Below are 42,450 nucleotides of genomic sequence, written 5' to 3'. Positions count from 1 at the left end.
TTTCTTCCAGGTTGGCGGCCTGCTGCTCGGTCCGGCGCGACAGGTCGCTGTTGCCCGAGGCGATCTCGCCGGCGGCCAGGGTGATGCTGGAAGCGCTGGCCTGGATCTGGCCGACGATCTGGGTCAGCTGCGCGACCGTGGTGTTGGCATCATCCCGCATGCGGGCGAACACGCCATTGAACTGGCCTTCCATGCGTGCGGTCAGGTCGCCGGTGGCGATCGACTGCAGCAGCTGCGAGAGCTGGCCGAGGTTGCCGTCAGCCACCTGCATCATGGTGTTGAGGTGCTCGATCATCAGCTTGAAGTCGTGCTGGAACCGCTGTGCGTCGCCGCGCTGGCTGAAGTCACCGGCGGCGGCCGCCGCAGCCAGGTGCTGGATCTGCGAATTGATCGCCAGCAGGCTGGCCTTGGCCGCGTCCATGGATTCGTGCAGGATCGCGCGGCTGCCGGGCAGGCGGCGTGCATCCGGGCTCAGATTGCCGATGGCGTACTGGTTGAGTACTTCAATGGCATCGACGATCGCATCGAGGTGTTCGAAGATCACCGTGTTGATGCCGTTGGCCAGCTGGCCGTAGACGCCCGGGAAATCTTCCGGGATGCGATGGCTGATGTCCGGGCCAGCGTGCATCTGTGCCATCAGCTGTGTCTGCTCGCTGAAGCGTCGCAGCATCGCCGTCATCTCGGCGGTGGCAGCGAGCATCCTGCCGGCTTCATCCTTGCTGGTGGCCTGGGTGCTGACGCTGAGATCACCGCGTGCAACGGCCTGGATGGCATGCACGGCCTTGCCGAGTGGGCCGGTCACTGCGCGCGAGATGACGATGGCCAGCGCGGCAGCGACCAGCGACAGCAGCACGATGCAGCCGATGATGGCAATCATGCTGGTGCGGTGGGTGGCGTTGGCGTCGGCGATCTTGCCGTCCATCTGGCCGGCGATGTGGGTGCCCAGTGCCTTCATCGCAGCGAACAGGTCGCGACGCGCCGGGCGCGACTGCTCGTCGGAGATATGCTGGGCCTGTGCGCCATCACCGGCGGCCACGGCGTCGCGCATCGCCTTGTTTGCGGCGAAGTAGCGGTCCAGCTGTGCGCTGGCCGCGCGATACAGTTCACGCTCCTTGTCCAGCGCCGGCAGCGCCGCGTACGCCGCCAGCTCGTCATGCACGGCCTTGGCGGTATCGTCCATGCGCTTGTTGTAGTCGGCGACCTTCTCCGGCTGGTCGAGCATGCTCAGCTGGGCCAGTTCGTAGGTGCGGAACTCGCCCAGCTGCGAACGTGCCTCGCCCAGGTGCTGGACCGAGGGGATATCGTTGCCGGCCATGTCGCGCAGCTGCGCGTTGGCCTCGGACAGGCGGATCAGGGCAAAGGCACCCAGTACGACGGTCATCAGGGTGGTGAGGGTGAACCCCACGGCCAGCTTGCGGGCGATGGGCAGATCTTGGAACCACTTCATGCAGGGTGCTCCAGGTGGGCAAAGTGCCGGCGTCTGTGCGCCGGTTTGGGGGTGGTTGCAGAGCGAACGGGGGTGCCCGGTGGGGTTCGGTGACGACCGTCAAAGCGAAATAACGGCGCCGTCCGCGCGGACTTTATGGACGCAGATCACATTCGGTTGCGTAGGGATGACCGCGCAAAAGCGTTGCAGCGACGCGGTTTTGCTTGGATGAAGTGGTTGCGCCCGCAACCATCGTGCCGACGGAGTTCACGATCTGGTTTCGGGGTGCCGTCCCGCGGCCAGATGCCGTTCCTGCGGAAAGGGATCTGACCCCACTGGCAGGCGCACGCAAACAAAAACCGCCGCCCCGAAGGGCGGCGGTCCATGACCCGCATGCGGCGTGGATCAGGCGGCCTGCGGCATCCGCAGCGAGCGCACCAGTCCGCCGATGTCAACGATCAACGCGACGCGGCCGTCGCCAAGGATGGTGGCACCGGACACCCCGCCGATGCGGCGGTAGTTGTTCTCGATGTTCTTCACCACCACCTGCTGCTGGCCGACCAGTTCGTCCACTTCCAGCGCGATCTTCTGGCCATCGCCTTCCACCACCACCACCAGCGATTCGCTGCCGGGTGCGCGGTTGCCGTAGCCGTAGTACTCGCTCAGCGACAGGATCGGCAGGTACTCGCCACGCACGCGCAGTACGCGGCCTTCGCCGGCCATGCTGCGGATATCCTCGGGCTGCGGCTGCAATGCCTCAAGTACGTAGGCCAGCGGCAGGATCAGGGTTTCGCCGGCCACGGCCACAGTCATGCCATCGAGGATGGCCAGGGTCAGCGGCAGGCGGATCAGCGTGCGGGTGCCGGTACCGAGGCTGCTTTCGATCTGCACCTCGCCCCCCAGCGCCTGGATGTTGCGGCGGACCACGTCCATGCCGACGCCACGCCCGGACAGGTCGGTGACCGCATCGGCCGTGGAGAAGCCAGGCTGGAAGATCAGGTCCCAGACCTGCGAATCGGTCGGGTTGTCCGGCACCGCCAGGCCGCGCTCGGTGGCCTTGGCCAGAATCTTGGCGCGGTCCAGGCCGCGACCGTCGTCGCTGACTTCGATGACGATATGGCCGCCCTGATGCGAGGCTGCCAGCGTGATCGTGCCGGTCTCGTCCTTGCCCGCACCGCGGCGCACGTCGGGCATTTCCAGGCCGTGGTCGATCGAGTTGCGCACCAGATGCACCAGCGGATCGGCGATCTTCTCGATCAGGCCCTTGTCCAGTTCGGTGCCTTCGCCGACGGTGCGCAGTCGCACCTGCTTGCCGAGGCGGCTGGACAGGTCACGAACCAGGCGCGGGAAGCGGCGGAACACCGCATCGACGGGCAGCATGCGCACGCCGATCACCGCTTCCTGCAGGTCGCGGGTGTTGCGTTCAAGCTGGTCCAGCCCGGCGAACAGGCTCTCGGCGTGGACCGGGTCCAGTGCGTGCGAGACCTGCTTGAGCATGGCCTGGGTGATGACCAGTTCGCCGACCAGATTGATCAGCGCATCGACCTTGTCGACGCTGACGCGGATCGAGGTTTCCGCTTCCTGGCTGGCACCACCGCTGGCGGCAGGCGCGGCAGGTGCCGCTGCGACCGGAGCGGGGGCCGCTGCGGCCGGCGCCTGGGTGGCCAGGCTCGGCGGCGCGGCGGGACGGATGTCCAGCTCACAATCGTCCAGCACCCAGGCGAAGGTGTCTTCGATCTTGCTGCGCGGCACCTTGCCGACCAGGCCCAGGTCCCACGCAAGATGGGCTTCGAGCGGATCAAGCTGGGCGAAGCCCGGCAGGCGCTCCATGCGCGCGGCGACCTGCAGCGAACCGAGATGCTCCAGTTCACGGATGATGCGCAGCGGGTCGTTGCCGCTCATGAACAGCGACGGCGCCGGAGTGAAGCCGATCTGCCAGGCTTCCGGCGTATCGTCCACCTTGGCTGCGGCGGCCGCCGGGGCGCTCGCTGCGGCCTGGCCGGAAAGAACCGCTTCCAGGCGGGCCTTCACCGCAGCGACTGCGGCGGGATCTGCGGCTTGGCCGTGTTCGGCTTCGCGCAGCAGGGCGCGCAGCACGTCCACCGAGGACAGCATGGCGTCGACGGCGTGGCCTTCCAGGGCCCGCTTGCCGGCGCGCAGCTCATCAAGCAGCGTCTCCAGCACGTGGGTCAGGCCGGCGATCGCGTCGAAGCCGAAAGTGCCGGCGCCGCCCTTGATCGAGTGGGCGGCGCGGAACACCGAATTGATGATCTCCGCGTCCTGCTGCCCCGATTCCAGGGCCAGCAGGCCAGCCTCCATCGCATCGAGGCCTTCGCGGCTCTCCTCGAAGAAGGTGGCGTGGAAGCGTTGCAGGTCCATGCTCATGGCAGTGGTGATCCGGAAGCGAAGAGGGGGAGCGGCGCCGGGCGATCAGCCCAGCACTTTCTGCACGGTGGCGACCAGCTGTTCGGGATTGAACGGCTTGACCAGCCAGCCGGTGGCACCGGCGGCCTTGCCTTCGGACTTCTTGTCGGCGGCCGATTCGGTGGTCAGCATCAGCAGCGGGGTGAACTTGTAGTCCGGCAGCTGGCGCAGTTCGCGGATCAGCGCGATGCCGTCCATGTTCGGCATGTTGACATCGGTCACCACCGCATTGAAGCGCTGGCCCTTGGCACGACCGAGCGCGACCGCGCCGTCTTCAGCTTCTTCGACGGCAAAACCGGCCGAGGTGAGGGCGAAGGACACCATCTGGCGCATCGACGCCGAATCGTCCACCACCAAGATACGTGCGCTCATGCAGCGTTCTCCACAGATTTCAGGTTGTCATGGGTTACGTCCAGGCCCAGGGCCTGGGTGACGCCCAGCAGGCGCGCGGCGTCACTGAAGGTTGCAGTGCAACCGTGGAAGCCGGTGCCCAGGCCTGCCTCGCGGCGGGCCTGCACGAACGCACACAGCACCTGCACGGCGGCCGTGTGGATGCGGGCGACCTGGCTGGCATCCAGGGTCAGCTCGCCGGCCTGCTCCACGAGGGGGGCGAGGCGGTTCTTGAGCTCGGTAGTGCTCTCGATGCCGAGATCCCCACCCAGTTCGACAGTGCTCATCGTTGCTCCGGACAAACGGTTCCGTGATCCATAACGGCACCCCGGTGGGGTTCTTTAGAAGAATCGACGCGGTACGTCGAGGCGGTCGCTGCCTAAAAGGGGACGGAGGGGATTAAGTCGCAAGCGACCTGGCTCTACTGCAGTTCCCTTGGCAACGGCGACCGCGCAGTGGGGACGTAGGGTGTTGATCCAACGGATCAGTTCTTTGCGTCCCCGACAGGCACCGCTTCGGCGCAAGGCGCCGAGCCACTTGCGACTTAATCCCCTCCGTCCCCTTTTGGGGGTTCAGCTCAACAGCCGGGTGGCGTCCAGCAGGATCATCGGGCGCTGGCTGACCCGGGCTACGCCACGGAACAGGTCGTTTGAGATCTGGCAGATGCGCGCGGTGTCGGGGGGTTCGATCTGCGAATCGGTGAGGTTGGCGACATCTTCCACCGCCGACACGCGCAGGCCGATGGTCTCGCCGTCCTCCTCCAGGACCACGATGCGGGTCTGTGAGTCGTCTTCGGCGGCTGCGGCGCCCAGGTGCAGGCCGAGATCCATCACCGGTACCACCTGGCCGCGCAGGTTCATGATGCCGAGCATGGCCGCTGCAGTGCCACGCAGCGGCAGCAGGGGCACCGGCAGCACCACTTCCTGCACCTTCAGCAGTTCCAGCGCATAGGCCTGGGTGCCGCAACGCAGGCGCAGCCAGCGCGAGGTGCGCTCGCCGGCGCGGCGGTTCTGCGGATGCGGGCTGCGGGCCGGTTGGTGGGCCTGCGCCTGCAGCTCCTGCCAGGTGCCGGGGCGGTTGCCTGCGGGTACATCGACCGCGACGCGCGGCGGCGGTGTGGCGGCGCGTGCGGCCGGGGCCGTTGCAGGATGTGCCGCCGGGGGGGCCACCGGCGCTGCGACCACGGCGGGCGGCGGCGCAGGCACGTCTTCGCCACCAGCGGCCGGCTCGAAGGCGGCCTGCAGGCCGGGGCTGTCGGTGTGGGCGAGACGATGGCTGTCCGCCGGGTCGGTCTCGTAGATCACTTCGTCCGGCAGATCGTCCCAGGTGGGTTCCGGGCCGGTGTTCGCAGCGGCCGCAGCGGGTGTCGGCGCGGTTTCGTGGATGACCTCGTCGGGCAGGTCATCCCAGGTCGGCTCGCGTTCGGTGGACCCGGCGCTGGCCGGCGCCGCGGCGGCCTCGAAGGCGGCCTCCAGTGCAGCCTCATCCTCTGCCGGGGCCGCGACGACGGCATCCGTTTCGTAGACCACTTCAGCGGGCAGGTCGTCCCACGTGGGTTCGCGTTCGGCATCGATCACGCTGACGGGCGCGGACGCGGCATCGAAAGCGGCTTCCAGTGCAGCATTGTCCACGGCAGGGGCAGCGGCAACGGTCTCGGTTTCGGTTTCGTAGATCACCTCGGCCGGCAGGTCATCCCAGGTGGGTTCGCGTTCGGCGGCGGCTTCGGTGGCCTTGGTCGGGGCGGCGCTGTCCGGCGTTGGCAGCACGACGGCCGCCGGAGCGATCGCTTCGCCCAGCAGTTCGTCCAGGTAATCGTCGAGGATGCCGGTGCTGTTCATGCGGCCTGCTCCAGGGCGCGGGCATCCTCGCCGAGGATCCAGTTCAGGGCGCGGCGATAGGCGGCCAGGCCGCGGCCCGGGTAGTCCTCGCCGGCGCTTGGCAGGGTCAGCCCGGCGGCGTTGCTGATGCGGGTATCGATCGGAATGGCGTCTTCCCACACGCGGCTGCCATGACGGTCCTGCATGGTGCGCAGTGACTCGTTGCCGGCGCGGGTGCGGCGGTCGAACAGGGTTGGCAGGATCGAAATCGGCAGCGGCCGGCGGCGCGAACGCTCGACCATCTCGCCGGTGCGGACCATGCCATCCAGGCCGTGCAGGGCCAGTGGCTCGGCCTGGGTCGGAATGATGAGACGGTCCGCTGCGGCCAGTGCGTTGATCATCAGCAGGCCGAGGGTCGGTGCGCAGTCCAGCAGGATGTAGTCGTGCTGGCCCTGATGGCGCGCCAGCGCGTTCTGCAGGGCCAGGCCGAGGCCGGGCTGGTTGGCGCTGCGGCGTTCCAGCGTGGCCAGCGCCGACTGTGCGCAGACGTAGTCCAGGCCCTGGATGTTGCTGGCATGGCACAGGCTGGACAGGTCCGCCGGCGGTGTGCCGAACAGCTCCAGCACGCCGGCCGGCGGCGGGTCCACCGGCACGCCGAAGGCGCGGCTGAGCGAGGCATGCGGATCGAGGTCGATCAGCAGCACGCGATGGCCGAGCGCGGCCAGGCCGCGGCCGAGGGCGAGGGTGGTGGTGGTCTTGCCGACTCCGCCCTTCTGGTTGGCGACTGCCCAGATGCGCATCGGATTACTCCTTCATTGCCGGGGGAACGGCGGCGCCGACGCGGCTGCCAGCCGGCACCGGCGGCAACTTCGCCGGTGCGATGGGGGAGGTGGGGGCGCTGGCCGGAGTTGCGGCGGCCTGTTCGGTGACGGTGCTGTCGGTGGCGCCGGTGGCTGCGTTCAGGCGCTGGCCGAGCGGATCCACCGAGTGCGACGTGTCGGCCAGGATGATGACCATCACCCGGCGGTTGCGGTTGCGGCCCTGCGCGCTGTCGTTCTCTTCGCGCGGGCGGAACTGGCCATAGCCGACCATCGCCAGCCGCGACGGCTGCACGCCCTGGTCGGCGAACAGGTGCACCACGCTGGCGGCGCGCCCGGCCGACAGTTCCCAGTTCGACGGGAAAGTGGCGGTGGCGATCGGCACGTTGTCGGTGTGGCCTTCCACGCGCACGCTGTTGGGCACGTCGCGCAGCACCTCGGCCAGGCTGGCCAGGGTCTGCCGCGCATGCACGTCCAGCGCGGCCGAGCCGGTGGGGAACAGGATGTCGCTGTTGATCTCGACTTCGATCCACAGTTCAGTGCGGCGCACGCTGATCATGCCGCGGTCGATCAGCGGCGCCAATGCAGCGGTGAGGCGGTCGGCTATGCTGTTGAGCTGGCGCTCGGCGCGCGCGATCTGCTCCTGGTTGTGCACCGACACCGGGATGCGCATCTGCGAGGCCATCGACGGCAGCAGCGTCGGGTCGTGCGAGGGTGCCGGCGCGGACGGGCCGATCTTGGTGCCGGACTTGATCACCGAGGGGCTGTCCCAGCCGCCGCCCTGCACCTGCTTGTTACCCACCTGCACCGGGTTGATGGTGCGCGGTGCGCCACCGAAGGCATCGGTGAGCGCGTCGGCCATGATCCGGTACTTGCCCTCGTTCACCGAGGAGATTGCATACATGACCACGAAAAAGGCGAGCAGCAGCGTCATCAGGTCGGCATAGGGGATCGCCCATGCTTCGTGGTTGGCGTGCTCTTCGTGGTGCTTGCGGCGGGCCATGTCAGTGCAGGAAGCCGGAGAGGTTGGTTTCGATGTTGCGCGGGTTCTCGCCCTGGGCGATCGAAATCAGGCCTTCGATGACCATCTCGCGGTCGCGCGTGTTGTGCGAGATCACACTCTTGAGCTTGGCGGCGATCGGCAGGAACAGCAGGTTGGCCGAAGCGATGCCGTAGATCGTCGCGGTGAACGCGGCGGCGATGCCGTGGCCGAGCTTGCTCGGGTCGGCCAGGTTCTTCATCACCGCGATCAGGCCCAGCACGGCACCGATGATGCCGAGCGTCGGTGCATAGATGCCCATCGCCTCGAACACCTTGGCGCCAGCCTGGTCCTGGTGTTCCTGGCTGCCCAGTTCGATTTCCAGCATGTGCCGCATCGATTCGGGCTCGACGCCGTCCACCAGCAGCTGCAGGCCCTTGCGCAGGAACGGGTCCTGCTGCGCTTCCACCTGCGATTCCAGGCCCAGCAGGCCCTGGCGGCGGGCGATGTTGCTCCACTCGACGATCTGCTGGATCAGCTCGCGGCGGTCGCTGTGCGGGGGGCGCACGACCCAGCGCACGATCTTGAACGCATGCTTGAACACCGCCGGCGAGGTGTGCAGCAGGATCGCGGCAACGGTGCCGACGATGACGATTACGAACGCCGCAGGCGACCACAGGGACGCCAGGCCGGCGCCCTTGAGGATGCTGCCGCCGACCAGCGAGGCCAGGGCGAGAAAGAGACCAATGAGGCTGAGTCTATCCATGGATCCGGTATCGGCTTGTATGAATGGGACTTGAGACACCGGTACGGGCTACTGGTGCGACTTCACGGTTTTGCGGGTTCAGCAAGCGGGTCAGTCGTGCGGGCTACGCAGGCCATCCACATCCAGGATCAGCGCCATGCGACCATCGCCGATCAGGGTTGCACCTGCGTAACCGCGCAGGCCGCGCAGGGCTTTCGGCAGCGGCTTGATGACCACTTCCTCGCGCCCGCGCACCTGGTCCACGACCAGGCCGAAGCGTGCTTCACCGGCCTGCAGCACCACGATCGTCAGCAGGGTCGAGGCCGCCGGCGTCACATCCAGCCACTGGCGCAGATCGACCAGCGGCAGCGTGTGCGAACGACGGTCGAGCACGGCGCGGCCATCGAACCAGCCCAGCGAGGTGCGCGGCGCGTGCAGCACTTCCATCACGCGCGCCAGCGGCAGCGCATAGACGTCCTCGCCGGCCTGCACCAGCAGGGTCGGCAGGATCGCCAGGGTCAGCGGCACGCGGATCAGGAAGCGGCTGCCGCGGCCCAGCTCGGACTGGATCTGGATCTGGCCACTCAGTTCGCGGATGCGTGACTGCACCACGTCCATGCCAACGCCCCGGCCGGAGATATCCGTGACCTGCTGCTTGGTCGAGAAGCCGGGCAGGAACACCAGGTGCAGGCACTCCTCGCTGCTCAGGCGGGCGGCAGCTTCCGGATCGATCAGGCCCTTCTCACGCGCCTTCGCGCGCAGCTTCTCCGGATCGATGCCGGCGCCATCGTCCTGCACTTCGATGCTGACGTAGTCGCCTTCCTGCTGTGCCGACAGGCGTACGTGGCCCATCCGCGGCTTGCCCTGTGCTTCGCGCAGGTCGGGCATTTCCACGCCATGGTCGATGGCGTTGCGGACCAGGTGCACCAGCGGGTCGGCCAGCGCTTCGACCAGGTTGCGGTCGAGCTCGGTCTCGGCGCCGATCAGCTCCAGGTCCACTTCCTTCTTCAGCGAGCGGGCAACGTCTCTGGCGACCTTGGGAAAGCGCGAGAACACCTTGCCCACCGGCTGCATGCGGGTGCGCATCACCGCCGACTGCAGGCGCGCGGTGGCGATGTCCAGGGTGGACACGGCGCGGTCCAGCTCCTCGTCGCGCAGGCGGGCACGCAGGGTCTTGAGCCGGTTGCGCGACAGCACCAGTTCGCCGATCAGGTTGACGATCGCGTCCAGGCGCTTGGTGTCCACGCGCACGGTGTGTTCGGCTTCGGCCAACGGCTTGGCGGCCGGCTTGGCCGCCGGTGCCGGTGCGGTCGGCGCGGCCGGTGGGCGTGGTGCCGTGATCGGTGCGGGCGCTACCGCAGCGATGGGCCTGGCGCCGGGTGCGGCGCCACCGTGCAGCTGGTCGAGCAGGGCCTCGAATTCGTCTTCGCTGATCAGCCCGTCGTCGGCCTTCTTTGCCGGCGCCACCGCGGTCGGCGCGTTACCCCCGTGCAGCTGGTCGAGCAGGGCCTCGAATTCGTCGTCGGTGATCAGGTCGCCGCTACCGGCCGCCGCTACCGTGGCCGGGGCGGCCGGCGCGGCGGCGCCTCCGTGCATGTCGAACTGGGCGATCAGGTCCGGCGGCGCATAGCCCGGCTCGGTGCCGGAGGAAACTGCATCCAGCATCGATTGCAGGTAGTCCAGCGATTGCTGGGCGGCATCGAAGTGATGGGCCTGCAGCACGGCCTGGCCCGCGCGCGCGATGCCCAGTGCTTCTTCGGCGGCGTGGCACAGCTCGACCATGGCGGTGACGCCGAGGAAGCCGGCGCCGCCCTTGAGCGTGTGGTAGCCCCGGAACACCGCGTTGAGCTGTTCGGTGTCCTGCGGTGCCTGCTCCAGCGACACCAGCTGTTCGCCCAGGCGATCCAGGATTTCCTGCGCCTCGATGATGAAATCGGCAGTGATGTCGTCGGATACCGCGCTCATGCTTACAGCCCCAGGTCCGACAGCAGGTCGTCGGCGTCGTTCTGCGAGACCGCGTGGCGGTCCAGTCCCTTCAGTGCCGGCCCGGCCAGATCCGGATCGGTGCGATGCTGTTCCGGCGGCAGGCCGAGCGCGCCGAAGCCCTCATGCACGCGGCGGACGATGCCGACGACGCGACGGATGATCTGCCCGGTCAGGTCCTGGTAGCTCTGGGTCAGGGCGATCTCGGTGAGGTTGTGGCGGATGCGCTCGAGCTGCGCATCCTGGCCCGGCTGCAGGCCTTCGGCGCGCAGCTGTTCGGTCAGGCTGCGGCATTCCTCGGCCAGGTCCAGGGTGCGGTGCGTCGCCTGTTCGGTCATCGCCACCACGTGGTCCAGGCGTGCGCAGGCATCGTCCAGTTCGCCGGCCTCGCTGGGCACGGTCGGCAGTTCACCCAGGGCCTGCCCGAGCTCGCGGGCCAGCCGCGAGAGGCCGCTCATCATCGGCTGCGTGCGCAGCGCGACCAGTCCGTCGATGCGTTGCCGCCAGGCGGTTTCGTCACCGGACTCCAGTGCGTCCAGTGCTTCCTGCAGGCGCAGGGCGAGGGCGTTCTTGTCGACCGTGGTATCCATCAGGCGCTGGCCGCCAGGCGTTCGAAGATCTTGCCGAGCTTCTCTTCCAGCGTCTGCGCGGTGAACGGCTTGATGATGTAGCCGTTCACGCCGTTCTGGGCGGCTTCGATGATCTGTTCGCGCTTGGCTTCGGCGGTGACCATCAGCACCGGCAAGGTCTTCAGCTTGGCATCGGCACGGATCGCCTTCAGCAGTTCGATGCCGGTCATTACCGGCATGTTCCAGTCGGTGACCACGAAATCGAACGGCTGGCTCTGCAGCAGCGACAGCGCGGCATGCCCGTCCTCGGCTTCGGCGGTGTTGGTGAAGCCCAGATCGCCCAGCAGGTTCTTGACGATGCGACGCATGGTCGAGAAGTCGTCGACGATCAGGATGCGCATGTTCTTGTTCAAAGCAGAGTTCCTTTGTTGTTCATTCCGGGCGGCCGGGGGCAGCTGCCTCGGGGATGTTCATTCTTCGAGGCCGGCGTCGACGGCCTCGAATACCTTCAGCCGGCCGCGCAGGCGCAGCACGGCCTGGCCGTGGATCTGGCAGACCCGCGACTCGCTCACGCCGAGCACCGCGCCGATCTCCTTCAGGTTCAGTTCCTGCTCGTAATAGAGCGAGAGCACCAGCTGTTCGCGCTCGGGCAGGTGGCCGATGGCCTTGCCCAGCTCGCGACCGAACTCGCCACGCTCCAGCACCTGTTGCGGGGTCGGGCCGCCCTGGGCGACGGTGTCCAGCTCGCCCTGGTCTTCGATGCGCGACTCCAGGCTCAGCACCTGGCCACGCGCAGCGTCTTCCATCAGGCGCAGGTATTCGGGCAGTGGCATCTCCATCGCGGCGGCCACTTCGGTGGCGCTGGCGGCGCGGCCGCTGCTCTGTTCCAGGCGGCGGATGGTGGCCGCAGCATCGCGTGCGCGGCGGTGCACCGAGCGCGGCACCCAGTCGCCACGGCGGATCTCGTCGATCATCGAGCCACGGATACGGATCGAGGCGTAGGTCTCGAACGAGGCGCCCTGGTCGGCGTCGTAGCTGCGCGACGCTTCGATCAGGCCCATCATGCCAGCCTGGATCAGGTCGTCGACTTCGACGCTGGCCGGCAGGCGCGCGGCCAGATGGTGGGCGATGCGCCGCACCAGGTCCGAGTGCTGGGCGATGACCTCGTTGGCCGCCGAGCGCTGGACCTCCCTGTATTGGGCCGCGCCTTTCATGCTGCCACCCCGCGCTGCTTGAGGATGCGTTCGAGGAAGAACTCGACGCCGCCACGTGGTTCGGTCGGCGCCTGCCAGCGGGCCGTGCGGCGCGCGATCTCGGTGATCGCCAGTGCGGACGGGCTGGACGGGTAGGCCTTTACCACCGGCTGCTGGCGCTGCACCGACAGGCGCAGCCAGTCATCCTGCGGCACGCAGCCCAGGTAGTTCAGCGAGACATCGGCGAGGAACTTCTCGCAGACGCGGGTCAGCTTCTCGTACAGCACGCGGCCCTCGTTGGGGTCGCGCACCATGTTGGCCACCACCTGGATGCGGTCCACGCCCCGTTCGCGCGACAGCACCTTGATCAGCGCGTAGGCGTCGGTGATCGACGCCGGCTCGTCACAGACCACCACCACGGTGTCCTGCGCGGCCTGGCAGAAGGTCAGCACGCCGTCGGTGATGCCCGCGGCGGTGTCCACCACCATGATGTCCAGCTCGCGTTCCAGCTCGGAGAACACGTTGACCAGGCCGACGTGCTCGGCCGGGGCCAGCTCGGCCATGTGCCGGCGGCCGGACGCGGCCGGGACCACCAGCACGCCGTTCGGGCCTTCGACGATGACGTCGTCCAGCGAGCAGCGGCCGGCAACCAGGTCGGCCAGCGTGAAGGTGGGGTTCAAGCCCAGGATCACGTCGATGTTGGCCAGGCCGAGGTCGGCGTCCAGCAGCAGCGTGCGCTTGCCCATGCCGGCCAGCGCCACGGCCAGGTTGGCCGACACGTTGGTCTTGCCCACGCCGCCCTTGCCGCCGGTCACGGCGATGGTGCGCACAGGGCCGAGCGGCTCGCTGCGGGTGGCCGACAGCGGGAAGGTCTTGGTCAGCTTGGCGTACTCACGCGACGGCATGGTTCAACTCCGGGTTGCAGGGCATATCGGCCGCTCGGCGCAAATCTTCAAGGCGAAGTACGAGATTGGCCGCACTGGCCCGGTGCAGGTCGTCCGGAACGTCCTGGCCATCGGTCACCCAGGTGATCGGCAGGGCGTGGTCGACGGCCACCGACAGCGCGTTGCCGAAGCGGCCGGTTTCGTCCAGCTTGCTCAGCACCAGGCCCTGCAGGTTGGCGGCACCGAAGCGGCGGACCACCTCGTCCATGTCGCCGAAGCTGGTGTTGGCCGGCAGCACCAGAAGGGTGCGGACCTGGCGCGCGGCGCGCAGCCACTGCAGCTGGGCGGCCAGGGCGCGGTCGCGCGGGCCCAGGCCGGCGGTGTCGATCAGCACCAGCTTGTAGTCCTTCAGACGTTCCAGCAGCTGGTCCAGGTCGGTGCCGCTGTTGGCCTCGTGCACGGCGATGCCGAGCTGCCGGCCGTAGCCATACAGCTGCTCGCGGGCGCCGATGCGGGTGGTGTCGGTGGTGACCAGGGCGACGTCACGCGGCGCGTGCTTCTCGGCGAACCGCGAGGCCAGCTTGGCGATGGTGGTCGTCTTGCCGGCGCCGGTCGGGCCCACCAGTGCGATCACGCCGCCTTCCTCCAGCGGGTCGACCGGGGCGATCGGCAGCTTGCGCGAGATCAGCCCCAGCATCAGACCGCGGCCTCGGTGCGCCTCGGTCTCCAGCGGAATCTGCATGGCGACGTCGCGGGCCAGGCCAGCATCGAATCCGTACTCGTCCATCAGGTCCAGCGCGGTGGCGCGCACCGGGCAGCCGCGCAGGCGCTCGTCGGTGAAGCGGTTCATTTCGCGCTCGATGACCTGGCGCATGCCGGCCACTTCCTGGCGCAGCTGGCGGATCTCGGCGTCGTCCTGGGCGACCACGGTCAGCACCGGGGCTGGGGCGAGCATGGGCGTCGGCGCGGATTCGGCAATGGCATCGGTCAACGCCGGTTCGCTGGCGGCGACCTCCGGCTGCGTTTCGGACAGGGCTGCGGTCGGCAGCGGCGGCGGCTGCACCGCCGGCGCCACGCTTTCGTGATGTGCCTGGTGCGGCGGATCGATCTGGAAACGGGCGCGGTTGGCCGGCGCGGCGACGGCCGGTGCCGGTGCAACGATGGCCTCGGCGAACGGGGCGAAGATCGGGTCCGGCAGTGCCGGTTCATTGACGGCGGCGCGTGCCAGCGTGGCGGCGAAGCCGGTGCTGCCGCGGGTCGGCACGATCTCGTCGGCGCTGTCCAGGGTGCGGCCGGTAGCGCCCACTGCCGCACGGGCGAGGGCGGCCACCGCCGAGGTGGTGGCGGCAACCGGTTCCGGTGCCGGGGTGCTGCTGCGGCGGCGGGTGACGGCGGCGATCACCGCGTCGGCGGCGGTGCGCGGCTTGGGTGCCGGCGGCGGTGCAACGTCACGGCGCGAGGCTTCCAGTGCGCGCTGCACGGCGCTCTCGTCGTAGTTGGCGGCGGCGACGATCTCGATGCCTTCCTCGATCCGGCGGTTGGACAGGATCACGGCGTCAGGACCATGCTCCTTGCGCACCAGGTTCATGGCCGAGCGCATGTCGGCGGCGACGAATCGTTTGATTTTCATGCTGTGGTCACGAGGCGAAGACGGCGGGGTGGCGGTCGGGGAACTCGGGTGGTCGGTGGTCTGCACGGTGCGGGTTCCCCTTGGTGTCTGTCTGTTGCGTTGGTTCGAAAGTGGTGTCTGTTTTCTGGCGCATCGGCGGGCGGCGTCAGCTGATCGTTCCGACCAGCTTCAGGCGCTTGTCCTCCGGCACCTCGCTGTAGGCCAGGACCGACAGCGACGGAACGCTGTGGCGGACCAGGCGGGCCAGCGCGGCGCGCACCGGGCCAGGTACCAGCACGACCGCGGGCTCGTTGCGGGCTTCCTGCTTGCTGACACATTCGGCCAGGCTCTGGTGCAGTCGCTCAGCGAGTCCGGGTTCCAGCGCGGCGCCGTTGCCCTGCGTGGACTCCTGCAAGACACGTTCCAATTGCGGGTTGAGGGTGAACACCGGCAGCTCCGCCGACATTCCGGCGATCTCCTGCACGATGAAGCGGCCCAGCGCGGTGCGCACCGCGGCGGTCAGCACCGCCGGGTCCTGGCTGCTGGGCGCATGTTCGACCAGTGCCTCGGCGATCTTGCGCAGCTGGCGGATCGGAATGCGCTCGACCAGCAGGTTCTGCAGCACGCGCACCACCGCCGACAGCGGCAGCGCCTTCGGCGTCAGATCTTCGACGAGCTTGGGCGCGCTCTTGGCCAGGTTGGCCAGCAGGTGCTGCACTTCCTCATGGCCGAGCAGCTCGGGAGCATGTTCGCGGATCAGGTGCGACAGATGGGTGGCGACCACGGTGGCCGGGTCGACCACCGTGTAGCCCAGCGTTTCGGCCTGGGCGCGCTGGTGCGGCTGGATCCAGGTGGCATCCAGGCCGAACGCGGGGTCCTTGCCGGCGATGCCCTCTAGGGTGCCCAGCGCGCTGCCCGGGTCCAGTGCCAGCTCGCGATCCGGATGGATTTCGGCGGTGGCCACCGGCACGCCATGCACCAGCACGCGGTAGCCGTTGGCCGGCAGTTCCAGGTTGTCGCGGATGTGCACCGAGGGAATCAGGAAGCCGACATCCTGGGTCAGCTTGCGGCGCACGCCCTTGATGCGCGCCATCAGTTCGCCGCCCTGGTTGCTGTCCACCAGCGGAATCAGCCGATAGCCGACCTCCAGGCCCAGCGGATCGACCGGGCGCAGTTCGTCCCAGCTCAGCTCGGCAGTGGGGGCTGCGGCGGCTGGGCGCCCGAGCGCAGTGAGCGCGGCGGCATCGGTGCCACCGCCTGCCGCATCGGCAGCCGGCGCCTTACCCTTGCGGTACAGCTTCCAGGCGATGAAGCCGAGGATCGCGGCCAGCGTCAGGAAAGCGACGTTGGGCATGCCCGGCACCAGGCCGACCACGCCGATGATGCCGGCGGTGATCGCCAGCGCGCGGTACTGGCCGAACACCTGGCCGGTCATGGCCTGGGCCATGTCCTGCGAACGCGAGGCGCGGGTGACCAGCATGGCCACGGCGCTGGAGACCAGCAGGGCCGGCAGCTGCGCCACCAGGCCGTCACCGATCGACAGCAGGGTGTAGGTGGCGGCGGCGTCGCCGAACGGCATGCCATGCTGCAGCACGCCCACGGCCAGGCCGCCGAGCATGTTGATGAACAGGATCAGGATGCCGGCGATGGCATCGCCGCGGATGAACTTGCTGGCGCCGTCCATCGCACCGTAGAAGTCGGCTTCCTCACGCACTTCCTCGCGGCGCAGCTTGGCTTCCTCGCGCGTCAGCAAACCGGCGTTGAGGTCGGCGTCGATCGCCATCTGCTTGCCGGGCATCGCGTCCAGGATGAAGCGCGCGGTCACTTCCGAGACGCGGCCGGCGCCCTTGGTGATCACCACGAAGTTGATGATGGTCAGGATCGCGAATACCACGATGCCGACCGCGTAGTTGCCGCCGATCACGAATTCACCGAAGGCGGCGATGACCTTGCCCGCGGCATCGTGGCCGTTCTGGCCGTTCAGCAGGATCACGCGGGTGGAGGCCACGTTCAGCGCCAGCCGCAGCATGGTGGTGATCAGCAGCACGATCGGGAAGATGGTGAAGTCCAGCGGGCGCTTCACGTAGACCACCGCCAGCAGCACCATCAGCGAGATGGCGATGTTGAAGGTGAACAGCGCATCGAGCACCGGCGCGGCCAGCGGCACCACGACCATGGCCAGCAGGGCCAGCACGATCAGCGGCGCGCCAAGGCCCTGGCGGATCATTTCCAGGGCGCGGCGGGTGTTGAAGCCGGTGGCGGGCTGGGCGCTCACGGGCGGCCTCCCTTGCCGAATTCATCCACCTGGATGTGCGGGGCGTCCGGCATCGGGCCAGTGCGCCAGGCGCGCAACTGGTAGACGTAGGACAGGACCTGGGCGACGGCCGAATACAGTCTCACGGGGATTTCCTTTCCGAGTTGGCCTTCCCGATACAAGGCGCGTGCCAAAGGCGGGGCGGAGACGATCGCGACCTTGTTGCCGTCGGCCACTTCACGGATGCGCAGGGCGGTCTCGTCCACGCCCAGCGCGACCACGGTAGGGGCGTTCATGGCGCCGCCCTCGTACTTCAGGGCCACCGCGTAGTGGGTGGGGTTGACCACCACCACGTCCGCCGTGGGCACCGCTTCCATCATCCGGCGGTTGGCCATCTGCTGCTGCAGCTGGCGGATGCGGCCCTTCACCTCGGGGCTGCCTTCGCTTTCCTTCATTTCCCGGCGCAGCTCTTCACGGGTCATCTTCAGCTTGCGCATCCAGTTCCAGCGCTGGTACGGCGCGTCGATGGCGGCCAGCACCAGCATCGCGCCGGCGGTGGCCAGCAGCAGCCGCAGGGTGAAGCCGAGGCCGTCGGTGATGGCCGCCTCCAGCGGGTGGTGGATCAGCCCGCGCAGGGTGTCAAAGCCGGTCCAGACCACCAGCCCGGCGGCGACGCCGACGAAGGCCACGCGCAGCAGCGATTTGGTGAACTCGGCAATGGCCTCCGGGCCGTACAGGCGCTTGAGCCCGCTCATCGGGTTCATGCGGTTGATGTCGGGCAGCAACGCCTTCTGCGACCAGCGCAGGCCGCCCATCACCAGCGGGGCGACGAAGCTGGCCAGCAGGCAGACCAGCACCAGCGGTGCGATCACCAGCAGGAACTGCAGCAGCAGGTCGCCGAAGTGGCCGAACAGTTCCTTCGGGTTCTGCCGCAGGGTCTGCTCGGGGCTGAGCGCCTGCTTCATCCAGGCGCTGGCGCCGCGTCCGATCGAGCCGCTCATGGCCATCACCGCCAGCACGCCGGCGCCGAACACGGCGGCGGTGCCGAGTTCGCGCGAGCGCGGCAGGTTGCCCTGCTCGCGGGCATCGCGCAGGCGTTTTTCGGTGGGTTGTTCGGTCTTTTCGCCGGCGGATTCGTTCTCGGACATCACGTGCACTGCGGCAGGGGTTGCCGGAGGGCGTGCAAGAACTGTTCCACGCACGGCGCGGATCTGCCGATGGCCGGTTTGGTAGAGCCGAGCCTGCGCTCGGCTACGGTAGGGCAGGCGCGAAGCGCAGCCGAGCGCAGGCTCGGCTCTACAGCGGAGCGTTGCCGCTGGGCGGCGGGCTCTGTGCCAGTTCCACCCGCGGCCGGGGCAGGTCATGCAGCTGCATGAAGCGCGCCGCATCGACCGGCCGTCCCAGCAGGTACCCCTGCAGGAAGTCGCAGCCCAGGCGCTCCAGGTAGGCGCGCTGCGCGGCGGTTTCCACGCCCTCGGCGACGATGTCCATGTCCAGTGCATGGCCCAGCGCCACGATCGCCGAGACGATCACCACGTCCTCCGCACTGTGTTCCAGGTCACGCACGAACGCGTGGTCGATCTTGATCTCCGTGGCCGGCAGCCGCTTCAGGTACAGCAGGCTGGAATAGCCGGTTCCGAAATCATCGATGGAGATGCCCACGCCCAGCGCCGACAGGGCCTGCAGCAGGCGAAGGCTGGCATCGGTATCGCGCATGACCGTGCTTTCGGTGATCTCCAGCACCAGGTGGCGCGGGGCAATGTCGTAGCGTTCGATCACTTCACGCACATCCTGCAGCAGGTGCGGCGAACTGAACTGCACCGGCGACAGGTTCACCGACATCGACCAGCCTTCATGCCCGGCGTCGCGCCAGCGCCGCAGCTGCTGGCAGGCCTGGTCCAGTGCCCAGCGACCGATCTCGTTGATCGCGCCGCTGCGTTCGGCCAGGCGGATGAAGCGGTCCGGTGGGATCAGCCCGTGCTCCGGGTGCTTCCAGCGGATCAGCGCTTCGGCACCGGCCACCTTCTGGGTGGCCACGCGGATCTTCGGCTGATAGTGCAGGAACAGCTGCTCGCTGCCGATCGCACGGCGCAGGTCGGCCAGCAGCCGGAACTGCTGCTCGGCACTGTCGTTCATCCAGTCGGCGAACAGCACGAAGGCGTTGCGTCCGGATTCCTTGGCCTGGTACATCGCCGCGTCGGCGAAGGCCATCAGCTGGCGCTCGCTGGCAGCGTGGTCGGGGCAGATGGCCACGCCGATGCTGGCAGTCACCTGCAGTTCGTTGTCCGGCAGCAGCGGGCCGCTGCCCACCGCCTGCAGGATGCGCCGGGCGAGGGTGGGCAGGTCCTCGTCGTGCTCGATGCGCACCACCAGCACGAATTCGTCGCCGCCCAGACGGGCCAGCATATCGTTGGGCCGGAGCAGCTGGCGGGTACGCTCGGCCACCGCCACCAGCAGTGCGTCGCCGGCCTGATGGCCGTAGGCATCGTTGACCTGCTTGAAGCCGTCCAGGTCCATGAACATCACCGCGAAGCGGCTGCCGCCCTGTTCGGCTTCGGCCAGCGCCTGCACGATACGCCGCTGCAGCAGCAGGCGGTTGGGCAGGCGGGTCAGCGGATCGTGCAGCGCGGCCTGGGTCAGTTCCTGCTGGGCATCGGTCAACGAGGTGCTCAGCATCGAGTTGCGCAGCCGCAGCAGCTGCGCCTCCACCCGCTGGTCCAGCCACGAGACCACCAGCACTACCGCCAGGATCGCAACCGTCAGCACGACCACCAGCATCGCCAGCCACCCGCTCTGCAGGCCATCACCCACCGCCGCGCCGCAGATGCTGCCTTCCGGGAAACGCGCGGCCGCCATGCCGGTGTAGTGCATGCCGACGATGGCCAGGCCAAGCAGGCCGGCGGCCGCCAACCGGTCACCGACGCGGGTGCGCTGCGCGCGCAGGCGGAAGGCCACGTACAGCGCGGTCCACGACGCGGCCACCGCCACCACCAGGGAGAGCAGCAGCCAGCCCGGGTCGTAGTCGATCCCGGGCTGCATGCGCATCGCCGCCATGCCGACGTAGTGCATGCCGGCAATGCCGGTGCCCATCAGCAGGGCACCGCCGGCCAATCGCGGATGGGGCAGGGTGCGCAGCGAGACCAGCCACAGTGCGAACACCGACGAGGCGATCGCCAGGGCCAGCGAGAGCAGGGTGATGGGAAGGTCGTAGCCCAGTGCAATGGGCAGATCGAAGGCCAGCATGCCGATGAAGTGCATCGACCAGATGCCCAGGCCCATGGCGAATCCGCCCCCCAGGCGCCACCACCAGGCGGCCGCCCTGCCCGGGGCGGTGACCGTGCGCCCGGCCATGGCCAGCGCCGTGTACGACGCCATCACGGCAACCACCAGCGAGATCGCCACCAGCCACGGGTTGTACGTGCCTACCAGCATTCGTCAGTCTCCCGGACCTGCCTGTCGACGGAAACCACGGTGGGGCATGCATGAGGCAGGCCGACGCGAACGGGCGTCCGCCAGGTGCGGCATCCCCCCGGTTGCCGCGCATTCACTCTAACGCGCAGACCGGGGGGGACTTCAAGCGGCAATCCGTGAAATTGCGCCCCTGTAGAGCCGAGATCCTATGTTCGGCTGCCACTCCTGCCGAAGGCAGCCGAGCATGGGCTCGGATCTACAGAAACAAATGCATGGCAAGCAGTAGAACGTGACGACCGGGTCAGCGTGTGACCGCGTCTGCGGCCTGGAAGGCGGCGTCGAACAAGCGCTGTACCGGCGGCCCCATTTCCCCGGCCAGCAGGGCCAGCAGGAACAGGCCCAGCAGCAGCGAGACCGGCAGGCCCAGCTGGATCGGGTTCAGCGCAGGGGCGGCACGCGCCAGTACACCGAAGGCCAGATTCACCGCCAACATCGCCACGGTCAGCGGAATGGCCAGGCTCAGCGCGCCGCGCAGCACAGTCAGCAGGAAGGTCGGGGCGATGCTGAAGAAGGCATGTGGATCTGGCAGCGGGGCGCCGATCGGCAGCGCGCGATAGCTGTCCACCAGCAGCGAGATCAACGCCAGGTGGCCGTTGGCGGTGAAGAAGAGCAGCCCGAACAGCAGGTAGAACCACTGTCCGATCACACCCGAGGTGCCACCGCGCAGCGGATCGCTCATCTGCGCGAAGGCCAGGCCGGTGCCCTGCGCGATCAGTTCGCCGGCCATCGCGCCGGCTTCGAACACCAGCCGCAGCATGAAGCCGATGGACACGCCGATGGCCAGTTCGCGCGCGATGGTCAGCACCGTAGCCGCGTCGAAGCCGGTCCAGTCCGGTACCGGGGGCAGCAGCGGGGCCAGTGCGATGGCCAGGGTGCCGGCCAGCACCACGCGTACCCGCGACGGAACCGCACGGGTCCCGACCATGGGCATGGCCATGGCCACCGCGCCGATGCGCAGCATGGTCCACAGCACGGTGCCGATCATGCCGAAGGCCTGCAGGCCGTCGGCCGCCATCTGTGTCGCGGCATCCATCGAAGCGCGTGCCCTAGCCGATCAGGTGTGGAATGCGCTGGAACAGCAGCGTAGTGAATTCAACCAGGTGGCCGATCAGCAGGCTGCCCAGCGCGAACAGCACTGCGGTCAGCGCTGCCGCCTTGGCGACGAAGGCGATCGTCGGTTCATTGAGCTGGGTCGCGGCCTGCACGACACCAACCACCACGCCCACCACCAGTACGGTGAGCAGCAGCGGGCCGGCCACCCACAACACGGTGATCAGGCCGCCACGCAATTCGGTCAAGGCAAGTTCGGGAGACATTCGGGGGTCCATCTGCTCTTGTAGAGTCGAGTCATGCTCGACTGCGCTCTGCGCGGAATATCAAGCCGGATTGAAGCTGGCCGCCAACGTACCCACGGTCAGCACCCAGCCATCGACCAGCACGAACAGCAGGATCTTGAACGGTGCCGAGACCAGCATCGGCGACAGCATCATCATGCCCATCGACATCAGCACGCTGGCAACGACCAGGTCGATGATCACGAACGGGATGAAGATCAGGAATCCGATCTCGAAGGCGGTCTTCAGTTCACTGGTGACGAACGAAGCGACCAGCACCGGGAACGGGATCGCGTCGGGGCTGGCGTAGGTGCCATGCCCGGCGATGCCGGCAAAGGTCATCAGGTCGGTCTCGCGGATCTGCGCCAGCATGAACCCGCGCAGTGGCTGCGTGGTCAGCGTCCATGCGGTCTGGAAGTCGATGTCGCCGTTGAGGTAGGGCGCCATGCCCGCGCTCCACGCCTTGTCCCAGGTCGGCATCATCACCATCGCGGTCAGGAACAGGGCCAGGCCCAGCAGCACCTGGTTGGACGGCGTCTGACCGGTGCCCAGCGCCTGGCGCAGCAGGCCCAGCACGATGATGATGCGGGTGAACGAGGTCAGCACCAGCAGCATCGACGGGATCAGGGTGATCGCGGTCATCAGCAGCAGGGTCTGCAGCGGCAGGCTGACCGGCGCACCGCCGATCTTGCCGACGTTGACGTCCGGCAGAGGGGTGGCCGGAGCACCGGGTGCGGCGAACGCCAGCGCCGGCAACAGGCACAGGGCAAGCAACAGCAGCCACGGCATCAGGGTGGCGAGACGGGTACGGGTGACACGCATGTCAGGGGTCCTTGCGCAGCCGCTGCTGCAGCAGCTGGGCGAAATTCGGGAGATTCTTGAAGTCCGGCACGCGCACCGGCGCCGGTGGCGGCAGCGGTTCGGGCAGGGTGTGCAGGGTGTTGATGCCGCCGGCGGTGACGCCCAGCAGCAGCTGCTGGCCGTTGACCTCCACCACCACCACGCGTTCCTTGGCACCGACATTCAGGCTGGCCACCACCTTCATGCCTTCGGCCGGGCGGAAGCCGCTGCCAGGCATGCGCTTGAGCAGCCAGCCCAGGCCGATCACCAGTGCCAGTACCGCCAGCAGCGCCAGCACCGCACCGAACAGGCTGGGTGCGGCGGCCGCATGCTGGCCGACCTGCGGGCCGATCGGCGCGGCGGCCTTGCCGACCGCCAGCAGGGTGGAGGCCAGCAGGCTCAACGCAGTCTCCGGATACGCTCGCTGGGGCTGACCACGTCGGTCAGGCGCACGCCGAAGCGGTCATTGATCACCACCACTTCGCCGTGGGCGATCAGGGTGCCATTGACGAACACGTCCAGCGATTCGCCTGCACCGCGCTCCAGTTCCACCACCGACCCCTGGTTGAGCTGCAGCAGGTTGCGGATCGGCAGGCGGGCACGACCGACTTCCAGCGACAGGGTCACCGGCACATCGAGGATCACGTCCAGGTTCAGGTCCGGACCATTCGCCTCATCGGCCTGCAGGCTGCTGAACTGGGCCGGGGTCGGTTCGAGGGCGTCGATATCGTTCATTGCGGGTCTTCCTGGATGACGGGTACGCGCGGGCGGGTGCCCGGCGGATGGGTAGCGGTGATCTTCACGGCGTTCATGCCGTTGGCGATGCCGAACTCGCCGGTGAATACCGGGATGTTCTCCACGCACAGCGGCACCTGCGGGCTCAGCTCGATCGGCAGGATGTCGCCGACCTTCAGCCGGGTCAGGTCGCGCAGGGTCATGCGCTTGCTGGCCAGTACGCTGGACAGGGTGACTTCGGCGATGTTGAGCTGCTCGCGCAGGGTCTTGCCCCAGCTCTCGTCGCGGTCGTTGCGGTCGCTCTGGATGCCGGCGTCGAGCAGTTCGCGGATCGGTTCCAGCATCGAATAGGGCAGGGTGACGTGGATGTCGCCGCCGCCGCCGTCGAGCTCGACGTGCAGGCGGCACACCACCACGTACTCGCGCGGGGTCACGATGTTGGCGAAATGCGGGTTGATCTCCGAGTTGATGTACTCGAAGTCGACATCCATCACCGGTGCCCACGCTTCGCGCAGATCGGCGAAGGTCTGCTTCAACAGCAGGTGAATCACCCGCATTTCAGTAGCCGTGAACTCGCGGCCCTCGATGCGGGTGGGGTAGCGCCCGTCGCCGCCGAAGAAGTTGTCGACGATGGCGAACACCAGGGTCGGCTCGAACACGATCAGGCCGGTACCGCGCAGCGGCTTGAAGCGGATCAGGTTCAGGTTGGTCGGTACATACAGCGAGTGCATGTAGTCGTTGAACTTGATCAGCTCGATGCCGCGCACCGACAGTTCGGCCGAGCGGCGGATCAGGTTGAACAGGCCGATCCGCCACAGGCGCGCGAAGCGCTCGTGGACCATTTCCAGGGTCGGCATGCGACCTCGGATGATGCGGTCCTGGCTGGCGAAGTCGTACGAGCGCGCTTCGCCTGACGGGGGTTCCGCATCGGTCTCGACCGCGCCACTGTCCACGCCGTGGAGCAGGGCATCGATCTCGTCCTGGGACAGCAGATCATTCATCGGTGGGCCCTTACTGGGTCACGAAACTGGTGAACAGCAGATCGTCGGCGCCGTTGCTGCCGGTCTCGGCCTTGAGCACCTTCTGCACTTCGGCCAACGAGGCGGCCTGCAGCTTCTGCTTGCCGGCGACATCGGCGATCTGGTCCGGGCTGACCTGCGAGAACAGCATCAGCAGGCGCGCACGGATGGCCGGGGCGTGGGTCTTGATCGCTTCCAGCGCGGCCGGGTCGCGGGTCATCAGCTGAACCTCCAGCTGCAGGTAACGCGGGCCGTCGACCGGGCCATTGAGGTTGACCACGAAGGCCGGATCCAGCGCGAAGTACTGTGCCGGGGCTGGGGTCGCGCTCTTCTTCGGCGCCTGTGCGGTCTTCTCTTCGTGCTTGGACTGGGTGAAGAACCACACACCGCCACCGGCAGCAGCGGCCGCCAGTACGGCCACCAGCGCGGTGATCAGGATCGGACTACGCGGCTTGGCGGCCTTGTCCTTCTCGGCGGTCTTCTTGGTTTTGTCAGCGGCTGCGGCCACGGGGTGAAGCTCCTGAGGGTTGCTTCACCGGGATATGCAAGCAGTGTGCCGAAGGCCGGGCAGCGGGATGCGACGGAATTCCGTCGGATACCTGTGCCGGTAGGTGCCGACCTTGGTCGGCACGGCTGTCAGGCGTAGGCGTCCAGCAGTCCGCGCTGGCGGATCAACTGCGCCGACGACACACTGGCCTCGCCCGGCGTCGGTTCTCCGTCGCCGATGATGCCGCTGCCACCGGGCTGGCCCGGCGCATTGCCGTCACCGCCCGGTGCCTGGTGGCCGACATCGGCGTGGGCCAGCTGGAAGCCCTGTTCGCCCAGCAGCTCGCGCAGGCGCGGCAGGCTGCTTTCCAGCGCTTGCCGAACGTCCACGTGCGGGCTGCTGAAACTGGCATGCACCTTGTCGCCATTCAACTGCAGACGTACGTCGACCGGGCCCATGTCGTCCGGGCTCAGGCGGATGTGGGCGTGGCCGATCTTCTGGTCGGCCAGCCAGCCCAGCCGTGCGCCGATGGCCTGGTCGAAGCCATCGTCACCCAGCACGGGTTTCGGCGTCGGTTCGCCATTGAAGATCGCGTTGCCGGTGGCGAGTGCGGCCTTGAGGTCCTGTACGGCGGCCGCTGCCGGTGCGTGCAGCAACGGTGTACCTGCGCGGTCGCCAACGGCGGCCACGTCACTGCATTCGCCGCGCTCGCTGCGCTTGCCGGGCAGGATCATCTCCGGCAGTGGCAGCGCGGTGACATCCTCCGGGCTGGTCGCAGCCGGTTTGCCGTCGGCCGCCACTGGGGCTGCGGTTGCCGCTGCCGGCGCGGCTGCAGGCAGTGTCGGGTTCGTGGCGGGGCCAGCAGCAGGCAGCGCGCTGTCGTCACTGGCCAGCGCCGGTGCAGCGGTGGTCGGCAGCGCAGCGGCCGGATCGGCAGGCATCGGCATCGCCAGCACCAGGCCGGCCAGGCCCGGCGGTGGCCACGGGGCGTCCTCGGTCGTGGCGGGCTTGTCCTTTTCGGTGCCGGGTCCAGCCGGGGTCACGGCAACGGGCGGCAGCGACGGCGTTTCAGCGGTTGCCGCTTCGGCGTCCGCGTTGCGTTCATCCGGTGCCTGGCCATTGCTGTCGGCGGTCGATGGTTGGCTCGGCGTGGATGGCATCGGTGTCGTGGCGCTGCCGGCTGGCGTGGGTGCAGACGGGGCGCCGCTCTGCAGCAGCTGGCTGAAGTCCTTTCCGCCTTCGCTGCGCGAGGCGCGTGCGGCACTGTTGCTGGTGGCGGGCGTGGCCGTGTTGGCGCTGCTGGCCAGCGGGGCGGGCATCACGAGCGGCCTCCCTGCTCGGCGCCGTCCTGGTCTTCGGCCTGCACCAGGCGTGCACGCCGTGCGCCAATGTCGTCCATCTCGCGCTGGTCGCGGCGGTCGGTCACCACCTTTTCCTGCGCCCGGTAGCTGGCGGCCAGCTGCTCCAGCACCGCCTTGTCACGGCTGGCCAGGATCAGGCGTGCGCGCTCGGCCTCCACTTTTTCGCGGTTGCCATTCACCGTGGCCTGCTGCTGCTCGACCGCGCTGTCCAGTCGATCGAGGAAGGCGCGGCGGTTGAGCAACTGTGCCGGGCTGGTCGCCGCCATCTGGGCATTGGCGTATTCCTCGGCATAGCGGCGCAGTTCGTCCAGTCGCGAGAGATGGGTGTCGAGCACGCGCTGGCGTTCGGCCAGGTCGCGGGCGACCGCGTCCTCGTGTTCCTGGGCCCGCTTGAGCAGGGGATCGATGCGCTTGGACTGGTTCATGGCTTAACTCTCTTGTTCCACCAGGCGCTGCAGCGCCGCCTGGCTGTGCGGGAGATCTGCGGCCTTGGCAACGTCCTGGCCGAGGAACTCCATGATTTCCGGCCAGCGCTCCAGGGCTTCGTCGGTGGCCGCGTCGTTGCCGCGCTGGTAAGCACCGATCGCGATCAGGTCCCGGTTGGCCGAGTAGGCCGAGACCAGCCGCTTCAACTTGCGGATGCGCAGGCGCCACGGTTCGTCCGCGATTTCCGTGACCACGCGGCTGACCGACGATTCGACGTCGATGGCCGGGTACAGCCCGCTGTCGGCCACGCGGCGCGAGAGCAGGATGTGGCCATCGAGGATCGCGCGCGCGGCGTCGGCGATCGGATCCTGCGGATCATCGCCTTCGGTCAGCACGGTGTAGAACGCGGTGATCGAGCCACGGCCCTTGGCGCCATTGCCGGCGCGTTCGACCAGTGCCGGCAGCTTGGCGAACACCGACGGCGGGTAGCCGCGGGTGGTCGGCGGTTCGCCGACCGACAGGCCGATCTCGCGCTGCGCCTGGGCGAAGCGGGTCAGCGAGTCCATCAGCAGCAGCACGTTCAGGCCCTGGTCGCGGAACCACTCGGCAATGGCGGTGGCGCGGTAGGCACCATGCAGTCGCGCCAGCGGCGGCCGGTCGGCGGGGCTGGCGACCACCACGGCGCGGCGCAGGCCTTCCTCGCCCAGCGTGGTCTCGACGAAATCGCGCACTTCGCGGCCGCGCTCACCGATCAGGCCGACCACGATCACGTCGGCGGCGGTGTAGCGGGTCATCATGCCCAGCAGCGTCGACTTGCCGACGCCGGAGCCGGCGAACAGGCCGACGCGCTGGCCGCGGCCGATCGGCAGCAGCGCGTTGATCGCGCGCACGCCCACGTCCAGCGGCTGGGTGATCGGTTCACGCGCCAGCGGATTGATCGACACGCCGGCCATGCCGACATGGCCTTCGGCGCGGATCGGGCCCTTGCCGTCCAGCGGCACGCCGTCGCTGTCGATGACGCGGCCGAGCAGGCCTTCGCCCACTTCCACGCCGCCCCGGCGCGCCGATGGCACCACCCGGGCGTTGGGCAGCAGGCCATGCAGTTCGGCGCTGGGCATCAGGTAGGTGCGTTCGCCGGCGAAGCCGACCACTTCGGCGTCGACCCAGCCACCATCGACCACTTCCACCTTGCAGCTGGCCCCCAGCGGCGCTTCGCAGCCGACCGCTTCCAGGGTCAGCCCGACCGCACGGCGCAGCACGCCCTCGCGGATCAGGCCACGACCATGCGCGGTGTCCACGCGCAGGCCATCCAGGCGCCGGGCCAGGCGCAGGTTGCGGGCCACGGCCCAGTCGGCCGGCGGCGGAGTGGTTTGCGGTCCAACGCTCATGCCGTCGCTCCGGTCTGGCGGATCACCGCGTCCAGCGCACCGCGCAGGCGGGCTTCCAGGGTGCCGTCGATGCGCACGGCTTCGGCGTGCACGCGCAGGTCGCCACGGCTGAGGCTGGTATCCGGTACCAGGCGCTGCGCCGGTGACAGGTTCAGCAGCGGGGCAAGCGCGGCGATGTCATCCGGATGCAGCCGCACTTCCACCTCGCGGGTGCTGCCGCCCACGGCGTCGATCGCTTCGCCGACCAGCTGCGCCAGCAGTGCCGGCTCGGCTTCGTAGGCACGGCCGACCAGCGCGCCGGCGATGCGTACCGCCAGCTCGCCGAGGGCGCCGACCACTTCGTTCTCCAGCCGCACCAGCGGCCGGCTGAAGTTGTCCAGGATCCCTTCGATCTGCGCGGCGAGGCGACGTACTTCGGCCTGGCCCTGGCCGTAGCCGTCGGCATGGCCCTGTTCGAACCCTTCCTTCTCGGCGCTGTCCTGGATCGCCTGGATCTCTTCAAGGGTCGGCAGCTGCAGCGGCGGCTCCGGTTCGTGTTCCGGATCCGGCTCGGTGAGTTCGAACGCATCCTCCTGATCCGGCACCGGTTCGGGCTGGGCCAGCAGGTCCGGGGCAAGCCAGCGCACGACGTTGCTCACAGCATGGCCTCCGCGCTGCCACCGATGGTGACGGTGCCTTCATCGGCCATGCGCTTGACGATGGCCAGGATCTCACGTTGCGCGCCTTCCACGTCGGACAGGCGCACCGGACCGCGGGCCTCCATGTCTTCGAGCAGGATTTCGGCCGCGCGCTGCGACATGTTGCGGGTGATCTTGTCGCGCACCTTGATGTCGGCGCCGCGCAGGGCCAGGCCCAGGCGCTCGCCGCTCACCTCGCGCAGCACCAGCTGCATCTCGCGATCGTCCAGGTCGACCAGGTCGTCGAACACGAACATCAGGTCCTGGATGCGGTTGCTCAACGGCGCATCGATGCGCGCGATCTCGCCCAGGATCGCCTGGTCCTGGCCGCTGTCCATGAAGTTCAGGATGTTGGCCGCGCACTGCACGCCGCCGATGTTCGACGACTTCAGGTTCTGGTTGCCGGCGAACTGGCGCTCCATGATCTCGTTGAGTTCATTGAGCGCGTTCGGAGGAATACCGTCGAGGGTGGCGATGCGCAGCAGCACATCCACACGGGTGCGGTCCGGCAGCAGCTTCAGCGCGTCGGCGGCCTGGTCGGTTTCCAGGTGCGCCATCACGATGGCGATGATCTGCGGGTGCTCGTTGCGCACCAGGTCGGCCACCGCACGCGGGTCCATCCACTTCAGCGCGTCCAGGCCGGTGGTGTTGCGGCCGAGCAGGATGCGGTCGATCAGGTTGCCGGCCTTCTCGCTGCCCAGCGCCTGCACCAGCATGTTGCGGATGTAGTCGTCCGAGCCCACGCCGAGTGAGGTCTTCGAGCCCAGCTCCTGGCCGAACTGGTCCATCACCCGTTCCACCTGCTCGCGGGTGATGTCGGTCATGGTGGCCATGGCGATGCCGATCTTCTGCACCTCCTTGGGTTCCATGTGGCGCAGCACTTCGGCCGCATCCAGCTCACCCAGCGAAAGCAGCAGCACGGCCGCGCGCTGTACACCGGTCAGTTGTGCCTCAGTCATTGGCCACCCAGCCCTTGACCACCTGGGCCACGCGCTTGGAGTCGGTCTTCACGGCTTCACGCGCCATCCGCAGTCGTTCCTCATATGAATCCACCGGCAGTGCGAGCGCATCCGGTCCGCCCAGGCTTGCCCGGTCGGTGCCCAGCGCCGGCAGCGCAATGCCATCGTCATCGACCAACTGGACGTCCGCGGTATGCGGCTCCAGCGCCTGCTCCTCCGCCTTCCTGCTCTGGCCGGTGATCGCGCGCAGCGCCGGGCGCAGCACGCCGAACAGCAGCGCGAGCACCACCACCGCGCCAAGCAGCATGCGGCCGGCGTCGTGCACCCACGGCAGCTCCCACCAGGCCGGGCCTTGTTCAGGCGTGGTCTCTCGCACGAACGGGGCATTCATCACCGACACGGTGTCGCCACGCTCGGCGTTGAAGCCGACGGCCTGCTTGACCAGGGCCTCGACGCGGGTCAGTTCGGCGGCCGACAGCGGCTGCGGACTCATCTTGCCGTTGGCGCCGGCGCGCGGCACGTTGTCCACCAGCACCGCCACCGACACGCGCTTGATGCGGCCGGCCGGCTGGCGGGTGTGCTGCAGGGTGCGGTCCAGCTCGTAGTTGCGGGTGGCGTTCTTGCTGCTTTCGGTCGGGGTCTGCGCGGTGGCCGGCGCGGCCTGCTGGCCCGGCGGACTGTTGCTGGTCGCGCCCGGCACGCCCTGCGGGCCCGGGGTGCTGGTGGTGTTCTCGCTCATCTGCTCGCTGCGCAGCTTCTGCGGTTCACCGTTGTAGAGCTCACGAGCTTCCTCGGTCACCGAGAAATCCATGTCCACGCTCACTTCCGGATTGACGCGGCCGGGGCCGGTCATCGGTTCCAGCAGCTCGCGGATGCGCTGGTTGAACGAAGTTTCCTGGCGGCGCACCTGCTCGAACTGCGCGGCGTTGACCGCCGCTTCGCTGTTCGGGTCGGTGATGCTGAGCATGCGCCCGCTCTGGTCGACCACGGTCACCCGTTCCGGCGCGAGGTCCGGAATGCTGGCCGCGACCATGTGCACGATGGCATCGACCTGGCTGCGTTCCAGCTGCTGGCCGCCCCGCAGTTCCAGGGTGACCGAGGCGCTGGCCACGTCACGCTGGCGGGTGAAGGCGCTGGGCTTGGGAATGGCCAGGTGCACGCGCGAATCGCGCACCGGGCGCAACGTGTTGATGGTGCGCGACAGTTCGGTTTCCAGCGCGTGCTGGTAGCGCGCGCTTTCCACGAACTGGCTGACGCCGAAGCCCGGGTCACGTTCCATCAGTTCGAAGCCGAGCTTGCCACTGTCGGTCAGGCCGGAGCCGGCCAGCTTCAGGCGGGCGTCGTGCAGGTTCTTTTCCGGCACGGTGATGCCACCGGTGGCCGGATCAAGCGCGAACGGAATCTGTGCGGCGCGCAGCAGGTCGGTCGCTTCAGCGGTCGCCTTCTGGTCCAGGCCGGTGTACAGCGGGACCATGCCAGGCTTCTGCGACCAGAAGAACACGGACAGGCCTGCCGCCACCGCCACCGCGATCATCGCCATCAGGCCCAGCCGACGGGTGATCTGCAGACTCTGCAGACGGTCGAACCATTGCCCGGCCTTTTCGGCGTTCAGGCTGTCCTTGGAGAGCGTCAGTGCCATGCGTCTCTATTCCTTACAGCGGCATGTTCATCACGTCCTGGTAAGCCTGGACGAGACGGTTGCGGACTTCCACGGTGGCGCGGAAGGCGATCTGGGACTGCTGCGAGGCGACCATCACCTTGGCCAGGTCGGCGCTGGGGTCGCCCATTTCGAAGGCCTTGGCGAGGGCGCCGGACTTCTGCTGCGCATCGTTGACGCCGGCAATCGCACCACGCAGGGTTTCGGTGAAGCTGGCCGGCTGCACCTGCGGCGCGTCCAGCACCGTGCCCGGCAGGGCGTTGCTGCGCGGCGTTTCGCCCAGCGGGTTGAGCGCCGGCTGTCCCATCTGGGTCTGATAGGAGCGGATCTGCGAAAGGATCGAAGTGACGGAGTGGGACATCTGCAACGGTTCCAGAAACAGGGATGGGGTTGTCTGCTGGAGCAGGTGCAAGTGCCGTGCCGAAACCGGTTTTCGATTCAGTGACGTGAGGGTGGGGGTGTGGTGGCAGGGCTGCGCCCTGCACCCGCCGACGCGACGTCAACATCAACGTCAAAATCGGGCTATCCGTGGGGTGGCGGGGTGGGTCCGGTTACGGGGGACGCCGTAAACCCGTCCTTGGGGGCTTGGCCGCGGCATCCATGCCGCGGACTGATCTGGCCCCCCGCAACCGGACCCACCCCGCCCTCGACAGTTGGCCGCGAGCTGTTGGAACCTGCTGCTGATGGTGGGTGCCGACCGTTGGTCGGCACGCTGCTCTTGGTGGGTGTCGACCTTGGTCGACACGCTTTGGTCGGTACGGGATCTGACCCCATTGGAGGCGCCATTTAACCGGCGTCGGTTTTCTGGCCTACGGCTGCAGGGTCCAGCGGCCGGAATTCTGACGCTGGAGCGGGGCAATGGGGCCGTCGTGCTGGGTGTAGATGAAGCGGCCCTGATGGTCGCTCAGGCAGGTCAACAGCAGGGTGTAGTGGACGGCCGGCCGGATGGCTGTCGGTCATCTGGATTTCCGCGATATGCGGTGCCAAGCGCTGGTAGCGGTAGCTGCCGCCGATGCGCAGATCGGTGCCGGGAACGTCCAGCACGTACTGGTTGCCAGCGAAGCTGACCTGGACCATGCGTCCGGCATTCGGATTCTCTGGCTGGTACAGCGGATCGCTGAGGTTGGTGAACTGGCGCTGGTCCAGCGTGGCGGGCAGGGTGCAGCTGGCGGCGGCCAGGGCCGGGCAGAGCAGGGTGGCGAGCAGGGCAAGGCGATGCATGGTGGAACCTCCTTGGGATGTCCCTGCCATGCTCCGCAGTCCGATTCCGTTGTCTCTAGGAAAACGTGCAAATGCAATGGGGTCAGATCCCTTTCCGCAGGAAAGGGATCTGACCCCGGGCACCACAAACACCAACGCCTGGGCAAGCCCAGGCGTTCGCGCCCTTCATGCTGGTAGCCCGCTTCAGCCGGCCAGTTCGGCCTGCTCGCGCTCGATGCCCTACTTGCGCAGCTTTTCCACCAGGGTGGTGCGGCGCAGGCCAAGCAGCTGGGCGGCGTGGGCGACCGCGCCCTGGGTGCGCTCAAGTGCTTCGTTGATCAGGCCCAGTTCGATGTTGGCCATGTGGTTGCGCAGGTCCAGTCCGTCGTCGGATGGCGGGACCTCGCTGGGATGTCTCGTCCATGCTTCGCAACGGCGCACCGTTGTCTGTGGGAATCATTGCAAACGCAAAGGGCTCCGCCCCCACTCGGTTTGCGGCCGAAGAACGTGTTCGAGTCGATTTCTACCAGGGATAGTCAAGATCGATCCCGAGTGAGCGGTGTAGTTCCACCTTCTCGGATGAAAGAGGAAAGAACCCCTCTGATAGCTCGTAAAGGCATGTGGGCCAGAAGTTATTCTCGGCCGCCATTGATGTGGCATCGCAGTTGCGGAACCAGGCCTCGAGTTTCATGAGAGTAGACTCCGCCATGCCTTCGTTGGAGTTCAGCGCGGGTCGGATTGCTGCCATGAACGCGGTATGGAAAGCTGAGAAGCTCCTCATGTCTGAATTGCAGTACTGGGGTGATGCTTCGGAATCGACTGGAAGTAGTCCTACGGAGCCATCTTTGAGGTCCACGAAGAAGAGCCCGCCCAGCACGTGTCCAAAGATCGCCAGGGTGCGATGGTTAGCCTTACATCTCTGAAGGCGCGAATGGAACATCACGTTGTTGTTTGGATATGGCTCAAGGTGGTCAGCTAGCCGCTGCGCTTGGAGCAGCAGGTCAGAGTGATCGATCTCTTTCTGGCTGATCGGCATGAGGTCCAGTGTTGGCGGTCTGGTTGATTTCTCCATCTGGGCAAAGCTACCGACATATTTCATTGGTGCCTTTAGGAGAAGTTGCAAACGCAGTCGTGTAGCGGAATCCCTCATCTACGCACGGCGTGGATCTACTCATGCAACGGCGCCAAAAACACCAACGCCCGGGCAAGCCCAGGCGTTCGTGCCCCCTTCATGCGGGTAGCGCGGTTCAACCGGCCAGTTCGGCCTGCTCGCGCTCGATGCCGTACTTGCGCAGCTTTTCCACCAGGGTGGTGCGGCGCAGGCCGAGCAGCTGGGCGGCGTGGGCGACCACGCCCTGGGTGCGTTCCAGCGCTTCGTTGATCAGGCCCAGTTCGATGTTGGCCATATGGTTGCGCAGGTCCAGTCCATCGTCGGGCAGTGCCGCCGGTGCCGCCGGGCGATTGACGGCGATGCCGTGCTCCAGCGCCGGCTGGTTGCCGCTGCCGGGCGTGTGGAACGAGAAGCTGCGCAGGTCCAGGCGTTCTTCGCTGGCAACCGGAGCTGCCGGTGCCGGTGCGGCCACCGCTGCCAACGCGGCGTCGCCACGATAGCGGGCCGGCAGGTCCTGCACGCGCACCGAACCACCCGGATGCAGCACCGCCAGGCGCTCGACCAGGTTGGTCAGCTCGCGCACATTGCCCGGCCACTCGTAGCCGGCCAGCGCCTGCAGCGCTTCCGGGGTGAAGCGCACTTCGCCACGGCCGGTGCGGGCCAGCTGTGCGGCGATGGTTTCCACCAGTGCCGGCAGGTCCTCGCGCCGCTCGCGCAGCGCGGGCACTTCGATCGGGAACACGTTGAGGCGATAGAACAGATCCTCGCGGAACTTGCCTTCGGCGATGCGCGTTTCCAGATCACGGTGGGTCGCGGCCACGACGCGCACGTTGCAGCGGATGGTCTGGTTGCCACCGACGCGCTCGAAGCTGCGTTCCTGCAGCACGCGCAGCAGCTTCACCTGCATGGGCAGGCTCATGTCGCCGATCTCGTCGAGCAGCAGGGTGCCGCCCTCGGCCATTTCGAAACGGCCCTTGCGCGCGGTCAGTGCGCCAGTAAAGGCACCCTTCTCGTGGCCGAACAGTTCGCTTTCCAGCAGGTCGGCCGGAATGGCGCCGCAGTTGATCGCCACGAACGGACCATCACGGCGCGGCGAGCGCTGGTGGATCGCACGCGATACGACTTCCTTGCCGGTACCGGATTCGCCCAGCACCAGTACGGTGGTATCGAATGCGGCAACCTGCTCGATCATGGTACGCAGTGCAGTCACCGCCGGGCCGTTGCCGGTCGGGCCTTGATCCTGCGCGGCGCCGGCCTGATGCTCGGCGTCCAGGCGCTTGAGGCTGGCGCGGCGCAGCAGGGCTTCCATCTGTGCGTGGCGCAGCGGCGTTTCCAGCGGCCAGATATTCGCTTCATGCAGCCCGTGCTGCTGGGCAAACGCTGCAGCATCACCATCGGCCAGCAGCACCGGCGGCGGCAGGCTGCTGCCGCCCAGCCAGTTGTACAGCGCGGTGCTGGCGGGGCTGTCGTCCAGGCTGCCGACGATCACCGCCATCCAGTCGTGCTGGCGCTGCCGGCCCAGATCGAAGTCGGCCGCGTCGGAGACCCAGCGCGGGTTGAAGTCCATGAATTCCAGCAGGGCAACGGTGCGCTCTGCGCGCACGGCGTCGTTGTCCAGCACCAGGATGCGCGATTCACTCACGACTGTTCCTCCCTGAGGCCTTCCAGGATCGGCATGACTTCCTGGATGTAGGACAGCTTGCTGACGAAGTTGTCGGCGCCGGCGCGCAGCGCGTGTTCGCGGTGCTCGGCGTCGTCGAAGTGGCTGGCGATCACGATGTACGGCGCATCGTCCTGCGACTTGATCAGGCGGGTGGCCTGCAGGCCGCCCATTTCCGGCATGGCCAGGTCCATCAGCACCACCTGCGGGCGCAGCGTTTCCGAGCGCTCGATCGCTTCCAGGCCGTTGCCGGCGCTGCCGACGATCTGCAGCCAGTCGATCTTGCGGAAGTGGCGCATCGCCGCGTTGATGAAGCCCTCGTGGTCATCGACCAGCAGGACCGTGAGCTTGTTCATGTCCAACATCCTTTTCAGCCCACCCGGGCCAGCTGCGGTTGCCTGGCGCTGAGCCGGCGCCGTTCGCGGGCCGGGGCGATATCCAGTTGTTCTCGGTATTTTGCGACGGTTCGGCGGGCAATGTTCACCCCCTGGCGTGACAGCAGGCCGGCAATGGCCTCGTCGGCCAGCGGACGGCCGGCCGGCTCGGCGTCGATCAGGCGGCGGACCATGGCTTTCACCGCCTGGCCGGAGACGCTGGCGCCTTCCAGGCGCACGGCGAAGAAGTGCTTCAGTTCGAAGGTGCCGCGCGGGGTCTGCAGGAACTTGCCGGTGGTGATGCGCGAGACGGTGGACTCGTGCATGCCGATCTCCTCGGCCACTTCCTTCAGGGTCAGCGGCGCCATCGCCTCTTCGCCTCGCACCAGGAAGGCGGCCTGGCGCTCGACGATCACCCGCGCGGTGCGCAGCAGGGTGTCGTAGCGCATCGACAGGCCGCGGCTGAACCAGCGCGCCTCCTGCAGCATCTCGCGCAGTGCCGGCGCGGCTTCGCTGGTTTCGGCCAGCGCCTGTTCGTACTGGCTGTTGATCGAGACGCGGCGGCTGGTGGCCGGGTTCAGTGCCACCTTCCACTGCCCATCGGCGTGCCAGGCGACGACGTCCGGCACCACCACCGCGTTGCGTTCGGGCAGCAGGCTGTCGCCGGGGCGCGGCTGCAGCGAGAGGATCAGGCGCACCGCCTCGCGCACGTCGTCGATCTCGGCGTCATGCTGCCGGGCCAGGGCGGGGTAGTCGTGCGCAGCCAGTGCCTCGAGCGCGCCATCGAGGATGCGGGCGGCCAGGTGGCGAGCGGGGACCACGCCGTGCAGGCTGCGCAGTTGTGCCTGCAGGCCTTCGCGCAGGTCCTGCGCAGCCATGCCAGCGGGTTCACCGTGCAGCAGCTGCTGGCGGATGGCCTCGACGCCCTCGGCGGCGATGTCGAACTGGGCGCTGGCCAGCAGCTGCAGCTGTGCCAGCGGCGCCTGCAGGTAGCCAGCCTCATCGCAGTGGTCGAGCCAGAACGCGGCCACCGCCAGTTCGCGGTCGTCCATGTCCAGCGCCAGGCGCTGCAGCACGCGCAGCTGCGGGTCGGTCGATTCACCGGCGGCAATGCGCGCCATGCGGTCGTCGTCGCCGTCCTGCCAGCTGGCGCCGGCCACGTCCCACATCGAAGACTCCGGCAACTCGTCGAACGCAGCGGTTTCCAGCGTGGTGGCGGCGGCCTCGGTGGCATCGGCGGCAGGCGCTTCGGCCTCTTCGATCTCCAGCAGCGGGTTGGAGTCCAGCAGGCGCTGGATTTCCTGCTCCAGGTGCAGGCCATCGAGCTGCAGCAGCCGGATCGACTGCAGCAGCTGCGGGGTGAGGTGAAGTTGTTGGCTCAGCTGGGTCGAGAGTGCAGCCTTCATCGTGGTTCCCCGGCGCCGCTCCCCGGCGCCTTGTGGAACGCATCTTGCTTTTGATCCGGCGTGGGCGGAATCGGGGGGTTCCTGAGGGGGTTCGTGGTTGTCCCGACAGGATGTAGGGGTTATCCCTACATTGCCTCGGGATATTGACGAAACGGGCCGCCAAGTCATTGATTCGTCGTGCAGAAGCGGCGGGGTTCGCAGCGGCCCGTGTACGGATTCCTGTCAGGCAATGCCGGGGTGACGGGAATTCGTCGTCAGTGCAGTGCCTCGCGGGCAGATGCCTTTCCGCTGCAACGGGATCCGACTCCGCTACTGGTGCTTATTCCAGCTCGTGCTGGTGGCGCGCGGCCAGCAGCAACAGGTCATTGGCGCGGCGGCAGCCCAACGACTCCATCATGCGTGCGCGGTGGGTTTCCACCGTCTTCACGCTGATGCCGAGGTCGGCGGCGATTTCCTTGTTGCTTTCGCCCTTGCCGATGCGGCGCAGGATCTCGCGCTGGCGCGGCGACAGCGCGGCGATGCCGGTAGGCTTCTCGCGGCCCAGCATGGGTGCCAGCATCTTGGCCGAGATCTGCGGACTCAGGAACACCTGGCCGGCATGCGCGGCGCGCAGCGCCAGTTCCAGCTCCTGCGGTGCTGCATCCTTCACCACGAACCCGACCGCGCCACGATCCAGGGCATCGCGCACATGGGCGGCATCGTCGTGCATGGTCATCATCACCACCCGGGTACCGGGGGCGCGCAGGCGGATGTCGCTGAGCGCTTCCAGGCCGGTGCGGCCCGGCAGCGAGAGATCCATCAGCACCACATCCGGCGCGTGCTGCAGGGCCAGCTGCAGCGCCTGTTCAGCGTTGCTGGCCTCGGCGACGAGCTGCACGTCGGCAAACCCTTGCAGCAGCCGCGCCAGGCCGGCGCGGACCAGGGTGTGATCGTCGACGATGAGAACTCGCACAGGCACGCAGCAGGTCCGTGTAGGGGAGTCCACCTTAACTTAGCTGAACGGGCGCGCCAAGGCTTGCCCGCCAAGCGTGATGGTGGCAGCTTTCAGCGCGCCCGGCGTGCCTCGGCCACCTGGCGTCGGTGCAGGCGGAACAGGTGGCGCTCCATGGCCATTTCCAGGCCATCGCCAAGGCGCTGGAAGCGCAGCCACAGATAGTGGCCGCCGCCGCCATCGGCCGCTTCGGCAACCACTTCCACCGGCAGGTCGATGTGGTCGGGCAGCCAGTCGCTGGGCTGCAGGCGCACCACGCCGGCCTGGCCGGGGCTGGCGCCACTGCGCGGGCCCAGCTGCAGGCGGATGCCACGGCGCGACCAGCGCACCGGCCGCAGGGGCAATTCCAGGCCCTGCTGGCGCACCAAGCGGCCGAGCAGCACCATCGCCAGGTCCAGCTTGGCTTCAAGGCGTTGCAGCTGCAGGGTGGCCTCGTTGCGTTCGTCGTGCTCGTCAACACGGCTGTCTTCGACCAGTGCCAGGCTGCGCAGCAGGCCTTCGGCACCGCTGGTGCGTCCGGCCGCGCTTCCCGCCTGGAACTCGGCCGGCAGGGCCAGCTCGCAGCTGAGCGTTTCGTCGAACAGCTCGCTTTCGGCGGGATGGTGCAGCGACGTGGTCGGCAGCTGGGTCATGCCAGCGATTCTGCCTGCAGGTAGGCATGGGCGGCGCGAAGAGAGCGCTGGCCGTCATTCATCAGTGCGGCCGCTGCATCGCGGCGCTGGCGCAGCAGGCCCAGAAGGCTCTGCTGGCGCTCGAACAGGGCGCTCAGCGGCGCGTGGTCCGCAGCGGTCAGCGGCTGGCTGAGCAGGGCATGCAGGGTGCTGTCGTGCCCGTCGAGCAGGCTGTCGGCCTGGTCCAGGGCATCATCGCCCAGTGCCTTCTCGAAGGCATCCAGCTGCGCGTGCAGTTCCGGCAGGCTCATGGCGCCACCGCGGCCGGGCGCCGCTGTTCGTGCGGGATCGCGTTCCAGGCGCTGTCGATCTCGCCCAGCAGCTGCAGCGATTCATCCAGCGCGGCGCGGTCGTTGTGCAGGTTGGCTTCGGTCAGGCGCTGCAGCACGTAATCGTACAGGGCCGACAGGTTGCCGGCGATCTCGCCGCCGGCCTCGTGGTCCAGCGAGCCGTTGAGGTGGCCGACGATCGCGCAGACTTCGCCGATCGCCTTGCCCTTGCCGGCCTGGTCGCCGCGCTCGAGGCTGGCCAGGGCGCGACGCACGCGCTCCAGCGCGCCGGCCAGCAGCATCGCCACCAGCTTGTGCGGATCGGCATCGGCGACCGCACTGGTCACTCCCACCTGGCGGTACTGCTCGGCATATTGACGGCTGGAACCGTACATTCGTGATTCTCCTTGCGCGGGGTGCCGTCGGGTGATCGTGGGGATCGGTGCCGGCGGCGCGGCGATGATTGCTGTTGCGTCCGTTATCGGTGCATTGCGCGGCAAACTTGAGTGCCACGCACGCATCGTCAGCGGTTCAACTGTGCCAGCTGCTGCTGCAGCGCCGTGTTGCTCTGCTGCAACTTGCCCATCAGGCTGTCCAGCGCGATGAACTGCTTCTTGTAGCGCTCTTCCACGCTCTTCATCCGCGTGTCGAGATCCTTGCGGCGCTTGTCGATGTTGTCTAGCGTGGTGTTCAGGCCCTTGGTGCGGGCAACGAAGGCGCCTTCCTTGCCGACCGTGGTGCTGACATAGCCGTCGACCAGCGTGTACAGCTTGCCGGCGCCGCCGGTATCACCGGTGATCGCCTGGCGCATCTTCTCCGGCTGGCTGGCCAGGGCGGCGGCGAACTTGGTGGTGTCCAGGATCAGTGTGCCGTCGGCGTTGGGATAGCCGCGGGTATCCAGGCCGATCGCCTTGGCATCGAGCTTGTCACCGGCCAGGTCCTTGAGCACGCTCGACATCACCGAGCGCAGCTGGCTGGTGGCGCCGCGCATCTGCGCGTCGCCGGTCAGCGTGGAGGCTTCCTTGGTCTTGGCGTCGTACTTGGTTTCGGTGTTGATCGCCGCCAGTGCAGCGTTGTAGGCGGTGACGAACTCCTGCATCACCTTGGTGGCTGCCGCAGTATCCGTGCTGATGGTCACCGTGCTGGTGCCCGGCATCTTCAGGTTCAGGGTCAGGCCCGGAACCGCATCGGCCACGGTATTGCTGGCGCTGACGACCTTCACACCATCGATGGTCAGCTCGGCGTCGGCGGCGGCGGTGTTCTGCTTGAGGCTGTTGACCAGCCCCCCCAGCTTGGCGTCGCTGCCTGCGTACTCGAGCTTGATCGCGTTGGCGGCACCGGTCTTCTCCTGGGCGATCGACAGGTACTGGTCGTCGCCGGAGCTGATCAGGGTGGCCTGCACGCCTTCCTTGCGGCCGGCCGCATCGATCTTGTTGCGGATGGTGGTCAGCGTGTCGCCGTCCTCCACCTCCACGTTCATGGTCTTGGCCTTGTCGCCCACGCCAACGGTCAGCGTCAAGGTTCCGGCAGCAAACGTGTCGGTCTTCGGTACCGAGGTATCGGCGATCAGTTTGTGCGCGGTGGCCAGCGAGGTGACATTGACCACGTGCGTGCCGTTGGAGGCCGCAGCCTTGGTGGTGCCAACGTCATACAGCGCGACCGACGCCGTCAGGATCTCGTCGGTGCCCTTGTCGCCGCCTTTGCTGGCGGTCACCGTGCGCGTGTCGAACGCCGTGGTGGCCTTCAGTGCGGTCAGCGCCGTCTTCAGCTTGTCGAAGGCCGAGGTGATGGTGCCGATCGACGACAACTGCATCTTGGCCTTGGACTGCTGCAGGTTCAGCGCATTGTCGGCGGGCTTGCGGTCAGCTGCGACCAACTGGTTGACGATGCTGGAAATATCCAGTCCCGAGCCAATGCCACCGTATCCAAAGTCTGCCACGTCGTTTCTCCTGGTATCCGGGCCCGGCCGTCGTGCGCTGGCCCGTCGTCAACGAAAATAGCGGCCTGCGCCGCTGGGTCTTGAGGACTTCGTTGATGCATGTGCCGTGCCAAGCGCCTGGCGCAGGTTCTGGCACGCGGGTTGCAGGAGGGCTGGGGCAGGGTGCGGGTGGGTTCACCGCGGGCTGCCGGGAGTCTGCAAAAAGCCCTCCCCCAATGCAGGGGAGGGATCAGGCTACTGACAATCGGGGGGAGACGAAGCCGCCCGGTACGTACAGTCAAAGGTACAGCGCTGAAAGAGAGGTCCGCAGGAGCGGGCGATGCCAAGCCGGATCGGGACTCATCCCGGGCCGGGCATGGCCCGCGCCTTCGTGCATCGTGGCTTCCCGGTTGCCGCTACCGTCGGTTCGACCCGACGGTAGCGGCGCCTTCTTGCCGTGGATCAGCGCAGCAGGCTGAGCACGCCCTGCGGCACCTGGTTGGCCTGGGCCAGCATGGCCGTACCGGCCTGCTGCAGGATCTGGGTGCGGGTCAGTTCGGCGGTTTCCTTGGCGAAGTCGGTGTCCTTGATGCGGCTGCGCGATGCCGACAGGTTTTCCGACGAGGTCTGCAGGTTGGCCACGACCGAGGTGAAGCGGTTCTGGATCGCACCGAGGTCGGCGCGGGTGCTGTTGATCGCACCCAGGGCCTTGTCGACCACTTCCAGGGCCTGCTGGGCACCGAGCACGGTGCTCACGTCCAGCTTCTGCACGTTGGCCGAGGTGTCGGTGCCAGCAGTGTAGGCGCCGGCAGCCGCTGCGGTGCCCCAGGTCTTGGCGGTGGCATCGTAGTCGCTGCGCATCAGGGCGATATCGGCAGTGGCAACGGCCTTGCCTTCCTTCACCGAGCTCAGCTTCAGGGAGCCGTCGGCATTGGCTTCGGCGTAGATGCCGGCCTCGCCGATCTTGGCGTTGATGGCGGTGGCGACGGCCTTGGATGCATCCGCCGTGGTGGCGCCGGCCTTCACTTCAACCGTGCCGATGTCCACGCCCATCACGGTGCCGGAGAAGCGGGCACCGTCGGTGCTGGCGGCCAGGGCAGCGGTCGCACCGGTGGCGAAGGTCGAGGTGCCCAGCGAGCCGGCCTTGGCATCGATGGTCTTGTCGATGGCGATGGCCTGGCCGGCATTGGCGCCGACCTGGAACAGCTGGCTGGAGAAGGTGCCGTCCAGCAGCTTGGTGCCGTTGAAGTCCGACTGCTTGGCAACGCGGTCGATTTCCGAGACCAGCTGGGTCACTTCGGCCTGCAGGGCCTTGCGGTCGCTGGCCGAGTTGGTGGCGTTGGAGGCCTGCACCGACAGCTCGCGGACGCGCTGCAGGTTGTTGCCGATTTCGGTCAGCGAACCT

At 67.8% G+C, this 42,450-nt stretch carries 42 protein-coding genes and 1 pseudogene; all 43 read right to left on the bottom strand.

The window, feature by feature from the left end:
* A partial coding sequence (locus AC5P66_RS19260; protein WP_495216554.1) for an MCP four helix bundle domain-containing protein occupies nt 1-1,447 on the bottom strand: 1,447 nt, incomplete at its 3' end.
* A 384-nt stretch (nt 1,448-1,831) separates the two neighbouring features.
* Nucleotides 1,832-3,811: a chemotaxis protein CheA gene (locus tag AC5P66_RS19255; protein WP_099487686.1), complete on the bottom strand. Its 1,980-nt coding sequence runs from the start codon at nt 3,809-3,811 to the stop codon at nt 1,832-1,834.
* Between the two features lie 45 nt (nt 3,812-3,856).
* The gene (locus tag AC5P66_RS19250; RefSeq protein WP_005409521.1) at nt 3,857-4,222 is read right to left on the bottom strand and encodes a response regulator; all 366 of its coding nucleotides are present in this window, start codon (nt 4,220-4,222) and stop codon (nt 3,857-3,859) included.
* Nucleotides 4,219-4,527: an STAS domain-containing protein gene (locus AC5P66_RS19245; RefSeq protein ID WP_061478730.1), complete on the bottom strand. Its 309-nt coding sequence runs from the start codon at nt 4,525-4,527 to the stop codon at nt 4,219-4,221. The genes AC5P66_RS19250 and AC5P66_RS19245 overlap by 4 nt, the downstream gene beginning before the upstream one ends.
* Nucleotides 4,528-4,812: 285 nt before the next feature.
* Entirely contained in the window at nt 4,813-6,078 is a 1,266-nt protein-coding gene (locus AC5P66_RS19240) for a chemotaxis protein CheW (protein ID WP_495216553.1), read from the bottom strand.
* Entirely contained in the window at nt 6,075-6,857 is a 783-nt protein-coding gene (locus AC5P66_RS19235) for a ParA family protein (RefSeq protein WP_262090546.1), read from the bottom strand. The genes AC5P66_RS19240 and AC5P66_RS19235 overlap by 4 nt, the downstream gene beginning before the upstream one ends.
* A gap of 4 nt (nt 6,858-6,861) precedes the next feature.
* The gene (gene motD, locus AC5P66_RS19230) at nt 6,862-7,878 is read right to left on the bottom strand and encodes a flagellar motor protein MotD (RefSeq protein ID WP_049439138.1); all 1,017 of its coding nucleotides are present in this window, start codon (nt 7,876-7,878) and stop codon (nt 6,862-6,864) included.
* 1 nt (nt 7,879) lies between these two features.
* The gene (locus tag AC5P66_RS19225; protein ID WP_005409527.1) at nt 7,880-8,620 is read right to left on the bottom strand and encodes a flagellar motor protein; all 741 of its coding nucleotides are present in this window, start codon (nt 8,618-8,620) and stop codon (nt 7,880-7,882) included.
* A gap of 90 nt (nt 8,621-8,710) precedes the next feature.
* Nucleotides 8,711-10,564 carry a chemotaxis protein CheA gene (locus tag AC5P66_RS19220; RefSeq protein ID WP_111191041.1) on the bottom strand — a complete coding sequence of 618 codons (1,854 nt, stop codon included), beginning with the start codon at nt 10,562-10,564 and terminating at the stop codon, nt 8,711-8,713.
* Nucleotides 10,565-10,566: 2 nt separating this feature from the next.
* On the bottom strand, nt 10,567-11,172 hold the full coding sequence (locus tag AC5P66_RS19215; protein ID WP_049413363.1) for a protein phosphatase CheZ: 606 nt from the start codon (nt 11,170-11,172) through the stop codon (nt 10,567-10,569).
* Entirely contained in the window at nt 11,172-11,564 is a 393-nt protein-coding gene (gene cheY / locus AC5P66_RS19210; RefSeq protein WP_005413247.1) for a chemotaxis response regulator CheY, read from the bottom strand. The genes AC5P66_RS19215 and cheY overlap by 1 nt, the downstream gene beginning before the upstream one ends.
* Nucleotides 11,565-11,621: 57 nt before the next feature.
* Nucleotides 11,622-12,365: an RNA polymerase sigma factor FliA gene (locus AC5P66_RS19205; protein WP_049413365.1), complete on the bottom strand. Its 744-nt coding sequence runs from the start codon at nt 12,363-12,365 to the stop codon at nt 11,622-11,624.
* Nucleotides 12,362-13,249 carry a MinD/ParA family ATP-binding protein gene (locus AC5P66_RS19200; protein ID WP_005416424.1) on the bottom strand — a complete coding sequence of 296 codons (888 nt, stop codon included), beginning with the start codon at nt 13,247-13,249 and terminating at the stop codon, nt 12,362-12,364. The genes AC5P66_RS19205 and AC5P66_RS19200 overlap by 4 nt, the downstream gene beginning before the upstream one ends.
* The gene (gene flhF / locus AC5P66_RS19195; protein ID WP_099496151.1) at nt 13,236-14,858 is read right to left on the bottom strand and encodes a flagellar biosynthesis GTPase FlhF; all 1,623 of its coding nucleotides are present in this window, start codon (nt 14,856-14,858) and stop codon (nt 13,236-13,238) included. Before flhF ends, AC5P66_RS19200 begins: the two co-directional genes overlap by 14 nt.
* Nucleotides 14,859-15,003: 145 nt before the next feature.
* Nucleotides 15,004-17,064: a flagellar biosynthesis protein FlhA gene (flhA, locus tag AC5P66_RS19190; protein ID WP_181452413.1), complete on the bottom strand. Its 2,061-nt coding sequence runs from the start codon at nt 17,062-17,064 to the stop codon at nt 15,004-15,006.
* A gap of 44 nt (nt 17,065-17,108) precedes the next feature.
* Nucleotides 17,109-18,239, bottom strand: a complete 1,131-nt coding sequence (gene flhB / locus AC5P66_RS19185; protein WP_099487700.1) for a flagellar biosynthesis protein FlhB — start codon at nt 18,237-18,239, stop codon at nt 17,109-17,111.
* 148 nt (nt 18,240-18,387) lie between these two features.
* The gene (locus AC5P66_RS19180) at nt 18,388-20,523 is read right to left on the bottom strand and encodes a putative bifunctional diguanylate cyclase/phosphodiesterase (protein ID WP_134709154.1); all 2,136 of its coding nucleotides are present in this window, start codon (nt 20,521-20,523) and stop codon (nt 18,388-18,390) included.
* Between the two features lie 280 nt (nt 20,524-20,803).
* Nucleotides 20,804-21,595 (bottom strand): flagellar biosynthetic protein FliR, encoded by a 792-nt coding sequence (gene fliR / locus AC5P66_RS19175; protein ID WP_049412889.1) that lies wholly within the window; start codon nt 21,593-21,595, stop codon nt 20,804-20,806.
* Between the two features lie 13 nt (nt 21,596-21,608).
* On the bottom strand, nt 21,609-21,878 hold the full coding sequence (locus tag AC5P66_RS19170) for a flagellar biosynthetic protein FliQ (RefSeq protein ID WP_005413254.1): 270 nt from the start codon (nt 21,876-21,878) through the stop codon (nt 21,609-21,611).
* A gap of 60 nt (nt 21,879-21,938) precedes the next feature.
* A complete protein-coding gene (gene fliP, locus AC5P66_RS19165; protein WP_049412891.1) occupies nt 21,939-22,718 on the bottom strand; it encodes a flagellar type III secretion system pore protein FliP in 780 nt (259 codons plus the stop codon).
* 1 nt (nt 22,719) lies between these two features.
* On the bottom strand, nt 22,720-23,118 hold the full coding sequence (gene fliO, locus AC5P66_RS19160) for a flagellar biosynthetic protein FliO (RefSeq protein WP_180878818.1): 399 nt from the start codon (nt 23,116-23,118) through the stop codon (nt 22,720-22,722).
* 17 nt (nt 23,119-23,135) lie between these two features.
* Complete coding sequence (fliN, locus tag AC5P66_RS19155) at nt 23,136-23,471, bottom strand: flagellar motor switch protein FliN (protein ID WP_005409543.1); 336 nt, start codon at nt 23,469-23,471, stop codon at nt 23,136-23,138.
* On the bottom strand, nt 23,468-24,472 hold the full coding sequence (fliM, locus tag AC5P66_RS19150) for a flagellar motor switch protein FliM (protein WP_049412894.1): 1,005 nt from the start codon (nt 24,470-24,472) through the stop codon (nt 23,468-23,470). The genes fliN and fliM overlap by 4 nt, the downstream gene beginning before the upstream one ends.
* Nucleotides 24,473-24,482: 10 nt before the next feature.
* Complete coding sequence (locus AC5P66_RS19145; RefSeq protein WP_005416435.1) at nt 24,483-24,998, bottom strand: flagellar basal body-associated FliL family protein; 516 nt, start codon at nt 24,996-24,998, stop codon at nt 24,483-24,485.
* 128 nt (nt 24,999-25,126) lie between these two features.
* Complete coding sequence (locus AC5P66_RS19140) at nt 25,127-26,296, bottom strand: flagellar hook-length control protein FliK (RefSeq protein ID WP_099487707.1); 1,170 nt, start codon at nt 26,294-26,296, stop codon at nt 25,127-25,129.
* Complete coding sequence (gene fliJ / locus AC5P66_RS19135; RefSeq protein WP_005416437.1) at nt 26,296-26,763, bottom strand: flagellar export protein FliJ; 468 nt, start codon at nt 26,761-26,763, stop codon at nt 26,296-26,298. The genes AC5P66_RS19140 and fliJ overlap by 1 nt, the downstream gene beginning before the upstream one ends.
* Before the next feature lie 3 nt (nt 26,764-26,766).
* A complete protein-coding gene (locus AC5P66_RS19130; protein ID WP_049412897.1) occupies nt 26,767-28,152 on the bottom strand; it encodes a FliI/YscN family ATPase in 1,386 nt (461 codons plus the stop codon).
* A complete protein-coding gene (locus AC5P66_RS19125) occupies nt 28,149-28,790 on the bottom strand; it encodes a FliH/SctL family protein (RefSeq protein WP_049438661.1) in 642 nt (213 codons plus the stop codon). Before AC5P66_RS19125 ends, AC5P66_RS19130 begins: the two co-directional genes overlap by 4 nt.
* Nucleotides 28,787-29,773, bottom strand: coding sequence for a flagellar motor switch protein FliG (fliG, locus tag AC5P66_RS19120; protein ID WP_024958226.1), 987 nt, complete (start codon nt 29,771-29,773; stop codon nt 28,787-28,789). The genes AC5P66_RS19125 and fliG overlap by 4 nt, the downstream gene beginning before the upstream one ends.
* Before the next feature lie 7 nt (nt 29,774-29,780).
* Nucleotides 29,781-31,427, bottom strand: coding sequence for a flagellar basal-body MS-ring/collar protein FliF (gene fliF, locus AC5P66_RS19115; protein WP_099496155.1), 1,647 nt, complete (start codon nt 31,425-31,427; stop codon nt 29,781-29,783).
* A 13-nt stretch (nt 31,428-31,440) separates the two neighbouring features.
* Nucleotides 31,441-31,806: a flagellar hook-basal body complex protein FliE gene (gene fliE / locus AC5P66_RS19110; protein WP_014037113.1), complete on the bottom strand. Its 366-nt coding sequence runs from the start codon at nt 31,804-31,806 to the stop codon at nt 31,441-31,443.
* Between the two features lie 425 nt (nt 31,807-32,231).
* A complete protein-coding gene (locus tag AC5P66_RS19105; RefSeq protein ID WP_241896243.1) occupies nt 32,232-32,666 on the bottom strand; it encodes a hypothetical protein in 435 nt (144 codons plus the stop codon).
* Nucleotides 32,667-32,885: 219 nt separating this feature from the next.
* Nucleotides 32,886-33,035 (bottom strand): annotated as a pseudogene (locus AC5P66_RS19100) (helix-turn-helix domain-containing protein); the annotation flags it as partial.
* 133 nt (nt 33,036-33,168) lie between these two features.
* On the bottom strand, nt 33,169-33,744 hold the full coding sequence (locus AC5P66_RS19095; protein WP_158229692.1) for an SUKH-4 family immunity protein: 576 nt from the start codon (nt 33,742-33,744) through the stop codon (nt 33,169-33,171).
* A 148-nt stretch (nt 33,745-33,892) separates the two neighbouring features.
* On the bottom strand, nt 33,893-35,398 hold the full coding sequence (locus AC5P66_RS19090; RefSeq protein ID WP_049439016.1) for a sigma-54 dependent transcriptional regulator: 1,506 nt from the start codon (nt 35,396-35,398) through the stop codon (nt 33,893-33,895).
* Entirely contained in the window at nt 35,395-35,772 is a 378-nt protein-coding gene (locus AC5P66_RS19085) for a response regulator (RefSeq protein ID WP_005409556.1), read from the bottom strand. The genes AC5P66_RS19090 and AC5P66_RS19085 overlap by 4 nt, the downstream gene beginning before the upstream one ends.
* Before the next feature lie 14 nt (nt 35,773-35,786).
* Nucleotides 35,787-37,196 (bottom strand): RNA polymerase factor sigma-54, encoded by a 1,410-nt coding sequence (rpoN, locus tag AC5P66_RS19080; RefSeq protein ID WP_495216551.1) that lies wholly within the window; start codon nt 37,194-37,196, stop codon nt 35,787-35,789.
* 319 nt (nt 37,197-37,515) lie between these two features.
* The gene (locus AC5P66_RS19075) at nt 37,516-38,148 is read right to left on the bottom strand and encodes a response regulator (RefSeq protein WP_005413261.1); all 633 of its coding nucleotides are present in this window, start codon (nt 38,146-38,148) and stop codon (nt 37,516-37,518) included.
* Nucleotides 38,149-38,240: 92 nt separating this feature from the next.
* Nucleotides 38,241-38,819 carry a PilZ domain-containing protein gene (locus AC5P66_RS19070; protein ID WP_049412084.1) on the bottom strand — a complete coding sequence of 193 codons (579 nt, stop codon included), beginning with the start codon at nt 38,817-38,819 and terminating at the stop codon, nt 38,241-38,243.
* A complete protein-coding gene (locus tag AC5P66_RS19065; protein WP_005416446.1) occupies nt 38,816-39,109 on the bottom strand; it encodes a hypothetical protein in 294 nt (97 codons plus the stop codon). The genes AC5P66_RS19070 and AC5P66_RS19065 overlap by 4 nt, the downstream gene beginning before the upstream one ends.
* Nucleotides 39,106-39,522 (bottom strand): flagellar export chaperone FliS, encoded by a 417-nt coding sequence (fliS, locus tag AC5P66_RS19060; protein ID WP_005416447.1) that lies wholly within the window; start codon nt 39,520-39,522, stop codon nt 39,106-39,108. The genes AC5P66_RS19065 and fliS overlap by 4 nt, the downstream gene beginning before the upstream one ends.
* A 128-nt stretch (nt 39,523-39,650) precedes the next feature.
* On the bottom strand, nt 39,651-41,066 hold the full coding sequence (fliD, locus tag AC5P66_RS19055) for a flagellar filament capping protein FliD (protein ID WP_049412079.1): 1,416 nt from the start codon (nt 41,064-41,066) through the stop codon (nt 39,651-39,653).
* A 441-nt stretch (nt 41,067-41,507) separates the two neighbouring features.
* Nucleotides 41,508-42,450: flagellin (locus tag AC5P66_RS19050; RefSeq protein WP_495216550.1), on the bottom strand; the 943-nt coding region annotated here is incomplete at its 5' end.

The sequence above is a fragment of the Stenotrophomonas sp. YJH_SMC_122 genome (genome assembly GCF_059369535.1).
The sequence above is the reverse complement of the archived record's forward strand: the minus strand, read 5'-3'. Positions and strand labels throughout refer to the sequence as shown.

Excerpts from the sequence above, each read along its gene's own strand:
- AC5P66_RS19065 (WP_005416446.1), bottom strand. The coding sequence starts at position 39,109 with ATGAGCCTGCCGGAACTGCACGCGCAGCTGGATGCCTTCGAGAAGGCA.
- flhB (WP_099487700.1), bottom strand. The coding sequence starts at position 18,239 with ATGTCCGAGAACGAATCCGCCGGCGAAAAGACCGAACAACCCACCGAA.
- AC5P66_RS19250 (WP_005409521.1), bottom strand. The coding sequence starts at position 4,222 with ATGAGCGCACGTATCTTGGTGGTGGACGATTCGGCGTCGATGCGCCAG.
- flhF (WP_099496151.1), bottom strand. The coding sequence starts at position 14,858 with ATGAAAATCAAACGATTCGTCGCCGCCGACATGCGCTCGGCCATGAAC.
- motD (WP_049439138.1), bottom strand. The coding sequence starts at position 7,878 with ATGGCCCGCCGCAAGCACCACGAAGAGCACGCCAACCACGAAGCATGG.
- AC5P66_RS19240 (WP_495216553.1), bottom strand. The coding sequence starts at position 6,078 with ATGAACAGCACCGGCATCCTCGACGATTACCTGGACGAACTGCTGGGC.
- fliS (WP_005416447.1), bottom strand. The coding sequence starts at position 39,522 with ATGTACGGTTCCAGCCGTCAATATGCCGAGCAGTACCGCCAGGTGGGA.
- AC5P66_RS19180 (WP_134709154.1), bottom strand. The coding sequence starts at position 20,523 with ATGCTGGTAGGCACGTACAACCCGTGGCTGGTGGCGATCTCGCTGGTG.
- flhA (WP_181452413.1), bottom strand. The coding sequence starts at position 17,064 with ATGATCCGCCAGGGCCTTGGCGCGCCGCTGATCGTGCTGGCCCTGCTG.
- AC5P66_RS19200 (WP_005416424.1), bottom strand. The coding sequence starts at position 13,249 with ATGCCGTCGCGTGAGTACGCCAAGCTGACCAAGACCTTCCCGCTGTCG.
- rpoN (WP_495216551.1), bottom strand. The coding sequence starts at position 37,196 with ATGAAGGCTGCACTCTCGACCCAGCTGAGCCAACAACTTCACCTCACC.
- fliF (WP_099496155.1), bottom strand. The coding sequence starts at position 31,427 with ATGGCACTGACGCTCTCCAAGGACAGCCTGAACGCCGAAAAGGCCGGG.
- AC5P66_RS19255 (WP_099487686.1), bottom strand. The coding sequence starts at position 3,811 with ATGAGCATGGACCTGCAACGCTTCCACGCCACCTTCTTCGAGGAGAGC.
- AC5P66_RS19170 (WP_005413254.1), bottom strand. The coding sequence starts at position 21,878 with ATGTCTCCCGAACTTGCCTTGACCGAATTGCGTGGCGGCCTGATCACC.
- AC5P66_RS19225 (WP_005409527.1), bottom strand. The coding sequence starts at position 8,620 with ATGGATAGACTCAGCCTCATTGGTCTCTTTCTCGCCCTGGCCTCGCTG.
- AC5P66_RS19070 (WP_049412084.1), bottom strand. The coding sequence starts at position 38,819 with ATGACCCAGCTGCCGACCACGTCGCTGCACCATCCCGCCGAAAGCGAG.
- AC5P66_RS19130 (WP_049412897.1), bottom strand. The coding sequence starts at position 28,152 with ATGAGCGTTGGACCGCAAACCACTCCGCCGCCGGCCGACTGGGCCGTG.
- fliR (WP_049412889.1), bottom strand. The coding sequence starts at position 21,595 with ATGGATGCCGCGACACAGATGGCGGCCGACGGCCTGCAGGCCTTCGGC.
- AC5P66_RS19220 (WP_111191041.1), bottom strand. The coding sequence starts at position 10,564 with ATGAGCGCGGTATCCGACGACATCACTGCCGATTTCATCATCGAGGCG.
- AC5P66_RS19235 (WP_262090546.1), bottom strand. The coding sequence starts at position 6,857 with ATGCGCATCTGGGCAGTCGCCAACCAGAAGGGCGGAGTCGGCAAGACC.
- AC5P66_RS19105 (WP_241896243.1), bottom strand. The coding sequence starts at position 32,666 with ATGCATCGCCTTGCCCTGCTCGCCACCCTGCTCTGCCCGGCCCTGGCC.
- fliE (WP_014037113.1), bottom strand. The coding sequence starts at position 31,806 with ATGTCCCACTCCGTCACTTCGATCCTTTCGCAGATCCGCTCCTATCAG.
- fliM (WP_049412894.1), bottom strand. The coding sequence starts at position 24,472 with ATGAATGATCTGCTGTCCCAGGACGAGATCGATGCCCTGCTCCACGGC.
- AC5P66_RS19140 (WP_099487707.1), bottom strand. The coding sequence starts at position 26,296 with ATGCCCGCCCCGCTGGCCAGCAGCGCCAACACGGCCACGCCCGCCACC.
- fliJ (WP_005416437.1), bottom strand. The coding sequence starts at position 26,763 with ATGAACCAGTCCAAGCGCATCGATCCCCTGCTCAAGCGGGCCCAGGAA.
- AC5P66_RS19205 (WP_049413365.1), bottom strand. The coding sequence starts at position 12,365 with ATGAAAGGCGCGGCCCAATACAGGGAGGTCCAGCGCTCGGCGGCCAAC.
- AC5P66_RS19245 (WP_061478730.1), bottom strand. The coding sequence starts at position 4,527 with ATGAGCACTGTCGAACTGGGTGGGGATCTCGGCATCGAGAGCACTACC.
- fliN (WP_005409543.1), bottom strand. The coding sequence starts at position 23,471 with ATGAACGATATCGACGCCCTCGAACCGACCCCGGCCCAGTTCAGCAGC.
- AC5P66_RS19215 (WP_049413363.1), bottom strand. The coding sequence starts at position 11,172 with ATGGATACCACGGTCGACAAGAACGCCCTCGCCCTGCGCCTGCAGGAA.
- fliP (WP_049412891.1), bottom strand. The coding sequence starts at position 22,718 with ATGCGTGTCACCCGTACCCGTCTCGCCACCCTGATGCCGTGGCTGCTG.
- AC5P66_RS19085 (WP_005409556.1), bottom strand. The coding sequence starts at position 35,772 with ATGAACAAGCTCACGGTCCTGCTGGTCGATGACCACGAGGGCTTCATC.
- AC5P66_RS19095 (WP_158229692.1), bottom strand. The coding sequence starts at position 33,744 with ATGAAATATGTCGGTAGCTTTGCCCAGATGGAGAAATCAACCAGACCG.